Origin of the sequence: Curtobacterium flaccumfaciens pv. betae (genome assembly GCF_026241855.1) — a bacterium.
GTDB classification, from domain to species: Bacteria; Actinomycetota; Actinomycetes; order Actinomycetales; family Microbacteriaceae; genus Curtobacterium; species Curtobacterium flaccumfaciens.
The window spans coordinates 1,307,422-1,364,536 of the sequence record NZ_JAPJDC010000001.1; the positions used below are offsets into that span (position 1 = coordinate 1,307,422).

At 68.6% G+C, this 57,115-nt stretch carries 49 protein-coding genes and 3 rRNA genes (2 of these 52 running past the window's edge); 28 read left to right on the forward strand and 24 right to left on the reverse strand.

Going from position 1 to position 57,115, the window contains the following annotated elements:
* Both ORG17_RS06185 and ORG17_RS06190 read left to right on the forward strand, forming a co-directional pair.
* A protein-coding gene (locus tag ORG17_RS06185; RefSeq protein WP_214526419.1) for a sugar phosphate isomerase/epimerase family protein crosses the window boundary here: on the forward strand, positions 1–22 show its 3' end. Its footprint begins 824 nt before the window's first position; 22 of the gene's 846 nt are visible here — the last part of the coding sequence; its start codon lies beyond the left edge, outside the window; its stop codon occupies positions 20–22.
* The gene (locus tag ORG17_RS06190; RefSeq protein ID WP_051596643.1) at positions 19–936 is read left to right on the forward strand and encodes a phosphogluconate dehydrogenase C-terminal domain-containing protein; all 918 of its coding nucleotides are present in this window, start codon (positions 19–21) and stop codon (positions 934–936) included. The genes ORG17_RS06185 and ORG17_RS06190 overlap by 4 nt, the downstream gene beginning before the upstream one ends.
* 32 nt (positions 937–968) lie before the next feature.
* Here the strand turns inward: ORG17_RS06190 and ORG17_RS06195 are convergent, their stop codons facing one another.
* Positions 969–2,564: a hypothetical protein gene (locus ORG17_RS06195; RefSeq protein WP_214526418.1), complete on the reverse strand. Its 1,596-nt coding sequence runs from the start codon at positions 2,562–2,564 to the stop codon at positions 969–971.
* A gap of 80 nt (positions 2,565–2,644) precedes the next feature.
* Here ORG17_RS06195 and ORG17_RS06200 point away from each other — a divergent pair, with 80 nt between their 5' ends.
* Positions 2,645–3,406: an SDR family NAD(P)-dependent oxidoreductase gene (locus ORG17_RS06200; protein ID WP_214526417.1), complete on the forward strand. Its 762-nt coding sequence runs from the start codon at positions 2,645–2,647 to the stop codon at positions 3,404–3,406.
* A gap of 59 nt (positions 3,407–3,465) precedes the next feature.
* Here ORG17_RS06200 and ORG17_RS06205 read toward each other — a convergent pair whose 3' ends face one another.
* Together ORG17_RS06205 and ORG17_RS06210 are read right to left on the reverse strand one after the other, a co-directional pair.
* Entirely contained in the window at positions 3,466–4,422 is a 957-nt protein-coding gene (locus ORG17_RS06205; protein ID WP_250892186.1) for a DUF1648 domain-containing protein, read from the reverse strand.
* Complete coding sequence (locus ORG17_RS06210; RefSeq protein ID WP_214526416.1) at positions 4,419–4,769, reverse strand: GntR family transcriptional regulator; 351 nt, start codon at positions 4,767–4,769, stop codon at positions 4,419–4,421. Before ORG17_RS06210 ends, ORG17_RS06205 begins: the two co-directional genes overlap by 4 nt.
* A gap of 122 nt (positions 4,770–4,891) precedes the next feature.
* Between ORG17_RS06210 and ORG17_RS06215 the strand changes: the two genes are divergently transcribed.
* On the forward strand, positions 4,892–5,086 hold the full coding sequence (locus tag ORG17_RS06215) for a hypothetical protein (protein WP_071246336.1): 195 nt from the start codon (positions 4,892–4,894) through the stop codon (positions 5,084–5,086).
* Positions 5,087–5,171: 85 nt separating this feature from the next.
* Positions 5,172–5,693 carry a hypothetical protein gene (locus ORG17_RS06220; protein ID WP_214526415.1) on the forward strand — a complete coding sequence of 174 codons (522 nt, stop codon included), beginning with the start codon at positions 5,172–5,174 and terminating at the stop codon, positions 5,691–5,693.
* A gap of 9 nt (positions 5,694–5,702) precedes the next feature.
* On the opposite strand, the gene pdxR is transcribed toward ORG17_RS06220, so the two are convergent.
* Positions 5,703–7,160, reverse strand: a complete 1,458-nt coding sequence (gene pdxR / locus ORG17_RS06225) for a MocR-like pyridoxine biosynthesis transcription factor PdxR (RefSeq protein WP_214526414.1) — start codon at positions 7,158–7,160, stop codon at positions 5,703–5,705.
* A gap of 21 nt (positions 7,161–7,181) precedes the next feature.
* Here pdxR and ORG17_RS06230 point away from each other — a divergent pair, with 21 nt between their 5' ends.
* The 9 genes from ORG17_RS06230 to ORG17_RS06270 all read left to right on the forward strand — a co-directional run bounded on the left by ORG17_RS06230 (position 7,182) and on the right by ORG17_RS06270 (position 21,846).
* On the forward strand, positions 7,182–7,931 hold the full coding sequence (locus ORG17_RS06230) for a pyridoxamine 5'-phosphate oxidase family protein (RefSeq protein ID WP_214526413.1): 750 nt from the start codon (positions 7,182–7,184) through the stop codon (positions 7,929–7,931).
* 182 nt (positions 7,932–8,113) lie between these two features.
* Entirely contained in the window at positions 8,114–9,067 is a 954-nt protein-coding gene (locus ORG17_RS06235) for a C40 family peptidase (RefSeq protein WP_214526412.1), read from the forward strand.
* A 93-nt stretch (positions 9,068–9,160) separates the two neighbouring features.
* Positions 9,161–10,393 (forward strand): dual-specificity RNA methyltransferase RlmN, encoded by a 1,233-nt coding sequence (gene rlmN, locus ORG17_RS06240; protein ID WP_214526411.1) that lies wholly within the window; start codon positions 9,161–9,163, stop codon positions 10,391–10,393.
* Between the two features lie 555 nt (positions 10,394–10,948).
* Positions 10,949–12,470, forward strand: a 16S ribosomal RNA gene (locus ORG17_RS06245).
* A 426-nt stretch (positions 12,471–12,896) separates the two neighbouring features.
* A 23S ribosomal RNA gene (locus ORG17_RS06250) occupies positions 12,897–16,024 on the forward strand.
* A gap of 158 nt (positions 16,025–16,182) precedes the next feature.
* Positions 16,183–16,299: ribosomal RNA gene (rrf, locus tag ORG17_RS06255) — 5S ribosomal RNA — on the forward strand.
* Together the 16S, 23S and 5S rRNA genes form the textbook arrangement of a ribosomal RNA operon.
* Positions 16,300–16,426: 127 nt before the next feature.
* Entirely contained in the window at positions 16,427–17,557 is a 1,131-nt protein-coding gene (locus ORG17_RS06260; protein WP_214527646.1) for an ROK family transcriptional regulator, read from the forward strand.
* A 105-nt stretch (positions 17,558–17,662) separates the two neighbouring features.
* On the forward strand, positions 17,663–19,678 hold the full coding sequence (locus ORG17_RS06265) for a beta-galactosidase (protein WP_214527645.1): 2,016 nt from the start codon (positions 17,663–17,665) through the stop codon (positions 19,676–19,678).
* Entirely contained in the window at positions 19,675–21,846 is a 2,172-nt protein-coding gene (locus tag ORG17_RS06270) for an alpha-galactosidase (RefSeq protein WP_301565251.1), read from the forward strand. The genes ORG17_RS06265 and ORG17_RS06270 overlap by 4 nt, the downstream gene beginning before the upstream one ends.
* Before the next feature lie 73 nt (positions 21,847–21,919).
* Here ORG17_RS06270 and ORG17_RS06275 read toward each other — a convergent pair whose 3' ends face one another.
* Positions 21,920–24,454 (reverse strand): glycoside hydrolase family 2 protein, encoded by a 2,535-nt coding sequence (locus ORG17_RS06275; RefSeq protein WP_214527644.1) that lies wholly within the window; start codon positions 24,452–24,454, stop codon positions 21,920–21,922.
* 116 nt (positions 24,455–24,570) lie between these two features.
* Here ORG17_RS06275 and ORG17_RS06280 point away from each other — a divergent pair, with 116 nt between their 5' ends.
* From ORG17_RS06280 to ORG17_RS06300, 5 genes are read left to right on the forward strand one after another with little or no spacing between them, the layout of a single operon-like run.
* The gene (locus tag ORG17_RS06280) at positions 24,571–26,256 is read left to right on the forward strand and encodes an ABC transporter substrate-binding protein (protein WP_194622259.1); all 1,686 of its coding nucleotides are present in this window, start codon (positions 24,571–24,573) and stop codon (positions 26,254–26,256) included.
* A 34-nt stretch (positions 26,257–26,290) separates the two neighbouring features.
* A complete protein-coding gene (locus ORG17_RS06285; protein ID WP_071247140.1) occupies positions 26,291–27,280 on the forward strand; it encodes an ABC transporter permease in 990 nt (329 codons plus the stop codon).
* 14 nt (positions 27,281–27,294) lie between these two features.
* Positions 27,295–28,335 (forward strand): ABC transporter permease, encoded by a 1,041-nt coding sequence (locus ORG17_RS06290; protein WP_084741308.1) that lies wholly within the window; start codon positions 27,295–27,297, stop codon positions 28,333–28,335.
* Positions 28,332–29,288 carry an ABC transporter ATP-binding protein gene (locus ORG17_RS06295; protein ID WP_051596654.1) on the forward strand — a complete coding sequence of 319 codons (957 nt, stop codon included), beginning with the start codon at positions 28,332–28,334 and terminating at the stop codon, positions 29,286–29,288. The genes ORG17_RS06290 and ORG17_RS06295 overlap by 4 nt, the downstream gene beginning before the upstream one ends.
* On the forward strand, positions 29,285–30,178 hold the full coding sequence (locus tag ORG17_RS06300) for an ABC transporter ATP-binding protein (RefSeq protein WP_214527643.1): 894 nt from the start codon (positions 29,285–29,287) through the stop codon (positions 30,176–30,178). Before ORG17_RS06295 ends, ORG17_RS06300 begins: the two co-directional genes overlap by 4 nt.
* A gap of 515 nt (positions 30,179–30,693) precedes the next feature.
* Here the strand turns inward: ORG17_RS06300 and ORG17_RS06305 are convergent.
* Entirely contained in the window at positions 30,694–31,305 is a 612-nt protein-coding gene (locus tag ORG17_RS06305; protein ID WP_214527642.1) for a hypothetical protein, read from the reverse strand.
* On the opposite strand from ORG17_RS06305, the gene ORG17_RS06310 reads away from it, so the two are divergent.
* From ORG17_RS06310 to ORG17_RS06320, 3 genes are all read left to right on the forward strand, one after another.
* Positions 31,304–32,284, forward strand: coding sequence for a glycoside hydrolase family 36 protein (locus ORG17_RS06310; protein ID WP_301565401.1), 981 nt, complete (start codon positions 31,304–31,306; stop codon positions 32,282–32,284). The genes ORG17_RS06305 and ORG17_RS06310 overlap by 2 nt on opposite strands.
* A gap of 264 nt (positions 32,285–32,548) precedes the next feature.
* Positions 32,549–32,854 (forward strand): hypothetical protein, encoded by a 306-nt coding sequence (locus ORG17_RS06315; RefSeq protein ID WP_111058151.1) that lies wholly within the window; start codon positions 32,549–32,551, stop codon positions 32,852–32,854.
* Positions 32,812–34,011, forward strand: coding sequence for a hypothetical protein (locus tag ORG17_RS06320; RefSeq protein ID WP_214527641.1), 1,200 nt, complete (start codon positions 32,812–32,814; stop codon positions 34,009–34,011). Before ORG17_RS06315 ends, ORG17_RS06320 begins: the two co-directional genes overlap by 43 nt.
* Here the strand turns inward: ORG17_RS06320 and ORG17_RS06325 are convergent, their stop codons facing one another.
* The 4 genes from ORG17_RS06325 to ORG17_RS06340 are packed head-to-tail and all read right to left on the reverse strand — an operon-like array spanning position 34,012 to position 37,506.
* Entirely contained in the window at positions 34,012–34,644 is a 633-nt protein-coding gene (locus ORG17_RS06325; RefSeq protein WP_214527640.1) for a response regulator transcription factor, read from the reverse strand. It lies immediately after the preceding gene.
* Positions 34,641–35,843, reverse strand: coding sequence for a sensor histidine kinase (locus tag ORG17_RS06330; RefSeq protein ID WP_214527639.1), 1,203 nt, complete (start codon positions 35,841–35,843; stop codon positions 34,641–34,643). The genes ORG17_RS06325 and ORG17_RS06330 overlap by 4 nt, the downstream gene beginning before the upstream one ends.
* Positions 35,844–35,872: 29 nt before the next feature.
* Positions 35,873–36,670, reverse strand: coding sequence for an ABC transporter permease (locus tag ORG17_RS06335; RefSeq protein WP_214527638.1), 798 nt, complete (start codon positions 36,668–36,670; stop codon positions 35,873–35,875).
* Positions 36,667–37,506 carry an ABC transporter ATP-binding protein gene (locus ORG17_RS06340; RefSeq protein WP_250892511.1) on the reverse strand — a complete coding sequence of 280 codons (840 nt, stop codon included), beginning with the start codon at positions 37,504–37,506 and terminating at the stop codon, positions 36,667–36,669. The genes ORG17_RS06335 and ORG17_RS06340 overlap by 4 nt, the downstream gene beginning before the upstream one ends.
* 246 nt (positions 37,507–37,752) lie before the next feature.
* Here ORG17_RS06340 and ORG17_RS06345 point away from each other — a divergent pair, with 246 nt between their 5' ends.
* Together ORG17_RS06345 and ORG17_RS06350 are read left to right on the forward strand one after the other, a co-directional pair.
* The gene (locus tag ORG17_RS06345; protein WP_214527636.1) at positions 37,753–38,307 is read left to right on the forward strand and encodes a hypothetical protein; all 555 of its coding nucleotides are present in this window, start codon (positions 37,753–37,755) and stop codon (positions 38,305–38,307) included.
* Positions 38,308–38,366: 59 nt separating this feature from the next.
* Positions 38,367–39,299 carry an NADP-dependent oxidoreductase gene (locus tag ORG17_RS06350; protein WP_214527635.1) on the forward strand — a complete coding sequence of 311 codons (933 nt, stop codon included), beginning with the start codon at positions 38,367–38,369 and terminating at the stop codon, positions 39,297–39,299.
* An 81-nt stretch (positions 39,300–39,380) separates the two neighbouring features.
* On the opposite strand, the gene ORG17_RS06355 is transcribed toward ORG17_RS06350, so the two are convergent.
* Positions 39,381–39,902 (reverse strand): hypothetical protein, encoded by a 522-nt coding sequence (locus ORG17_RS06355; protein WP_110862812.1) that lies wholly within the window; start codon positions 39,900–39,902, stop codon positions 39,381–39,383.
* Positions 39,903–40,037: 135 nt separating this feature from the next.
* Here ORG17_RS06355 and ORG17_RS06360 point away from each other — a divergent pair, with 135 nt between their 5' ends.
* On the forward strand, positions 40,038–40,544 hold the full coding sequence (locus ORG17_RS06360; RefSeq protein WP_214527634.1) for a hypothetical protein: 507 nt from the start codon (positions 40,038–40,040) through the stop codon (positions 40,542–40,544).
* Between the two features lie 6 nt (positions 40,545–40,550).
* Here ORG17_RS06360 and ORG17_RS06365 read toward each other — a convergent pair whose 3' ends face one another.
* Both ORG17_RS06365 and ORG17_RS06370 read right to left on the reverse strand, forming a co-directional pair.
* Positions 40,551–41,198: a nuclease-related domain-containing protein gene (locus ORG17_RS06365; RefSeq protein WP_214527633.1), complete on the reverse strand. Its 648-nt coding sequence runs from the start codon at positions 41,196–41,198 to the stop codon at positions 40,551–40,553.
* Positions 41,195–42,139, reverse strand: a complete 945-nt coding sequence (locus ORG17_RS06370; RefSeq protein ID WP_250892510.1) for a hypothetical protein — start codon at positions 42,137–42,139, stop codon at positions 41,195–41,197. The genes ORG17_RS06365 and ORG17_RS06370 overlap by 4 nt, the downstream gene beginning before the upstream one ends.
* 506 nt (positions 42,140–42,645) lie before the next feature.
* Here ORG17_RS06370 and ORG17_RS06375 point away from each other — a divergent pair.
* Together ORG17_RS06375 and ORG17_RS06380 are read left to right on the forward strand one after the other, a co-directional pair.
* Complete coding sequence (locus ORG17_RS06375; RefSeq protein ID WP_214527631.1) at positions 42,646–42,828, forward strand: hypothetical protein; 183 nt, start codon at positions 42,646–42,648, stop codon at positions 42,826–42,828.
* Between the two features lie 22 nt (positions 42,829–42,850).
* Positions 42,851–44,032: an McrC family protein gene (locus tag ORG17_RS06380; RefSeq protein WP_214527630.1), complete on the forward strand. Its 1,182-nt coding sequence runs from the start codon at positions 42,851–42,853 to the stop codon at positions 44,030–44,032.
* 9 nt (positions 44,033–44,041) lie between these two features.
* Here ORG17_RS06380 and ORG17_RS06385 read toward each other — a convergent pair whose 3' ends face one another.
* From ORG17_RS06385 to ORG17_RS06400, 4 genes are all read right to left on the reverse strand, one after another.
* The gene (locus ORG17_RS06385) at positions 44,042–47,257 is read right to left on the reverse strand and encodes a type ISP restriction/modification enzyme (protein ID WP_250892519.1); all 3,216 of its coding nucleotides are present in this window, start codon (positions 47,255–47,257) and stop codon (positions 44,042–44,044) included.
* The gene (locus ORG17_RS06390) at positions 47,254–48,831 is read right to left on the reverse strand and encodes a restriction endonuclease (RefSeq protein WP_250892509.1); all 1,578 of its coding nucleotides are present in this window, start codon (positions 48,829–48,831) and stop codon (positions 47,254–47,256) included. Before ORG17_RS06390 ends, ORG17_RS06385 begins: the two co-directional genes overlap by 4 nt.
* A 58-nt stretch (positions 48,832–48,889) precedes the next feature.
* Positions 48,890–49,924 carry a 5'-nucleotidase gene (locus ORG17_RS06395; protein ID WP_243650019.1) on the reverse strand — a complete coding sequence of 345 codons (1,035 nt, stop codon included), beginning with the start codon at positions 49,922–49,924 and terminating at the stop codon, positions 48,890–48,892.
* Positions 49,925–50,105: 181 nt separating this feature from the next.
* Positions 50,106–50,258 carry a hypothetical protein gene (locus ORG17_RS06400; RefSeq protein WP_214527629.1) on the reverse strand — a complete coding sequence of 51 codons (153 nt, stop codon included), beginning with the start codon at positions 50,256–50,258 and terminating at the stop codon, positions 50,106–50,108.
* 175 nt (positions 50,259–50,433) lie between these two features.
* Between ORG17_RS06400 and ORG17_RS06405 the strand changes: the two genes are divergently transcribed.
* Entirely contained in the window at positions 50,434–51,372 is a 939-nt protein-coding gene (locus tag ORG17_RS06405; RefSeq protein WP_214527628.1) for a hypothetical protein, read from the forward strand.
* On the opposite strand, the gene vsr is transcribed toward ORG17_RS06405, so the two are convergent.
* The 7 genes from vsr to ORG17_RS06440 form a co-directional block, all read right to left on the reverse strand.
* Positions 51,362–52,216, reverse strand: a complete 855-nt coding sequence (gene vsr / locus ORG17_RS06410; RefSeq protein ID WP_250892508.1) for a DNA mismatch endonuclease Vsr — start codon at positions 52,214–52,216, stop codon at positions 51,362–51,364. The genes ORG17_RS06405 and vsr overlap by 11 nt on opposite strands.
* Positions 52,217–52,310: 94 nt before the next feature.
* Positions 52,311–53,822: a PTS transporter subunit EIIC gene (locus tag ORG17_RS06415; protein ID WP_214527627.1), complete on the reverse strand. Its 1,512-nt coding sequence runs from the start codon at positions 53,820–53,822 to the stop codon at positions 52,311–52,313.
* A 43-nt stretch (positions 53,823–53,865) separates the two neighbouring features.
* Entirely contained in the window at positions 53,866–54,789 is a 924-nt protein-coding gene (gene murQ, locus ORG17_RS06420; RefSeq protein WP_214527626.1) for an N-acetylmuramic acid 6-phosphate etherase, read from the reverse strand.
* A gap of 8 nt (positions 54,790–54,797) precedes the next feature.
* A complete protein-coding gene (locus ORG17_RS06425) occupies positions 54,798–55,685 on the reverse strand; it encodes a MurR/RpiR family transcriptional regulator (protein WP_214527625.1) in 888 nt (295 codons plus the stop codon).
* Between the two features lie 100 nt (positions 55,686–55,785).
* Positions 55,786–56,373 (reverse strand): hypothetical protein, encoded by a 588-nt coding sequence (locus ORG17_RS06430; RefSeq protein ID WP_214527624.1) that lies wholly within the window; start codon positions 56,371–56,373, stop codon positions 55,786–55,788.
* 239 nt (positions 56,374–56,612) lie between these two features.
* Entirely contained in the window at positions 56,613–57,092 is a 480-nt protein-coding gene (locus ORG17_RS06435) for a DUF4395 domain-containing protein (RefSeq protein ID WP_214527623.1), read from the reverse strand.
* A protein-coding gene (locus tag ORG17_RS06440) for a thioredoxin family protein (protein WP_214527622.1) crosses the window boundary here: on the reverse strand, positions 57,089–57,115 show its 3' portion. Its footprint extends 489 nt past the window's final position; the window shows 27 of its 516 coding nt (coding positions 490–516); its start codon lies off the right edge, out of view; it ends in the stop codon at positions 57,089–57,091. Before ORG17_RS06440 ends, ORG17_RS06435 begins: the two co-directional genes overlap by 4 nt.

The following is a 57,115-nucleotide window of genomic DNA, read 5'->3' on the forward strand; positions in this document are numbered from 1 at the left end:
CATCAGGAGCAAGGAATCATGACCGACACCGTCACCACCCCCCACACCGTCGCTGCCGGATCCGGCACGGCCGACGTCACCGTCGCCGTGATCGGTGCCGGCGGCAAGATGGGCACCCGCGTCTCGAACAACTTCGCGAAGAGTGAGTACACCACCCTCTACAGCGAGGCCTCGCCCGCCGGCCAGGAGCGCATCCAGGCCCTCGGCCGCGAGATCACCGACAGCCTCGACGCCGCGAAGGCCGCCGACGTCGTCATCCTCGCCGTCCCGGACGTCCTGCTCGGCACCATCTCCGAGCAGCTCGTCCCCGTCATGAAGTCGGGCGCCAGCATCCTGACGCTCGACCCGGCCGCCGCCTACGCGGGTCTCCTCGCCAAGCGCGAGGACATCCACTACGCCGTGGCGCACCCGTGCCACCCGTCGGTGTTCCTCGAGCGCACCACCAAGGCCGAGTGGGACGACACCTTCGGTGGCATCGCCGCCCCGCAGGAGGTCATCGCGGCCTTCGACGCCTCGGAGTCGCTCGGCGACGAGGGCGACCGTGCCAAGGCCGTCGCCGAGGCCGTCATCACCACGATGTACGCCCCGGTCATCCAGGTGCACTGGGTCACGGTGAAGCAGCTGGCCGTGCTCGAGCCGACCCTGGTCGAGACGATCGCCTGCATGATCGGCGACTTCCTCAACGACGCCCTCGAAGAAACGGTCACCGGTGTCGGCGTGCCCCGTGAGGCCGCCCGCGCCATGCTCTACGGCCACACGTGGATCGCGCTGACCAACGGCCTGCGCGGCTCGAACCCGTTCTCCGACGCCTGCCACATCGCGATGGGCTACGGCCGCGAGAAGCTCATCAAGGAGGACTGGAAGCAGGTCTTCGACGACAGCGAGCTCGACTCGGTCATCGCGAAGATGCTCAAGATCGACGCCGTCCGGCGCTGAGCCGGACCGCCGCCGACCACCGCGCCGACCCGTCAGCGCGCCCGGACCGGAACGCCCCGCCGACCCCCTTCCGGCGGGGCGTTCCCCGTGCCGTCGGCGGCCACGAACCCCCGCGGCCCCCACGCCTCGGCCAGCGTGATCGAGGCCACGCCCGGCACGGTCAGCGCCCGCACCGCGTCGGCGAACCACCGCGCGGCGGCCGACGTGTGCTGCGCCGGGTCCGTCGCGTCCGGAACGGTCTCCGGGCCGTAGCCGTGCTCCACGGTCGCGTCCGCCACGACCCGGGTCGGCGCCGTCGCCACCGCGTTCCACCGTGGCCGCAGCGTCACCGGTCCGACGTGCAGCGCCCTGCCGGCGGCCAGCCTGGAGGCGCTGCTCACCACCCAGCGCTGCATCCGGATCGACTCGGTCACCTGTTCGGGCGACCGGTCGTGCATCTGCGGCGTCACGCTGCAGGTCAGGGGGCCGTCCCAACCCGAGAACACCGCGATCGAGCGGTTCAGCTCGGTGAAGTGGGCCCGGGTACCGGCGACGACCTCCAGCGCGCCGACCGCTGCCACCGCTTCGCGCAGTGCCCGCTGCAGCGCCGGCGTCGTCACGTGCGACACCGGGTCGAACGCCCCGACGCGCGCCACCGGCCCGCCCTCGAGCACCGCGTCGATCGCCGCGCGCAGCAGCACCGGGTCGTCGGTGACGAACCGGACGTCCAGGGGAGCGCCACCCGCGTCCCGGCGGGCCGACGCGAGCACCGCCTCGACGTTCGGGGCGCCGAGGGTCGGCTCGACCAGGATCGGGAACCCGCGGAGCAGGTCGGCGTCGTCCGGGCGCGCAGCGACCGGTGCCGAACCCGCGAGCAGCTGGAGCGTCGGCGGCGGCGTGACCACGGCACCGGGAGCGGGCCCGTCGAGCGCCGCCAGGTCCGGGGCGGGGGAGGCCGTGCCTGGCGACCGGGTGCCCGGACCACCTGCTGGACCGCCCGCCGTCGCACGCAGGGTGAGCCCCTGCCGGACCGTCGTCCCCGGCGTGCTCGCGACCGGGAACGGCTCGGCGAGGGGCGTCGAGTACGTCTTGAACGAGGCGTCGGTCCAGTTCCGCTGGTCCTCGGTCTCGAACACGTCGCCGGTCAGGTCGAGCGACAGCGCGACCGGACCCGCAGCCCAGTCGAGCCCGGCGACGTCGACGGCCGGCTGGTGCGGCGCGATCCAGAACGGGAACGCCGTCGCGGTGACGCCACCGGACGGGTGCCGCACCGTCAGCGGCTGCCCGGCCAGGGTCGGCGGGTGCAGGACGACGAGCCCGATGCGGTTGCGGCGGAAGGCCCGTGTGACCGTCCCGACCGCGGCGACCCGAAGGGTGTCGTCGTCGACCGTGACCTCGAGGACGGTGCGGACGACCTCGACGCCGTCGTACCGTGCGCTGGTCTCGATGCGGATGCGCCCATCCTCACCGTCCGCCGTGCGTGTCAGCACGGTGTCGTCGGCGGTGCGCCAGTCGTGGTCGCGGACGACGAACCGGACGGCGCGCAGGACGAGCGTGCCCCGGAACGTGACGTCGGCGAGTTCGGCTCCGCGCAGGGCCAGACGCCAGGGCCCGACGGACACGATCTCGTCGTTCGACGTCGCAGTCATGGTGCATGCCTAGCACCGGTCAACCGGTTGGGCAATGATGGGTGTGACGGAGCAGCGCTGCTCCGAGGACGGAGTCCCACATGACCGCACGACTCGACGGCCGGACCGCACTCGTCACGGGAGCGGGGTCCGGCATCGGCCGCGCGATCGCCGACCGCTTCGTAGCCGAGGGGGCCACCGTCGTCTACGCCGACCGCGACGCCGATGCGGCCGCCGGTGCCGCCGCCGCAGCCGGCCCGACCGCGACCGGCCTCACGATGGACATCGCCGACGAGACGAGCGTGGCCGCGGGGTTCGCCGGACTGGCCGACCGTGGTGCGAGCCCCGACGTGGTGGTCGCGAACGCCGGTGTGCAGCTGTTCGGTCACGACGCGAAGGTCGCCGACCTGTCGCTGGAGACCTGGGACCGCACGGTCGCGGTCAACCTCACCGGCACGTTCCTGACGATCAAGCACGCCGTCCGGGTGATGCTCGCGAGCGGCACCGGCGGGTCGGTCATCGCCACGGGGTCGCCGACCGGCCTGAACGGCGAGGGCGCCGACTTCGCGGCGTACTCCTCGACCAAGGGCGGCATCCACGCACTCGTCCGGGCGGCCGCGATGGCCTACGCACGGGACGGCATCCGGGTGAACACGGTCGTGCCGGGCTACACCGAGACCGGCCTCGTGTCGGCGATCTCCGGTGACCCCGAGGCCCGAGCCGCGATCGTCGCCCGCACACCCCTCGGCCGCCCCGGCACCCCCGACGACGTCACCGGCATCATGGTCTACCTGGCCAGCGCGGAGTCGTCCTACGCCACCGGCGCGGAGTTCCGCGTCGACGGCGGTATGACGAGCCTCTGACCCGTCTCACGCCCGCCGCCGAACCCGCCGCACCGCCCTGGAGGCCCGGTGCGGCCCCGTCAGGCCGTCTCGCGCCCGGCGAGCAGCGCGCCCAGGGCTGCGGCACCGCCCGCAGCGTCGGGCACGGTCACCATCCGCGCCTGCCCGCCGCGGAGCCGCGCGACCAGCCCCGGCCCGGACCGCACGACGTAGGCGACGCCGCGGCCCGAGATCCGGTAGCCCCAGCCGCCCCACTGGCCCGGGGTCACCTGCTCCCACCCGCACGACTCGATGCGCTCCAGCGGGACGCGCATGAGGGGGATCCTCGTCCATGTGGACGTGAGCCGCATGCCGCGACGGTCGACGGTGAGTTCCACCCGCGCCAGCACCAGCACGGCGATCCCCGCGATCACCATCGCCAGTCCGGAGACGACCGCCGTCGTCACCCCGGCCGATGCCGTCCAGACGGCGGTGCCGACGCCGAGGACCACGACGACCGCCCCGATCACCGCGAACCACCGGCTGCCGACGCGTGCGCGCCAGGCGACGCGGGTGTCGGGCCCGACCGCCAGGGGAGCGACCTCGTGGGCCGGCACGTGTGCAGCGACCCGGAACAGTGCGAGCACGGGGACGGCGGCGACCACCACGGCGACGAGCAGGAACGGGACCGTCCACCAGGGGGACAGGGTGCCGTCGCCGGCCGTGTTCGTCCACGCGAGCACGACCCAGGCCGAGCCGAGGGTCCCGGCCAGCAGGTTCGCGACGAGCAGGACCGTGGCTGCTGTCCGCCTGTCGCGCCAGCGCAGCGCGGAGAACGCGAGGACGACGGCCACCAGTGCCACCGCCAGGGTGACCCAGAAAGCCGTCCACGGTGACCCCCAACCGTCCGCGGTGCCGTCCGTCCGGAAGTGGATCGCGATCCGCGCGGGCATGGTGGACGCCGCGAGGACCGCGGTGAGCACCAGTCCCACCGCGACCAGGAGCCCTGGTGCCGTCACGGCCAGCCGTGTGCCCGTGGTCATCGGTCGAGTCGTCATCGTGCCCCCTTGATCATCGTGAACAGGTCGTCGAGCGAGACACCCAGGGTGTCCGCCTGGTCGCGCAGCTCGTCGACGAGCGTGCGCAACCGGTCGAACGAGGCGTTGCCCGATCGCAGGACCGTCGCGCCGCGGCCGCGCCGCAACTCGATCAGTCCGTCCTCCTGCAGCAGCGCGTAGGCGCGCAGGACGGTGTGCATGTTGACGTCGACCGAGACGGCGAGGTCCCGCGCAGCGGGCAGCCGTTCGCCGTTCCGCAGCTCGCCGCGGGCGATCGCGTGCCGGATCTGGGTGGCGACCTGTTCCGCCAGGGTCGCTCGCGCCCGCGGGTCGAGGGTGATCAACATGTTCGCATTCTATGCGAACAATCCGGCATCGCACCAGGGCTGCTCCACCTGTTCGGACCCTGTTTGGCCGCGGAACGCAGCACGTGGTTCGGCGGCTCCCGGCACGCGTACCGTCCGTCGCGATGACCGAATCACCCACCACCACTGCCCCGTCGAACTACGAGTCCGCCGACGGTGTGGACCCCCTGCACGTCACCACCTACCGACAGGTCCGCAAGGCCGCCCGCCGCGGACACGCACTGCCCGGCGACGCCGGTGAGCCGTCCCTGGCCGACCTGGTGAACGCCCGGAAGAACGGCACCGCCGAGTCCCGCTGACGCAAGCTCACGATCCGGTCTCGACGAGGTCTCGATCGGGACACGACGACGCGAGCAGCACGAGGGTGCTGTCACGATGACGTCCATGGTCTCCTTCCGGTCCGCACTGCCCCTGGTCGTCGTGAGCGCGGTCCTCGTGTCCGGCTCGCTCGCCGGCTGCTCGGCCGACGCCGACGCCGACGCAGCGGCGCGGCCGACGTCGAGCCCGACGCCGACCTCGGAGACCTCGGACGCCCAGCCCGCGGGCGGTGCGACGGACCCGATGGAGGAAGACCGGAGTGCTGCGGCGATCTGCGGCCAGATCACTGCGCTGACGACGATCTCGCTGAACGCGACTGTCGGGCGAAGCCAGGGCGATCTCTCCGAGGCGCAGTACCAGGCACTGATCGCGGCGGAACGCTTCGGCTACGAGCACCTGTCGAGCACCGACGAGGAGCTCGACGACGCGATCGACTACGCGCACGAGTACCTCGACGCGCACCCCGCACCGAAGTCCGGGCCGGCGCTCGAGATGACTCCCGAATGGGAACTCGTCGGGCGGACCCTGATCACCGCGTGCCGGGGTGCCGGGTCGAACGTCGTGGGCACCGCCCAGTACGGCGGCTGACGACCCGGATCAGGGTCCCGTGACCGCGGTCACGAGCGCGTCGAGCGCGCGGTCGAGCTCCGGCATCGTCACGGCGCCGTAGCCGAACACGATGCCCGGCGGCGTGCTGCCCGGCGCGAGCCCGTACTCCTCGAGCGTCGCGACGAGCACCCCGGCGTCCGCCAGCCGACGCGCGATCTGCGCCCCCGTGGTCGGACCCGACCACGTGACCACCGCGTGCAGTCCGCCGTTCAGGGCACGGGCCTCCAGGCCGGCGACGTCGCCGAGCCGAGCCGCGATCCGGGCCCGGCGGTGCGTGTAGTCGCGACGCACCCGACCCAGGTGCCGCCGCAGCGCACCCGTCCGCAGCAGGTGCACGAGCGCGGCCTGCACCGGTTCGGCGACGACCGCACCACGAGCTCGACGGGTGGCGAACACCGCCTCCGTCACCGGGGAACCCGTCGCCGCGACCGTCGGCAGCACGACGTACGCGCAGCGCAGCCGGGGGTCGAGCGTCTTCGAGAAGCCGCCGACGTGCAGCACCACGCCCTCGGCGTCGAGCGCGGCCAGCGCGGGCACGGGAGCGCCACGGTGCCGGAACTCGGAGTCGTAGTCGTCCTCCACCACCACGGTGCCGGTGGTGGCGGCCCAGGTGAGCAGCCGCCGGCGCCGGGCGACGGGCATCACCGACCCGAGCGGGTACTGGTGCGTCGGGCTGACCAGGACGGCGTCGACCGGTCCGGCGGCCTCGAGCGCGTCGAGGTCGAGGCCGTCCTCGCCGACCGGGACGCCCACCAGGGATCCACCAGCGCTCGTGACCGCACGGTGTCCGGTGCGGTAGCCGGGGTCCTCGACGGCGACGACGGGAGCGCGACCCAGCAGCCCCCGAAGCGCCTCGGTGACGAGCGACAGCGCTTCCGAGGTCCCTGCGGTCACGAGCACCCGGTCGACCGTCGCCGTGAACCCGCGGGTCAGGCCGAGCTGGGCGACGACCTGTGCCCGCAGGTCGGGGGAGCCGAGCGGGTCCGCGATCGCGTTCCGGAGCGCGGCCGATGCCGCTGCGCGCCAGGCTGCCCGCCAGTCCCGTTGCGGGATGGCGGTGACGGCGGGAATGCCGGGACGGCAGTCGATGAGCGGAGCGGACGGCGAGGCGGCCGCGACGCCGACCGCGTCGGAGCCGGAACCGGAGGTGTCCGTGCCGACGGCCGACGGCGCACCCGTGGTCCGACCGTGCAGGTCCGCCGCGACCCGCGCGAGGGCACCGTGCCGCGTCCGCAGGTACCCCTCGCCGTCGAGCTGCTCGTACGCCGCGACGACGGTGCCCCGGGCCACCCCGAGCTCCGCCGCCAGCGCCCGCGTCGACGGCAGTGGATCGCCTTCACGCAGGGTGCCGTCGTGCACCATCCCGCGCACCCGTGCCACCACACCGGACACCTTGCTCGACTGGTCCATCGTGATCGCCCCGATCTGGTCCAGACACCGGACCACTGGTGACCCTAGCGTGACGACATGCCCACCTCGAGCCCCGAACCGGAACCGCCCACCGACGGCCCTTCGCTCCGCGTCCGCCGCCTGCGCGACCGCCAGTCCGACGACCCCGCCGTCCTGCACGCGATCCTCGCCGAGGCCCACGTCGCCCACGTCGGCATCGTCCGCGGTGGCCAGCCCGTCGTCCTGCCGTTCCTCTGCGCCGTCGGGGACCTCGGCGACGGCCCCGTCCTGCTGCTGCACGGCTCGACCGGTGGTGGGCTGTTCCTCGACGCCGGGGCCGAGGGCGTCCCGGTCGCCGCCACCATCACCCACCTGGACGGTCTCGTCTTCGCACGCTCCACCAACGACAGCTCGGCGAACTACCGCAGCGCGATGGTCGCCGGCCGCGCCACCGTGGTGCCGACCGACCTGCGCACCGAAGCCCTCTGGCAGGTGGCCGACCACCTCATGCCGGGTCGCCGGGCCGAGGTGCGCGAGATGACCGCGAAGGAGGTCCGCGCCACCCAGGTCCTCCAGCTGCCCCTCGACCGCGCGAGCGTCAAGGTCCGAGCCCACGGTGTCGGCGAGGACCCGGCGGACGGTGAGGACCACACCGTCTGGGCGGGCGTGCTGCCACTCGCGGTCCGCGCCGGGGTCCCGATCCCGGGGGACATCTCGGGGGACAGCCCGGTGGACGCCTCGGTTGTCGCACTGTCGGCTCGCCTCGACCGCCTGGCGGCCGACCGGGAGGCCCGGATCGCCGCAGTCATGCGGGTCACGCCGGTCTGAACCCGGGTCCACCGCCGCGGGCCCGCTCCGGAACGCCCGTGCGCGCCGTCGGAGTGGCCTGCGAGCGGTGCTCGTTCCTGTGACCAGCCGCAGGAACACTCCGGCGCTGCCCAGCCGCGGGCACCGTCGTGACCAATACGTTACTTTCCGGACCGCCGAGTGGTCCCGACCCGGAAGGACCCATGGGACGCCACACCCTGCCTGCAGCAGCCGACGACCGTCAGCCCGCGCGAACGCACACGCACCCCGCGGTCGACCCCGCGCCGCTGACGCCGGACACGCAGCAGTCCCGTCCCCGTGGTCGCCGCTCGGCCCTCGGCCCCGCGGCCGCCCGCTCCACCTTCGTCGAGCACCCGAAGCCGGCCCGGACCGTGCGGATGCAGCCGCGTCCCGCCCCCGTCGCGTCGTCGGCCGGCAGCGCGGTGCTGAGCCGGACCGCCACCCTGCGTGCCGAGCGCGCCGTCGACCCGCGGCACATCCGCCGTTCCGCCAACGCGAAGCGCGCGGCCATCCTGCTCGCCCCCGCGATCGCGGTGACCTCGAGCCTGACGCTCGCCCTGCCCGCGAACGCCGACACCCTGCCCGCGGACACCCGTTCCGGCACGACCACGGCGCAGGACGCCCAGACCTTCACGGTGGCGCACGACGTCCAGGTCCCCGTGGTCTCCACCGACGGCATGACCACCACGACGACGATCGTGTCCTACCCGACGCTCGACCTCCGCTTCGGGGTGACGACCGCGCAGGCACAGTCCGCGTTGTCCGCCGCACTCTCGGCCGGGGGCGACCGGGCCACGATCGTGCAGACCGCCCTGCAGTACATGGGGGACCCGTACGTCGAGGGCGGCGCGAGCCACGAGGGCATCGACTGCTCCGGGCTCACGATGGTCGCCTACCAGGCGGTGGGGATCGAGCTCGTGCACTACGTGCCGACGCAGGACGCCGTCGCCACCACGATCCCCGAGTCCGAGGCACTGCCGGGCGACCTCGTCGTGTACGACGACGAGGACCACGTCGGCCTGTACCTCGGCCAGGGGCTGGTCCTGCAGGCACCGCACCCGGGCGAGGTCGTCGACATCGTCCCGATGTACTCGGCGGCGCACCACTTCGCGCGCGTCCTGCCCGCCGGCAGCTGACCCGACCAGCCGTGGTGCGGCCGTGGTGGTGACCAGCAGGACCACCCGGACGGGGCGTCCCCACCGATCACGGGCCTCCCGTATCCTGGAGTGATGGCTTCCGACACCCGCACCCCGTTCGAACAGCAGCAGTCTGCTCGTCCGCAGGTGCGCCCGCGCACCGAGGGCTGGAAGCAGGCCACCGACACCGACGGTCGCCCGCTGCTGCAGTTCGCGTCCCCGAAGCGTGGCAAGCCGCCCGTGCACCTGGCCGACCTGACGGCCGAGGAACGCGAGGCCCGCGTGAAGGAACTCGGCCTGCCCGGGTTCCGCGCCAAGCAGCTCGCGACCCACTACTTCCAGCACTACACGTCCGACCCGGCCAAGATGACCGACCTGCCCACCGCCCAGCGGGAGCAGCTCGTCGCCGGGATGCTGCCGCCGCTCCTCACCGAGACCCGGCGGCTGGCGACTGACAACGGCGACACGATCAAGTTCCTCTGGAAGCTGCACGACGGCGCCCTGGTCGAGTCGGTCCTCATGCGCTACCCGGGCCGCATCACCCTGTGCGTCTCGTCCCAGGCCGGGTGCGGCATGAACTGCCCGTTCTGCGCCACCGGCCAGGCGGGGCTGACCCGCAACATGTCCACCGCCGAGATCATCGAGCAGATCGTCCGGGCCAACGCCGCGATCGCCGCCGGTGAGCTCGGGGGCGATCCGCGCAAGGGCGGCCACGACCGCGTCGACGCCGAACGCGTGACGAACATCGTGTTCATGGGCATGGGGGAGCCGCTCGCGAACTACAAGCGGGTGATGGACGCCGTGCGGTTGATGGTCGCACCGCAGCCGAACGGTCTCGGCATGAGTGCCCGCGGCATCACGGTGTCGACCGTCGGCCTGGTGCCGGCGATGATCAAGCTCGCGGACGAAGGGATCCCGCTCACCTTCGCGCTGTCCCTGCACGCACCCGACGACGAGCTCCGCGACGAGCTCATCCCGGTGAACTCGCGCTGGAAGGCCGACGAGGCGATCGACGCCGCCCACAACTACTACGTGAAGACGGGCCGTCGTGTCTCGATCGAGTACGCACTCATCAAGGACATGAACGACCACGCCTGGCGAGCCGACCTGCTCGCCGAGAAGCTCAACAAGCGCGGCAAGGGCTGGGTGCACGTCAACCCGATCCCGCTCAACCCGACGCCGGGCTCCGTGTGGACCTCGTCCGAGGTGCACGTGCAGGACGAGTTCGTCCGCCGACTCAACGCCGCCGGCATCCCGACGACCCTGCGCGACACCCGCGGCAAGGAGATCGACGGGGCGTGCGGGCAGTTGGCAGCGGCCGAGTAGGTCGGTCCGGTTCGTTCGGGAGGCACGGTGCGGGTTCGCACCGTGCCTTCCGCCGTTCCCGGGGTCGCGCTCACCCCGTCGATCCCCGGAAACCCGGGGGACACGTGCCGTTCACCCGACTGCGACACGCCCGGGAGGGACGACGGTTGGCAGGGCCCCCGGGGCGTGTGTAAAGTAATCACTCGTTGCCGCTGAGGCGGAGAACGGAACGGCCGAGACGGTCACAGGGTGCAAGCCCTGGATGCGCAGTCCGGACGGGGTCCCGCTCAGGCAACATCCCCCCGAAGAAGTCGAAGTGATTCGACGTGTCTGACGGTGGAACAAGACGAATGCCTCTCTGGCGGAACCTGTGATGGGTCGAGCGGGGAGTGCGTCTGGTCCTTGAGAACTCAACAGCGTGCACATTGTCAATGCCAATTTATTGATTGACCTCGTGCCTGGTCGGATTGCTGACTGGGTCATGAAGCAATTCCTTTTGGATTGAAGATTGTCAGTAGACAGTCAACAGTCAGAATCAACTCGGTCTGATGCCTTCGGGTGTTGGGTCTGTAATTTTTTACGGAGAGTTTGATCCTGGCTCAGGACGAACGCTGGCGGCGTGCTTAACACATGCAAGTCGAACGATGATGCCCAGCTTGCTGGGTGGATTAGTGGCGAACGGGTGAGTAACACGTGAGTAACCTGCCCCTGACTCTGGGATAAGCGTTGGAAACGACGTCTAATACTGGATATGATCACTGGCCGCATGGTCTGGTGGTGGAAAGATTTTTTGGTTGGGGATGGACTCGCGGCCTATCAGCTTGTTGGTGAGGTAATGGCTCACCAAGGCGACGACGGGTAGCCGGCCTGAGAGGGTGACCGGCCACACTGGGACTGAGACACGGCCCAGACTCCTACGGGAGGCAGCAGTGGGGAATATTGCACAATGGGCGAAAGCCTGATGCAGCAACGCCGCGTGAGGGATGACGGCCTTCGGGTTGTAAACCTCTTTTAGTAGGGAAGAAGCGAAAGTGACGGTACCTGCAGAAAAAGCACCGGCTAACTACGTGCCAGCAGCCGCGGTAATACGTAGGGTGCAAGCGTTGTCCGGAATTATTGGGCGTAAAGAGCTCGTAGGCGGTTTGTCGCGTCTGCTGTGAAATCCCGAGGCTCAACCTCGGGCTTGCAGTGGGTACGGGCAGACTAGAGTGCGGTAGGGGAGATTGGAATTCCTGGTGTAGCGGTGGAATGCGCAGATATCAGGAGGAACACCGATGGCGAAGGCAGATCTCTGGGCCGTAACTGACGCTGAGGAGCGAAAGCATGGGGAGCGAACAGGATTAGATACCCTGGTAGTCCATGCCGTAAACGTTGGGCGCTAGATGTAGGGACCTTTCCACGGTTTCTGTGTCGTAGCTAACGCATTAAGCGCCCCGCCTGGGGAGTACGGCCGCAAGGCTAAAACTCAAAGGAATTGACGGGGGCCCGCACAAGCGGCGGAGCATGCGGATTAATTCGATGCAACGCGAAGAACCTTACCAAGGCTTGACATACACCGGAAACGGCCAGAGATGGTCGCCCCCTTGTGGTCGGTGTACAGGTGGTGCATGGTTGTCGTCAGCTCGTGTCGTGAGATGTTGGGTTAAGTCCCGCAACGAGCGCAACCCTCGTTCTATGTTGCCAGCGGGTTATGCCGGGGACTCATAGGAGACTGCCGGGGTCAACTCGGAGGAAGGTGGGGATGACGTCAAATCATCATGCCCCTTATGTCTTGGGCTTCACGCATGCTACAATGGCCGGTACAAAGGGCTGCGATACCGTAAGGTGGAGCGAATCCCAAAAAGCCGGTCTCAGTTCGGATTGAGGTCTGCAACTCGACCTCATGAAGTCGGAGTCGCTAGTAATCGCAGATCAGCAACGCTGCGGTGAATACGTTCCCGGGCCTTGTACACACCGCCCGTCAAGTCATGAAAGTCGGTAACACCCGAAGCCGGTGGCCTAACCCTTGTGGAAGGAGCCGTCGAAGGTGGGATCGGTGATTAGGACTAAGTCGTAACAAGGTAGCCGTACCGGAAGGTGCGGCTGGATCACCTCCTTTCTAAGGAGCATCTGGCCTCGTGTTGTCCCTTATCGGGGCACGCATGGTCCAGGCGCCTGATTCGGACCGAACGTGTCCGACGGGTAGCTCATGGGTGGAACATTGACAGTGCAGTTGGGAGTGATGCTTCCGACCTCAGTACGCTCTGCTTGCAGGGTTGGGACGGGTCGGGGTGGAGCGACTGGCTGGTGCACGTTGTTGGGTCCTGAGGGACCAGGCTTCCTGTCGTCACGTGAGTGGTGGTGGGGGTTGGGCCTACGGGTCCTTCGTCGGGCCAGGGTGAACCTACCGTTGTGGTGGGGGAGTGCTGGTGCCGATCGTATGTTGAGAACTACACAGTGGACGCGAGCATCTTTGATTCGCGTCATCCATGATCAGCCCTCGGGTTGTTGATTGGTGACGTTGGATCGCAATTTTAATCTTTGTGGTCAAGTTTCTAAGAGCAAACGGTGGATGCCTTGGCATCTGGAGCCGATGAAGGACGTAGAAATCTGCGATAAGCCTCGGGGAGCTGATAATCGAGCATCGATCCGAGGATTTCCGAATGGGGAAACCCCGCCAGGCGTTTTGCGACCTGGTGACTCCCGCCTGAATATATAGGGCGGGTAGAGGGAACGTGGGGAAGTGAAACATCTCAGTACCCACAGGAAGAGAAAACAACATGTGATTCCGTGAGTAGTGGCGAGCGAAAGCGGATGAGGCTAAACCGATCATGTGTGATAGCCGGCGGGCGTTGCATGGTCGGGGTTGTGGGACACGTCACTCAGTTCTGCCGGACTGGGACGGTTACAGCGCATCATAGTCGAACCGGTTTGAAAGCCGGGCCGTAGTGGGTGCCAGCCCCGTAGACGAAATGGTGTTATGGCCGGATGTGTATCCCAAGTAGCACGGGGCCCGAGAAATCCCGTGTGAATCTGTCAGGACCACCTGATAAGCCTAAATACTCCCAGATGACCGATAGCGGACAAGTACCGTGAGGGAAAGGTGAAAAGTACCCCGGGAGGGGAGTGAAATAGTACCTGAAACCGTTTGCTTACAAACCGTCGGAGCCTCCTTAGTAGGGGTGACGGCGTGCCTTTTGAAGAATGAGCCTGCGAGTTAGTGATATGTGGCGAGGTTAACCCGTGAGGGGCAGCCGTAGCGAAAGCGAGTCTGAATAGGGCGTTTGAGTCGCATGTTCTAGACCCGAAGCGAAGTGATCTATCCATGGCCAGGTTGAAGCGACGGTAAGACGTCGTGGAGGACCGAACCCACTTCAGTTGAAAATGGAGGGGATGAGCTGTGGATAGGGGTGAAAGGCCAATCAAACTTCGTGATAGCTGGTTCTCTCCGAAATGCATTTAGGTGCAGCGTTGCGTGTTTCTCGCCGGAGGTAGAGCTACTGGATGGCCGATGGGCCTCAACAGGTTACTGACGTCAGCCAAACTCCGAATGCCGGTGAGTGAGAGCGCAGCAGTGAGACGGTGGGGGATAAGCTTCATCGTCGAGAGGGAAACAACCCAGACTACCAACTAAGGTCCCTAAGCGTGTGCTAAGTGGGAAAGGATGTGGAGTTGCACAGACAACCAGGAGGTTGGCTTAGAAGCAGCCACCCTTGAAAGAGTGCGTAATAGCTCACTGGTCAAGTGATTCCGCGCCGACAATGTAACGGGGCTCAAGCACACCACCGAAGTTGTAGATTTCGCACTATAGACAAGCCTTCGTGGTTCAGTCGTGCGGAGTGGTAGGAGAGCGTCGTGTGGCGAGTGAAGCGGCGGAGTGATCCAGCCGTGGACGCTACACGAGTGAGAATGCAGGCATGAGTAGCGAAAGACGGGTGAGAAACCCGTCCTCCGAAAGACCAAGGGTTCCAGGGCCAGGTTAATCCGCCCTGGGTAAGTCGGGACCTAAGGCGAGGCCGACAGGCGTAGTCGATGGACAACGGGTTGATATTCCCGTACCGGCGAACAACCGCCCAAGCTAATCCAGTGGTGCTAAGAGTCCTAACCCGGTACAACCGGATCCCTTCGGGGTGATGGTGGCCGGTCTAACGCTCGACCCCATGCTGGTGCGGTTAGCGTATGAACAGGTGTGACGCAGGAAGGTAGCTGAGCCAGGCGATGGTATCCGTAAGGTGAACCTGGTGTAAGGATGTAGGGCTGACGATAGGCAAATCCGTCGTCTGTGTGCCTGAGATCCGACGCGTACCCGTAAGGGCAAATCAGTGATCCTATGCTGCCGAGAAAAGCATCGACGCGAGGTTGCAGCCGCCCGTACCCGAAACCGACTCAGGTGGTCAGGTAGAGAATACCAAGGAGATCGAGAGAATCGTGGTTAAGGAACTCGGCAAAATGCCCCCGTAACTTCGGGAGAAGGGGGGCCGGACACGTGACCGGATTTACTCCGTGAGCGTTGAAGGCCGCAGAGACCAGTGGGAAGCGACTGTTTACTAAAAACACAGGTCCGTGCGAAGTCGCAAGACGATGTATACGGACTGACGCCTGCCCGGTGCTGGAAGGTTAAGAGGAAGGGTTAGCCTTTGGGCGAAGCTCTGAATTTAAGCCCCAGTAAACGGCGGTGGTAACTATAACCATCCTAAGGTAGCGAAATTCCTTGTCGGGTAAGTTCCGACCTGCACGAATGGCGTAACGACTTCCCAGCTGTCTCAACCGCGAACTCGGCGAAATTGCACTACGAGTAAAGATGCTCGTTACGCGCAGCAGGACGGAAAGACCCCGTGACCTTTACTACAGTTTGGTATTGGTGTTCGGAGTGGCTTGTGTAGGATAGGTGGGAGACTGTGAAGCGGGCACGCTAGTGTTCGTGGAGTCATTGTTGAAATACCACTCTGGTCACTTTGGATGTCTAACGTAGGACCCTGATCGGGTTCATGGACAGTGCCTGATGGGTAGTTTAACTGGGGCGGTTGCCTCCCAAAGAGTAACGGAGGCGCCCAAAGGTTCCCTCAACCTGGTTGGCAATCAGGTGGCGAGTGTAAGTGCACAAGGGAGCTTGACTGTGAGACTGACAGGTCGAGCAGGGACGAAAGTCGGGACTAGTGATCCGGCAGTGGCTTGTGGAAGCGCTGTCGCTCAACGGATAAAAGGTACCTCGGGGATAACAGGCTGATCTTGCCCAAGAGTCCATATCGACGGCATGGTTTGGCACCTCGATGTCGGCTCGTCGCATCCTGGGGCTGGAGTAGGTCCCAAGGGTTGGGCTGTTCGCCCATTAAAGCGGTACGCGAGCTGGGTTTAGAACGTCGTGAGACAGTTCGGTCCCTATCCGCTGCGCGCGTTGGAAATTTGAGAAGATCTATCCCTAGTACGAGAGGACCGGGATGGACGAACCTCTGGTGTGTCAGTTGTTCTGCCAAGGGCACCGCTGATTAGCTACGTTCGGACCGGATAACCGCTGAAAGCATCTAAGCGGGAAGCCGTCTTCGAGATGAGATTTCCATGCACCTTGAGTGTGAGAGGCTCCCAGCAGACTACTGGGTTGATAGGCCGGATGTGGAAGCGGGGACTAACGACCCGTGGAGCTGACCGGTACTAATAAGCCGAAGACTTGATAACACACTGATTTCCGTGCACTTGTTGCACGGGCTCGCGTCCACTTTGTGGTTCCCGACAGACGATCGGGAATCGAAACTGAATACACCGCTCTGTCTTCTTCACGGAAGATAGCAGCTGGGACAGCTTTGAGACCAAATGCATGATCTGGTCGAAAGTGTTCCGGTGGTCATAGCGAGAGGGAAACGCCCGGTCACATTCCGAACCCGGAAGCTAAGCCTCTCAGCGCCGATGGTACTGCAAGGGGGACCTTGTGGGAGAGTAGGACGCCGCCGGACTTAACGTAGAAGAACCAGGGAACCCCTGACCATTCGTGGTCAGGGGTTTTCTGCGTTCACGGCCCGTTCTGGGTCCTTTTCGACGGGGACCGGTCAGGCCGTAGGATCAGCCGACGACGGAGGAACGATGACCGAAGCCTGGCCGGCCCTGCCCGACGGCTCCCGACTGGCTCTGCGGGAGATCCTCATCCACGGGGTGCTCTCCCGCGCCGAGATCGCTCGGTCACTCGGGCTCTCACGGGCGAGCCTCACGCGGGCGATGCGCATCCTCGTGTCACAGCGGCTGGTGGTCGAGGTCGGCACTGATGTGCGCGGCGCCACCGGCCGGCCGTCGGAGCTCCTGCAGGTGAGCAGCGGGCAGTGGGAGTTCCTCGGCATCAAGCTCACGAAGGACCGCCTGTACGCCGCGGTCACGGACCTGGGTGGACGGGTCCTCGCCCTGCACGAAGAAGGCATCGACGACACCGCCGCCGAGTCGCTCGCGGAGCAGATCACGGCGGTGCTCGGCCGACTCCGTGCTGCGCACCCGGCCATCTGCGCGATCGGCGTCTCGCTGCCCGGCGACGTCATGGTCCGCGCGGGGGAGTCCGTCGTCGCGGCGTCGGTGTTCCTCGGGTGGCACGAGGTGCCGTTCGCCCGGATGCTCGAGGAACGGACGGGCATCGCCACCTTCACGGCGAACGACGTCCACGCGCTCACGGCGAAGGAGCACTGGTTCGGTGCGGGTGCCGGCCGCGGGTCAATGGTGCTCGTGACGGTCGGCGAGGGACTGGGCCTCGGGCTCATCGCGAACGGGCAGGTCTCCACCGGGGAGCACGGGCGGCTGGGGCGGATCGGCCACCTTCCCGTCCTCGGAGGCGGTCCAGACTGTGGCCTCGGTCACGCCGGGTGTGCCTCGAGCTACCTGCCCAGCCCGGTCATCGTGCGGAACGCCGGCCACGAGGGGAAGACCTACGACCAGGTGGTCGAGCTCGCCCGGGACGGCGACGAGGCAGCCCTCGCTGCGTTCGAGGATGCGGGCCGCGCCCTCGGGGTCCTGCTCGCCACCGCGGTGCACATCGCCGACCCCGCAGCGATCGTGCTGACGGGCGACGGGCTGCCCGTGTACGACCTGGCGCGGGCGACCGTCGACGACGCGATGCGGGCCGCCCTGGCGCCGTACACCGAGCCGGTCACGGTGGAGGTACAGCCGTTCGAGTTCTCGGAGTGGGCACGAGCCGGGGCGGTGCTCGCCATCCGTCGGCTGCTGGGGGAGTGATCGGCCGAGAGAGCCGGTAGAGGTTTCGACGCGTTAGTTACACACGTTGACAAACGCGGACGCAGACGGGAGGCTTGAGCGGTCCACACCATCGAAGGAGATGCCGTGACCGCTGCCCCCACCGTCCCCTGGCCGACCGACGGCCTGTCGTTCGGCGGCGACTACAGCCCCGAGCAGTGGCCCCGGGAGACCTGGCTCGAGGACGTCCGACTGATGCGCGAGGCCGGGGTGAACCTGGTCACCGTCGGGGTGTTCTCGTGGACACTGCTCGAGCGGTCGCCGGGGGACTTCACGTGGGAGTGGCTCGACGACGTGCTCGCGCTGCTGCACGAGCACGGCATCGCGGTGGACCTCGCGACGCCGACCGCTGCCCCGCCGAACTGGCTGCTGACCGCACACCCGGAGATCCTGCCCGTGGACGCGACGGAGCGGCGGGAACGACCGGGTGGGCGACTCGGGTGGTGCCCGGCCTCCGAGCTGTTCCGGGAGCACGCGCTCCGCATGGTCGACGCGCTGGCCGAGCGGTACGGCCGACATCCGGCGGTGCGGCTCTGGCACGTGAGCAACGAGCTCGGCGGCGGCAACGGCCGGTGCTACTGCGAGGAGTCGGCAGCGGACTTCCGGCACTGGCTCGTCGCGAAGTACGGCGACGTCGAGGCCGCGAACGACGCGTGGGGCGCGGCCTTCTGGGGGCACACCTACAGCTCGTTCGACGATGTCTCGCCGCCGCGCGGTGTGGGCGGAGCGCCGAACCCCGGGCTCGCGCTGGACTTCGAGCGGTACTCGTCCGACGCGCTGCTCCGCCAGTACGACGCTGAGAAAGCCGTCATCGAGCAGCACTCGGACGTGCCGGTCACGACGAACTTCATGGTGGGTGCCGGGTCGCAGGTCGTCGACTACGCCGGCTGGGCCAAGCACGTGGCGATCGTCGCGAACGACCACTACACGCTCGTCGATGACGCCCGCCGCGAGCAGGACCTCGCGCTGGCCGGTGACCGGATGCGCGGGATGTCGGCGGACCGCCGTCCCTGGCTGCTCATGGAGCACTCGACGGGTGGCCCGAGCTGGCAGCAGCGCAACCGCGCCAAGGAACCGGCCGAGCTCGTCCGGAACGCCCTGGCGCACGTCGCGCACGGGTCGGACGGGGCGCTGTTCTTCCAGTGGCGGGCCTCCACCGCGGGCGCGGAGCAGTTCCACTCGGCGATGCTCCCGCACGCCGGCACCCGCACACGCATCTGGCGCGAGGTGCTCGCCCTCGGCCGGGCGCTGCAGGACCTCGCACCCGTGCAGGGCACCCGAGTCGAGCCGGCCCGGGTCGCGATCGTCGTGGACGAGGCCTCCGGGTGGGCCGTGCAGTCGGGGCTCAAGCCGCACCGGGGCCTGCGCTACGGCCGGGAGCTCCGCGCCTGGCACCGCGCGTTCCACGACCGGCAGGTGCTGACGGACGTGGTCCCCGCCGACGCCGACCTGGACGGCTACGACGTGGTCGTCGTGCCGATGATGCTCATCGTCGACGATGCGACCGCCGCGCGGTTGTCCGCCGTGGTGGACCGCGGCGCCACCCTGATCGTCACGTACCTGTCCGGCGTCGCCGACGAGACCGCGCGCATCCGCACCGGGGGCTACCCGGGAGCGTTCCGCCAGGTGCTCGGCGCCTGGAGCGAGGAGTTCACCCCGCTGCAGCGCGACGAACGCTGGACCCTCGACGACGGCGAGGTCGTCACCGACTGGGCCGAAGCGGTCGTGCTCGAGGACGCCGAGTCCGTGCTCCGGTACACCGACGGCCCGCTCGCGGGCCGGCCCGCCGTCACGCGCCGCGCCGTCGGCGGCGGCGCCTGGTACGTGTCCGCGATGCTCGCGGACGACAGCATCCAACGGCTCGTGGACGGGGTGATCGCGGAGCGGGGGATCCTGCGGACGGTCACCGGGCCTCCCGGCCTGGAGGCGGTGCGTCGCGTCGGCGACGACGGTTCCGCCTTCCTGTTCCTCGTCAACCACCGTGCTGACGACGTCACGGTCGTCGCGTCCGGGACGGACCTGCTCGACGGGTCCGGCCACGGGCCGGACACCGTCGTGCCGGCCGGACGCGTCCGCGTGCTGCGCGAGGAGCGGGTCTCGTGACCGTCGTGGAGCGCGAGTCGACAGCCGTCGGTGCAGGCGATCGACGGGTGCACGTGCTGCGATCAGCCGGGGTGTCGCTGGTGCTGGCCTCCGCGGCGGACGGGCTGCCCGAGGTGCTGCACTGGGGTCGGGACGTCGGGCCCGTCGCGCCGGACGACACGGCCGACCTGCTGCTCGCACTCGGCCGGCCGCTCGGACCGAGTGCGCTCGACGCGCGGTGGCCCCTCACGGTGCTGCCGACCGAGCGCGACGGGTGGGAGGGTCGACCGGGGATCGCGGGGCACGTGGACGGGCTGCCGCTCGTGCCGCGGTGGCGCGACGTCGCCACGGCGGTCGTCTCCGTCGCGGACGAACAGCGGATCGTCGTGACCGCCAAGTCGGACTCGGTGGCGCTCCGGAGCGAGTTCGCGCTCGACACCGCCGGGGTGCTGCGGGTGCGGCACACGGTGACGAACACGCACGCCGAACCCGTGCACGTGCAGGCGCTCGAGGCGACGCTGCCGGTGGGGGAGCGGATCACCGAGGTGCTCGACCTGGGCGGACGGTGGACCCGTGAGCGCACCCCGCAGCGCCGGGCCGCGACCGCCGGGAGCCACGCGCGCGAGAGCCGTCGCGGGCGGACCGGCCACGACTCGCCGACGTTGCTCGTGCTCGGGACGCCCGGGTTCTCGGATGCCGAGGGCGAGCTGTGGGCGGTGCACCTGGCCTGGAGCGCCGACTCGGTGTACCGGTACGACCAGCTCGCCGAGGCGCGACCGCTGCTCGGTGCCGGGGAACTGCTGCGCGCCGGCGAGGTCGTGCTCGGCGAGGGGGAGTCGTTCACCGCCCCCGACGCCGTGTTCGTGTGGAGCGACACCGGGATCGACGGGCTGTCCGACCGCCTGCACGACTCGTTGCGCAGTCGCCCGGGGCACCCGCGACGACCCCGGCCCGTGGTGCTGAACACGTGGGAGGCCGTCTACTACCGGCAGGAGCTCGAACCCCTGGTGGCACTGGCGGAGACGGCGGCGGACATCGGCGTCGAGCGGTTCGTGCTCGACGACGGGTGGTTCCTCGGCCGGCGGTCGGACTCGACCTCGCTCGGGGACTGGCGCGTCGACCCGACGGTGTGGCCGGACGGGCTGGCACCGCTCGTCGACCGGGTGCGTGCGCTCGGCATGGAGTTCGGGCTGTGGTTCGAGCCCGAGATGGTCAGCCCGGTGTCCGAGCTGGCGGAGGCCCACCCCGAGTGGATGCTGCAGCGTCCCGAGGACGACGTCCGCACGTGGCGGAACCAGTACGTGCTCGACATGGCGAACCCGCTGGCCCGGCACCACGTGCTCGAGAGCATGTCCCGCGTGATCGGTGCGCACCACGTCGACTTCGTGAAGTGGGACCAGAACCGGGACATCGTGCACGCGGTGCACGCGGGTCGCGCCGGCATCGACGCGCACACCCGCGGCGTGTACGCGCTGATGGACGAGCTGCGTGCGCGGCACCCGTGGCTCGAGATCGAGGCGTGCGCGAGCGGCGGTGCCCGGATCGACCTCGGCGTACTCGAGCGGACCGACCGGGTGTGGCCGTCGGACTCGAACGACGCCTTCGAGCGACTGCCGATCCAGCGCTGGACCGAGGCGCTGCTCCCGCTCGAGCTGATCGGTTCGCACGTCGGGCCGGAGGTCTCGCACACCACGGGCCGGCACCTCGACCTGGACTTCCGGATGGCGGTGTCGCTGTTCGGCTCGGCCGGCATCGAGACCGACATCACCAAGCTGTCACCCGAGGAGCTCGACCGGCTCCGGGCCTGGACGGCGCTGTACCGACGGGAGCGCGGGCTGCTGCACTCCGGGCGGCTGCGGCACCTGGACCTCGGGGACCCGGGGACGGTGGCGACGTCGGTCGTGGCCACCGACCGTTCGCGGGCGCTGGTGCGGGTGGCGCGGACGGAGACGGGGCCGAGGTCGTTGCCGGTGCCGCTCCGGGTGCGCGGACTCGACCGGTCGCGGCGCTACCGGCTCGCCCCGGTGGCCGGGCTCGCCGTGCCGCACGGGCTCGACATGGTGCCGCCGGAGTGGCTCGTGCGCGGGCACCTGGAACTGACCGGCGCCGTGCTCGAGGACGTCGGCGCACGGCTCCCGCTGCTCGCCCCCGCGACCGCGATCGTGCTGGAGCTCCGCGCGCTCGACTGAGCACGTTCGACCGACGGTTCCGGTTCGCGAACCCGGGGGATCGTGAACCGGAACCGTCAGCGCGACGCCCCGGTCAGGGCAGGAGCGAACCCGCGTGTCGGAGGACGAGCGGGTGGTCGAGCTCCTGTGCAGCGATGCCCGGCGCTCCCGTCACCGTGAAGGTCACCGACTCGCCGGGGAGCAGGGACACCAACCCGTCGTCGACGCGGGCGGCCGCATCCACGCGGTCGGGGAACAGCGAGACGTCGCGCGCGTACGCCGTCGCCGTCACGGTGACCGTCGCGCCGTCGTCCGTCGCCGACACGACCGTGGACAGGGGCGAGGGCTCGAGTGCCTGGTCGACGACCTCGGCGAAGTCGTGCACCGTGCGGGTGCCGGCTCCCGTGACGACGAGGACCTCGGAACCGGGGTCGCCCGGTACCGCGAGCGACGACGGCAGCTGCACCCGGGCGGCATCGGCGGGGTCGGCCGCGAGCGTGAACAACGACGACTCGAGCACGGTGCCGTCGAAGGCGACGCGGGAGACCGTGACCTCGTCGGCAACCGACGCCCCGGACGCGTTGACGAGGACGACGTCGAGCCCACCCTGGCCGCCGGACGACGGCTGCACGGTGAGCAGCACGGGCTGGTAGGCCTGCCGGACGGCGTACCAGACGGGCTTCCGGATGCCGGCGTGGTCGACGAGGGCCCAGGACACCACGGGCCAGTCGTCGTTGAGCTGCCAGACGACCATGCCGGTGTTGTCGGGCGTGCGGGAGCGGAACCACTCCATGCCGAAGCGGATCGCGTGCGCCTGGTTGAGCTGCGCGGCGAAGTGCCAGTCCTCGATGCTCGTCGGCGACGGCAGGTGCCCGCGCATGCCGTCGGCGAGCTTCCGGTTGCCCTGGTCGGCCTTCTGGTGCACGAGCATCTCGTGGCCGTCCGGGTCGAGGGGCTCGTCGTGCACCACCGCGGTCAGGGTCGACCACGCCGGCGGGCCCTGGAACCCGAACTCGGCGACGAACCGCGGCTCCCAGTCGGCGTAGGCGCGGTAGTCGAGGCGGTTCCAGACGTCCCAGATGTGCACGCTTCCGTTCCGCTGGTCGTTCGGCGTCAGGTACTCGTCGAACGAGAACGGGCTGCCCGGCGTGTACGGCCGGGTCGGGTCCAGCTCGGCGACGACCGACGGCAGCAGGGAACGGTAGTAGCCGTTGCCCCAGGTCCGGCCGACGAGCGACGGCCGCCAGCCCCACTCGGCGTAGGCGACGAGGTTCTCGTTGTTGCCGTTCCACACCACGAGCGACGGGTGCGGGCTGAGGCGGGTGACGGCCTCGCGGACCTCGGGCTCGACCTCGTCGGCGAGCCAGGGCTCCTCGGCGTAGGCGGCACAGGCGAACAGGAAGTCCTGCCACACCAGGACGCCGAGCTCGTCGCACCGGTCGTACAGGTCGTCGGACTCGTAGATGCCGCCGCCCCAGATGCGGAGCAGGTTCATGTTCGCGTCGATCGCGTCCTGGATCCGGTCCGCGTACCGCTCGGGTGTCATCTCGGTCAGGTAGGCGTGGTCGGGGATCCAGTTCGCCCCGCGCACCATGACCGGACGGCCGTTGACGCGGAGCAGGAACGGTGCCCCGCCGGCGTCGGCAGCGGTGTCGAGCGTGACGGTGCGGAAGCCCACGCGGCCGGTCCACAGGTCGTCGCCGACCTCGACCCGGACGTCGTACAGCGGCTGGTCGCCCTCGCCGCGGGGCCACCAGACGGCGACGTCGGGGACCTCGAGGCGGACGGTCGCCGCGCCGTCGACGACGGGGCGCGCGCCGACCACCCGGCCGGCGGTGTCGGAGCCCGGGTGCCCTGCGGACGCGGGGTGCGGGGCCAGGGTGATCCGGGCCTCCGGGCCGCTGCCCGCGGAACCGTCCGCGGACGCGACGGGCGCGCTGCCGATCGCCTGCGAGAAGGAGCCGGTGGAGCCGGCGTGCTCGACGTCGACGTGGGACGTCAGCACCCCGGTGGTGCCGTCGAGGTCGACGAGCGGGCGGACGGCCGCGATGCGGACGCCGCTCCAGGACTCGATGCCGATCGACTTCCAGACGCCGCTCGTGGCGACGTCGACGCCCCAGTCCCACCCGAAGTTCGACGCGTTCTTGCGCAGCGCGTTGTAGGGGTGGTGGTTGACGTGGGGCAGCTCGCCGCCGTGCAGTGCGGACAGACGCTCGGCTGCGGGGACGGGCGCGTCGAACGTGACGACGAGCTCGTTCGTGCCCGGTCGGAGCAGGTGCCCGACGGGGAACCGGTACGAGCGGTGCTGGTTGGCGGTGGTCGCGACGACGATGCCGTTGAGCTCGATCGTGGCGAGGGTGTCGAGGCCCTCGGCGACGAGGTCGTGGCGGGTCTCGTCCGGCGCGGTCCACTCGAACGTGCGGCGGTAGCGCCAGACGGTGTCGCCGATCCACTGGGTGGCGGCCTCGCCGTCGCCGTCGAACGGGTCGGGGATCCGGCCGGCCCGCAGCAGGTCGGTGTGCACGCAGCCGGGGACCTGCGCCTCGACCGGTTCGCGGTGCTCCGCCGACTGCTCGGGCCCGGTCACCGCCTCGAGGGTCCACGTGCCGTCCAGGGTGGTCCGCTCCATTGCGTCTCCTCATCGTTACGGGGCCGTGACCCGACCCCTTGACCGCCTTAGTTTACGCGTGTAACAATCACGCTCACAACGTGGACCCTGCGACGACGCAGACCGAGAGGACAACGATGTTCAACCCAACCCGTTCACGGCTCGCCATCGGCGGCGCCGTTCTCCTCGCAGCCGGCCTCGCGCTCAGCGGCTGCAGCTCCAGCGGCACCGCCAGCACGAACGACGCCGCTGCCTCGACCCTGGTGGCGTACACCGGCCAGTCCGGCGACTACCAGATCAACTTCAACCCGTGGTCGCCGTCCAACATCGGCGGCGTCGGCACGATCTACGAGTCGCTCTTCTTCATCACCAACGTCAACACGAAGGACCCGAAGCCGCTGCTCGGCAAGTCCTACGAGTGGAACGACGACGGCACGCAGCTCACCATCACGCTGCGCGACGGGGCCACCTGGAGCGACGGCGAGCCCTTCACCTCGAAGGACGTCGTGTTCACGCTCGACATGCTCAAGAAGCAGAAGGCCCTGAACTCGATCGGCTACGACGGCACCGCGAAGGCCGACGGCGACGACAAGGTGGTCGTCTCGTTCGACAAGCCGTCGTTCGTGCTCGGCCCGAACCTGCTCGGCAAGACCTGGATCGTGCCCGAGCACCTGTGGAAGGACATCGACCCGACCACCGACGTCGTGCGTGAGCCCGTCGGCACCGGCCCGTACACGCTCGGCACCTTCAAGGCGCAGGCGTTCACCCTCGAGGCGAACAAGAAGTACTGGGACGGCGCCCCGGCCGTGAAGACCATCCGCTACCTGTCGCTCTCCGGCAACACCGCCGGCGCCGACGCACTGAAGCAGGGGTCGATCGACTGGCAGACCGGCCCGGTGCCGAACATGGACGACATCCCCGCCAACTACAACGGCTACGACGGCATCACCGTCGGCCAGAACCAGATGGCCCTGCTGACCTGCTCGAACACCGACCTGGGGTGCGCCGGCCCGCAGACCGACCCGGCGGTCCGCCACGCGATCGCCGACGCCATCAACCGCAAGCAGCTCAACTCGCTGGCGTTCGAGAACACCGCGAGCGAGATCTCGCCGACCTTCGCGCTCACCACGACGCAGAAGGACACCATCTCGAAGGACATCGAGCCGGCCGTGATGCCGGAGACCGCCGACACCGACGCGGCCGCCTCGACCCTCGAGGACGCCGGGTGGAAGAAGGGCTCCGACGGCATCTACGCCAAGGACGGCAAGAAGCTGTCCCTGACGGTCGAGGTCGTCACCGGGTGGACCGACTACATCACCGCGATCGACACGATGACGCAGCAGCTCAAGGCCGCGGGCATCGAGCTCAAGGCGCAGCAGTCGTCGTGGAACGAGTGGACCGACAAGAAGACCAAGGGCAACTTCGAGCTCGCGATCGACTCGCTCGGCCAGGGCCCGACGGCGAACCCGTACTACCTGTACAACAACTACTTCACGACGGCCAACACCGCGAAGGTCGGTGAAGCGGCCCCGATGAACATCTCGCGGTACAGCAACCCCGACGTCGACAAGGCCATCGCGAAGCTCGCCACGATCAACCCCGAGGACACCGCGGCGACCCAGCCCGAGCTCGACACGATTCAGGAGCACATCGTCGAGGACCTGCCCTACATCCCCGTGATGACGGGCGGCACGACGAGTGAGTTCCACGCGGCGAAGTTCACCGGCTGGCCGACGAAGGACGACCTGTACGCGTTCCCGGCGGTCTGGGCGAGCCCGGACAACGCCGAGATCTTCAAGGCGCTCAAGCCGGCGAAGGGCTGACACCGATGGGATCGCGACCGAGGGGCACTCGACGATGACCTACTTCCTGCGCAAGATCGGCTTCTACGTCGTCGCACTGTGGGCGGCCCTGACGCTGAACTTCATCATCCCCAGGCTCCTGCCCGGCAACCCGGTGGACATCCTGCTCGCCAAGCTCCAGCAGCGCGGCGGGCAGGTGACCCCGGCGACCCGGGAGGCGTACGAGCTGCTCCTCGGTGGCGATTCCTCGGAGCCGCTCATCTCCCAGTACGGCCACTACCTGGTCAACGTGTTCCGCGGTGACCTCGGCGTGTCCGTCAGTTACTTCCCGGCACCCGTCACCGAGGTGATCGGCAGTTCGCTGCCGTGGACCATCGCCCTGGTCGGGATCGCCACCATCGTGGCCGCGATCATCGGCGTCGGCCTCGGGGCCTTCGTCGGGTGGCGGCCCGGCACCTGGCTCGACTCGTTCGTGCCGGCCACCACCCTGCTCGCCGCGGTGCCGTACTTCTGGCTCGCGCTGATCCTGGTGTACTTCTTCGCCACCGGGCTCCACCTGTTCCCGGCGCAGGGCGGCTACGACGTCATCCTGACGCCCGGGTTCAACTGGGACTTCATCGTCTCGGCGGTGCAGTACGGGGTGCTGCCGGCGGTGACGATCGTGCTCGCGTCGCTCGGCGGCTGGTTGCTCGGCATGCGCAACATGATGGTGTCGACGCTGTCCGAGGACTACATCACCACCGCGCAGGCGAAGGGCCTGTCCGACGGCAAGATCCTGCGGAACTACGCCGCCCGGAACGCCGTGCTGCCGTCCGTCGCCGGGTTCGCGATCTCCCTCGGGTTCATCGTGTCCGGCTCCGTCGTCACCGAGCAGGTGTTCTCGTACCCGGGCATCGGGTCGAAGCTGCTGTCCGCCGTGACGAACAACGACTACGCGCTCATGCAGGGCATCTTCCTGTTCATCACCCTGGCGGTCCTCGGCGCGAACCTCGTCGTCGACTTGCTGTACGGACTGATCGACCCGCGCACGCGGGCCCGGAGCTAGGGGAGGAGACGACCATGACCAACATCCAGCAGGAGACCGAGCCCACCATCGGCGCGCTGACCGAGGAGGCCGACAGCACCACGTCGATCGCCACCCGGCGCGCGTCGAAGGGCGGCATCCGCAGGTTCCTCCCGACCCTCACCCCGTGGCTCGTCACGGGCATCGCGCTCGTCGCCGGCGTCACGCTGTTCGGGGTGATCGGACCACTGCTCGTCGGCGACCCGACCACCATCCGCGACACCGGGCTGCAGGGACCGAGCGGCTCGAACGTCCTCGGCACCACCCAGACCGGTCAGGACGTCCTGGCGCAGCTCGCCTTCGCCACCCGGGGCAGCCTGCAGATCGGGCTCATCGTCGGCGTCCTCGCCACGGTGCTGTCCGCGTTCTTCGGCATCCTCGGTGCATACCTGGGCGGGATCATGGACGAGGCGTTCTCGCTGTTCTCGAACGTGTTCCTCGTCATCCCCGGCCTGCCGCTCGTCATCGTCATCTCCGGCCTGGTGCCGCGTGAGGCCCGCGGGCTCTGGACCATCGCGGTCGTCCTGGCGATCACGTCGTGGGCCGGGTCCGCCCGGGTGCTGCGGGCGCAGACGATGTCGATCCGCAACCGCGATTACGTGTCCGCCGCCCGGGTCGCCGGCGAACGGCCCTGGCGGGTCATCGCCGTCGAGATCCTGCCGAACCTGCTGCCGGTGCTCGCGTCGCAGTTCGTGTTCGCGGTGATCGCTGCGATCCTCGGGGAGGCGGGGCTGTCGTTCCTCGGGCTCGGGGCGTCGAACTCCTCGACGCTCGGCACGATGCTCTTCTACGCCCAGAACGGCTTCGCGCTGGCGAACGGCGCCTGGTGGTGGTTCGTGCCGCCGGGCCTGCTCATCGCCCTGCTCGGCATGGGCCTGTCCCTGGTGAACTTCTCGATCGACGAGGTCATCAACCCGCGACTCGCGAACGTGCGTGCGCAGCGACGGCGCGACCGTCGTGCGAAGCGAGCGGCCCGCTCGGGAGGCCCGACCCGCGTCGCCACCGCCGGTCACGACACGAAGGGGGTCGCCCGATGAGCGCCACCGACACCGCACGACCGGTCACCTCCGACGCCACCGGCGACGGCCGCCGACCGGCCGTGCTGACCATCGACCACCTCGACGTCGTCTACGAGACCGAGCACCCCGTGCACGCCGTCAAGGACGTCTCGCTCACCCTGGCGCCCGGCGAGATCCTCGGACTCGCGGGGGAGTCGGGCTGCGGCAAGACGACCCTGGCGTACGCCATCACCCGGCTGCACCGGCCGCCGGCGAAGGTCACGTCGGGCAGCATCACGTTCCACGACCGCGACGGCACCGACGTCGACCTGCTCGGCCTGCCGCACGAGCAGCTCCGGGCCGTGCGGTGGTCGAAGCTGTCGATGGTGTTCCAGGGGGCGATGAACGCGCTCAACCCGGTCACCACGATCCGCGCCCAGCTCGACGACGCCCTGGTCGAACACCGCAAGGGCCTGCCCCGCAAGGAACGACGGGCCATCGCCGAGGACGCCCTGCGCCGCGTCGGCGTCGACCCGTCCCGCATCACCGCGTACCCGCACGAACTGTCGGGCGGCATGCGGCAGCGCGTGATGATCGCGATGGCGATGCTGCTCGAACCGCAGATCATGATCATGGACGAACCGACCACCGCGCTCGACGTCGTGGTGCAGCGGGAGATCCTGCGCGAGATCGTCCGACTGCGCGACGAGCTCGGGTTCGCCGTCGTGTTCATCACCCACGACCTGCCGCTGCTGCTCGAGATCAGCGACCGGATCGCGATCATGCTCCGCGGCGAGGTCGTCGAGTGCGATCGCGCCAGCGTGATCCAGCACGACCCGCAGCACCCGTACACGCGGAAGCTGCTGCAGTCGTTCCCGAGCCTGTCCGGAGCCCGCGGCGCATTCATCCGCACCGGGGTCGAGGACGGCGCCGAACCCGAGACCGACACCCGGGCCGTCGTGGTCCAGGCAGCACAGGAGACGGACCGATGACCAGTGTGACCGTCAGCCACCTCGGCAAGGACTTCCACAGCCGCAAGGGCCTGAAGCGCACCACGCTGCGGGCCGTCGACGACGTGTCGTTCGACCTGCTGCCCGGCCGGACCGTCGCGCTCGTGGGGGAGTCCGGCTCGGGCAAGTCCACCATCGCGCGGATGCTCGCCAAGCTCGAGACCAGAACGCGTGGCTCGATCGACGTGCGGCTCGAGGACGGCACCCCCGTCGAGGGCAGCATGTACCGGCGGCACGTGCAGATGGTGTTCCAGGACCCGTTCGCCTCGCTCAACCCGTTCCACTCGATCGAGCACCACATCGCCCGGCCGCTGCAGCTGCACCACCGGGCCCGCGGCGCCGACGAGACCGCCGACAAGGTACGGGAACTGCTCGGCCGGGTGAACCTCGACGAGGACTTCGCGTCGCGGCGGCCGCACGAGCTCTCCGGCGGACAGCGGCAGCGCGTCGCCATCGCCCGTGCACTCGCCCCCGGCGCCCAGGTGCTCATCGCCGACGAACCCGTGTCGATGCTCGACGTCTCGATCCGCCTGAGCGTGCTCAACCTGCTCGGCCGGCTGCAGCGCGAGGACGAGCTCGCCGTGCTCTACATCACGCACGACCTGGCGACCGCGCGGCACTTCTCCGACGAGATCCTCGTGCTCTACCGCGGCCGGGTCGTCGAGCGGGGTCCGTCGGACGCCGTCATCCTCGACCCGCACCACGACTACACCCGGCTGCTCGCCGAGGCCGCCCCCGACCCGGAGCGCACCGAGCGCCGGATCACCGCGGGGCCGCCGCTCGACCGGACGAAGATCGACAACACCACCTGCTACGACCACACGGTCGGGGACTGGGTGTCGAGCGAGCCCGCACCGGTCGGGGCGCGATGAGCAACGGGCCGACGTTCGTCGACTGGGTCACCGACGGGTTCGTGGCACGGTTCCGGGTCCACCCCGATCAGCCTGTCGCCCTGGTGTCGTTCGTGACCGGGGGCAGAGCGCTCGCCGACGGGCCGGACGACCCGCAGCCACTCGTGGAGCTGACGACGATCGGGCACGGGCGGTTCCCGGGCGGGTTCCGGCACGTGGACTCCACGATCGGGGCGCGACTGCGCCCCGTGTCGCACCACGTGCACGACGACGGGACCGACCTGTGGTTCCGGATCGTGCAGGCGGACGCGGCCACGGGCCTCCAGGCCGAGTCGGTGTTCCGGGCGCGCGACGGCGTGCCCGTGTTCCAGACGTGGACCGAGGTGTCCGCCGAGCACGGCGAGCACGTCGTCGACTTCGTCTCGTCGTTCGCGACCGGGGCGTTCCTGGCCGACTCGGGCGCCACCGTCGACGAGCTCGCCCTCGTGCACGCCGACAACGACTGGGCAGCGGAGAGCCGTTGGCGGACCGATCCGCTACGTGACATCGGGCTCGCAGCGATCGACCGGGAGGCCCAGCACCACCCGCCCCGCAGCCGCGCCGTCGTGCAGAACCGCGGCTCGTGGTCGACCGGTGAAGCGCTGCCGATCGGGGTGCTGCGGGGGGAGGACGCTGTGTCGCTTCCGTACGCGCTCGTCTGGCAGGTCGAGCACAACGGGCCGTGGCTGTACGAGCTCGGGGAGACCCGGCGGCACGCGTACCTGCTGCTGAGCGGCCCCACCGACCAGGAACACCAGTGGACCACCGTCGTCACACCCGAGCAGCCGTTCACCTCGGTGCCGGTGTCCGTCGGCATCGCCGCGTCGATCGACGACGCCTTCGGGGTGCTCACCCGGCAGCGTCGGGCGTTCCGGCACGTGCGGGAGGCCGACCGTGCCCTGCCCCTGGTGTTCAACGACTACATGAACACCCTCATGGGCGACCCGACCACCGAGAAGCTCCTGCCGCTCATCGACGCGGCAGCCGACGCCGGAGCGGACCTGTTCTGCATCGACGCCGGCTGGTACGCCGAGGGGGCACTGGTGGGACACCGTCGGAGCGTGGGAGGAAGCGGCGTCGCGGTTCCCGACGGGGCTCGGCACCGTCATCGACCACATCCGTGCGCGCGGCATGCAGGCCGGCCTCTGGCTCGAACCCGAGGTCATCGGCATCCACTCGCCGCTGGCTTCGACCCTGCCGCCGTCCGCGTTCGTCGAGCACCACGGGGTCCGGGTCGCGGAGCACGGGCGGCACCTGCTCGACCTGCGCTCGCCGGAGGCCCGCGCGCACCTCGACGCGGTGGTCGACCGGCTCGTCGGGGAGCTCGGGGTGACGTTCTTCAAGATGGACAACAACACGATGACCGGGCCGTTCGCCGGGATGCTCGACCACCAGCGGGCGCTGCTCGACTGGCTCGACGCGGTGCAGGAGCGGTACCCGGCACTGCTCATCGAGAACTGCGCCTCGGGAGCGATGCGCGCCGACTGGGCCGTGTTGTCCCGCCTGCACATGCAGTCGACGTCGGACCAGCAGGACCCGGTGTTGTCCGCCACGATCGCCGCCGCCGCTCCCGCCGCGATGCTGCCCGAGCAGGCGGGGAACTGGGCGTACCCGGCGCCGACGATGGACCCGGAGCTGTTCACGCTGTCGCTCGTGAACGGGGTGCTCGGGCGGATGTACCTGTCCGGGTACCTCAACGAGATGACGTCGTCGCAGCGGGCGGTGGTCGGTGACGCCATCGCGGCACACCGGCAGGTCCTCGACGTCGTCGAGGGGTCCGTCCCGGTCTGGCCCCTCGGGCTGCCCGCCTGGGAGGACCCGTGGGTCGCGCTCGGTCTGCACACCGCCTCGGGCGACCTGTACCTGTCGGTGTGGTCGCTACCCGGTGCGCCGGCGTCGGTGTCGTTGCCGCTGCCGGCGTGCGCCGGGCAGGCGGTGGTCGTCGAGCCGCTGTTCCCGACGGCACTCGGGTCGTGGTCCTTGGCGTGGGACGCCGCTTCGGGCTCGCTCGAGGTCGCGAACGGCGGATCGACCCCCACAGCGCGGGTGCTCCGCGTCCGGTTGCAGGAGGCGGACGCGGGGGCCTGAGCGGGCGCGCGTCGCGATGGCAGGGCGCGCGCCGGAGCGGACGGGAGGCACGGTGCGGGCAGGCACCGTGCCTCCCGTTTCGTCGGTGGTCGCGTCCACGGCGCGGGGCACGCGGGTTCGTGTCCGCGCGGTGACGGTTCCGGTTCGGGATCCTCGGGGATCGTGAACCAGAACCGTCAGGAGCGCCGCAGGACGGGATCCCCGCTCGTGCACAGCGCCGTAGGATCAGAGCAGGGGAGTTGCGGAGAACCGGGGGAGTCGAGCGTGAGTGCACCGATCTGGCTGATCGCGATCGGCGGGGTGTTCGTCGTCCTCGGCGGACTGGCGTACGCCGGACTCTGGCGGTCGTGGATGCGACGCAGCACGCCGGCGATGCCCTTCGGCTTGTTCTGGCTCGGGCTGGCGCTCGCCTGCGAGGGCGTCGCGGCGTTCTGCTTCAACGGGCCTGTGGTGCTCGCCCTCGTCCTGATGGTGGCGTTCGTGCTGTGCGGCGTGCTCGGGATGTGGTTGCTGTTCGGCGGGGCTCGGTGGGCGACACCGCGGTGGTCGCGACGGGCGGCTCGCCGATGACCCGGCACGTGCCGTGGGACCCCTGGCCTGACGTCCGCTGGGATGCACTGGCCATCGTCGACGGTCTCGTGTTCGAGGTGCCGGAAGGGTGGACGGCCCGTCCGGTCGAACCGGGCATCCGGCTTGAGCGCGACGACCACGCGGTGTCCATCGACGTGCGGTCCTTCTCCGGTGATCCGACGGCGGAGGTCGTCCGGCGACTCCGGGACCGACCGGACGCCCTGGTCCTCGAATCCACGGACGACCGGGTCCTCGTCGCCCTGCCCGAACCGGACGACGTCGTCATCCGTGAGCTCCGGATCCTCCGCGATGTCCGGGTCCGGGTGGCGGTCGAGTGCTCGGCCCGTGACTGGCCTGGAGCCGCCGCGGTCGTCGACGGGCTGCTCGACTCGCGGTGGCGCCGTCCCCTCGACGAGCCGTCGACCGGGAACCGCGCGCTCGCCGCAGCCGCCGGCCCGGGTGCGACCCTTCCGTGGCGCACTCCCGTCGGAGTGCTCGACCAGCTGGTGCGATTCCGGGAGCGCGGCATGGTGCCGGCAGCGGCGCGACGCTCGGGGACCGGGGTCGCCGCGCGAGAGCTCGGGTTCGTCGGGCGTTTCGGTGGCCTCACCGACAAGGGCCACGAACTCGTCGGCCCGGTGGTCGATCACGATGCGCTCCTCGTCGTCGAGTCGAGTGACCCCGCGAGCGACGCTCCGCCACTGCGCTGGGCGTGCTGGATGCAGGGCCAGAAGTGCGTCGTGCGTGCCGGCCACGAGGACGGTTCGGAGTCGCTCGGTGTCGTTCGTCCAGGATCCCTCGTGGCACACCTGCTCCGGTGGCTCGACGTCGACCCCGTCGAATCGGTCGGCTCCGGTGAGCCGGTCACGATCACGACGGCGCAGTACGAGGACCGTTCCGGCCCCTGCCCGAGCGACGTCGCGTGGTTCCGGCGTGCCTGGACGGAACCTCGGTGGCGGTCCGTGAACGGCTGGAGCCACCAGGCCGGGAAGGGAGTCCACGGGCTGTTCGTACCGGGTGTTGGTGCGCTGACGAGGGAGAGCGGTGACGGAACGATCACCCTGCGTCCGGAGCGCACCGCGGTGGTCGTTCGGGGTGCTGTCGAGGGAGTGAACGCGTTCGTTGGTCTCACCGACGGCGCCCGGCAGCAGCGCTGATCAGGGGAGGAGCTGGAGCTCCATCGCCCGGGTCACCGCACGGGTGCGGTCGTTCACGCCGAGCTTCTCGAAGACGTGGCCGAGGTGCGTCTTCACCGTGGCCTCGCTGAGGAACAGCGCGCGGCCGATCGCCGGGTTGCTGTTGCCCTGGGCGACGAGGCGCAGGACGTCGAGCTCACGCGGGGTCAGCGACGGGCCGGCGGCGGCGGGGAGCGCGCCTGTCGCTCGGCGGACGAGCGCTGCGGCCGCGGAGGGCGCGAGTGCGGTCTCGCCCCGTGCGGTCGCCCGGACGCCGGCGAGGATCTCGGACTCCGGGGCGGCCTTGAGCAGGTAGCCGGTGGCGCCGGCCTCGATGGCCGCGAGGATCTGGTCGTCGGACTCGTACGTGGTCAGGATCAGGACGCGGACGCCGGGGTCGGCGGCGAGGATCTGCGCCGTCGCCGCATCGCCGTCGAGCACGGGCATCCGGAGGTCCATGAGCACGACGTCGGGGCGTTCGGCCAGTGCCACGGTCACCGCGGCGCGGCCGTCACTGGCCTGGCCGACGACCTCGACGTCGTCGGCGTCCTGCAGCAGGGCCACGATGCCCGACCGGACGATCGGGTGGTCGTCTGCGACCACGACGCGGATCACCGGGTCACCTCCGCCACGGGGTGACGATCGACGGCCGGGAGGCTCGGCTCGGGTCCGGTGGGCAGGCTCGCGTCGACGACGGTGCCGCCGCCAGGGCTGCTCGTGATCGTGCAGGCACCGCCGGAGAGCGCCAACCGTTCGTGGAGGCCCCGGAGACCGTGCCCGGCTGTCGGGACGCCGGTGTCGAACCCGACGCCGTCGTCGGTCACGCGGACGCCGACCCGTTCGGGCGCGTGCTGCAGGACGATGCGGACGGAGCCGGCGTCGGCGTGCGCACGGATGTTCGCGAGGGACTCCTGGACGACCCGGAGCAGCACGACCTGGGCGTCGCGGTCGAGCGGGCCGTCGGTCGCGTCGACGGCGACGGGCGTGCCGGTCTCGCGGGTGTAGCGCTCCGCCAGACGGTGCAGGGCCCCGGCCAGGCTGCCGCTCGTGGCACCGGCGACCCCGGCGGCGATGAGGGCGCAGGAATCCTCGAGGGCGGCACGCGCGGACTCTTCGAGGACCGCCAGTCGTTCGTCGAGCGCGGCACCGCGGTCGTTCGCCAGGTCCTTGCGGGCACGTTCGGTGAGCATGACGATGCCGGCGAGGTTCTGCGCGACGGTGTCGTGGATCTCGCGGGCCAGGCGCTCCCGTTCGCTCGCGACGCCCGCGCTGCGGTGCGCATCGGCGAGGGACTGCTGGGTGGCGCGGAGTTCGTCGAGGAGCTGGCGGCGCTCCTCGGACAGGCCGGCGACGCTCGAGATCCACACCCCCATCGCGCAGGCACCGATGACGCTGATGCCCTCGATGAGCGCGGTGCTGACGAGGGCGTCCTGGCCGCCGGAGACCTGCAGGCCGATGCCGCTCGCGACGCCGACCGCGACCGAGAGCAGGACGGCGGTGCGGACCCGTTCGGACTGCACCCAGACGAGCGGGAACGCGATGCACTGCACGAACGCGGTGCTCGGCACGATGGCGGGCAGCACCAGGGCGGCGACGAGGACCAGCGGCAGGAAGGCCGCGGCGGCACGGGGGCTGTCGTAGCCGCGGTGGCCGAACACGGCGTAGGCGACGACGAGCACCACGACCGCGGTGTAGGCGGGCCAGCGGATCGACAACGGGGACCACCCGAACACGGTGATCACGGCGGTGAGGAGCATCGTGGCCGCGAAGAAGACGTGCAACCACTGGTTGCGCATCCACGTCTCACCGCTCATGTGCCCAGCATCCCACCAGCGGGGCGCCATCAGGCGTCCTTGCGGTTCCACCGGAACGTCAGCAGGCAGGTCACCGTGCCCAGGACCAGCCACGCTGCCAACACGAGGGCTCCGAGGGCGAGGTGCCACGCGCCTCCCGGCTCACCCGACTCGAACGCACCGGGCAGGAAGACGGACCGCATGCCGGACGCCATCCAGCGCAGGGGGAAGACGGAGGCGACGTCCTGCAACCAGGTGGGGAGCTGCGTGAAGGGCAGGTCGACGCCAGAGATGAACTGCAGCACCAGGACGATCGGGACGATGGTGGCGGTGGCGCGCCGGCCCTCGCGGGGGAGCGCCGAGACCGCGATGCCGAGGACGCAGCTGGTGGCGATGCCGAGGACCATCACCCCGGCGAAGACACCCCAGTTGCTCGCGTCGGTCGGCAGGTCGACGCCGAACACCAGGCTCGCGATCGCCAGCAGCAGGGCCGTCTGCACGAGCGTGGTGACGAGGACCATGCCGATCTTGCCGACGAAGTACGACAGGACGGGCAGCGGTGTGCCGCCGAGGCGCTTCAACGTGCCGTCGCTGCGCTCGCCGGCGATGTCGACGCCGAGCGACTGCGTGCCGGAGAGCAGGATGCCCGTCGCCACCAGGCCGGGCAGGTAGTAGGTGGCGTAGTCGACGCTGACGTCGGGGCCGGCCTGGATGTCGGCGGCACCGGAGAACGCCACCGAGAACAGCGCCAGCATGATGATCGGGAACAGGAACGTGAAGAAGACCGCGTCGGGGGCGCGGAAGTAGGTGCGGATCTCGTACGAGATGCGGCTCGTCGCTGTCTTCACTTCTGGCCCACCATGTCGAGGTAGACGTCCTCGAGGGACGGACGGATGACTTCGAGGTCGTGCATGGGCGAGGTGCTGCTGCGGATCAGCGCCGTCGGGTCGGTCGTGCGCTCGTCGTGGTGTCCGCCGTCGTCGTCACGCCAGCGGACCCGGGGCGTGCGGGCCTCGGCGCCGCCGATCTCGTCGATGGGTGCGAGGTCGAGGAGCTTCCCGTCGGCGATGACCGCGGCCCGGTCGGCGAGCTGGGCGGCTTCGTCGAGGTAGTGCGTGGTGAGCAGGATCGTCGTGCCCTCGTGCTGCACCCGGCGCAGGAGATCCCAGAACTGCCGGCGGGCCTCCGGGTCGAAGCCCGTGGTCGGTTCGTCGAGGAACAGGACCTCCGGGCGGCCGATGATGCCGAGGGCGACATCGACGCGGCGGCGCTGGCCACCCGACAAGCGGCTGATGCGGGTGTTGCGCTGCGTCTCGAGCCCCGTCGCGGTCAGGAGCTCCTCGACGCTGCGGTGCTTCGGGTAGAGCGTCGCGAAGTGGTTCAGCTGCTCGGCGACGGTGACGTTCGGGGACTCCGCGCTGGTCTGCAGGACGATGCCGATGCGTGCGTTGTGGCTGCGGCTCGTCCGTGCCGGGTCGTGACCGAGGACGCGGACCTCTCCGGCGGTGCGGGAGCGGTACCCCTCGAGGATCTCGACCGTCGTGGACTTGCCGGCACCGTTGGGGCCGAGGAGCGCGAAGGTCTCGCCCCGTTCGATCGTGAAGGAGACGTCGTCCACGGCGCGTTTGCCGGTGGCGTACTGCTTGCCGAGGTGCTGGACCTCGATGGCGGGGGACTCGGGCATGGGTCCAGCTTCGCCGCCGGGGCGCCGTGGGGGATCGACCGGGGCGGTGGTGTCGGCATCGTCCGATCGGGGGATGGTGCGATGTGAGCGCTTTGTCTTGACCTTGGCCATCTCGTGTCTGCAGCTGTATCGAAACTGGCCAAGGCGTCGACGGCCACGGCTGACTTCGTTGCAGGAACCAGCAGATGCCGATCGCTCCGCTTCACCGGATCTCATTCGCATCGCAGTTGCATGCATAATCGAGGTGTGCCGTACCCCATGTGGACTTACTTCCCCCGGAACGCCAGACCCGAGGAATGGGCGCTCGGACTTGTCGAGAGCGTCGAGCGAAACCGCTCGACGCTCGATACGACCGAGGTATCGAGCGAGAGCGTCACCAAATTGACGAGTGACGCCGTTCTCGAGGTCTTGCGTCCTGCGATGGAGGAGCTCGGCTTCAAGGTCGAGTCGGGGAAATCCCGAGGTCAACGGATTGAGCGACCCGTGCTCTTCGGAGACAACGGTCGACCCGAAGTGAAGTACGAGATTGACGCGTTTCACGATGAGCTCGGTATCGCGGTCGAAGTCGAGGCGGGGCGAGGTGCCATGAGCAACGCTGCTTACCGCGACATCATCAGGACCTCTCTGCTTCTCGATGCAAACTACTTCGTCCTGATGATGCCGATCGAGTACCGGTACCAGTCCAGCGGCCGCGTCCTGATGACTGAGGCGTTTGCGAAGACCAGAGATCAGTTGTCCGCGATCTACGCATCCCGCCGCCTGCGCCTTCCATTCGCCGCGGTCTTGCTCATCGGCTACTGAATCGTCCGGCCCCTGGTCGCGTCAGGTTGCGTCAAGCAACGTGCGCGTAGACCGGGAGGATGCAGGTCGTCGGAGTCGAACAGTTCGGAGGGCCCGAGGCCCTCGCCGTCCACGAGGTGCCGGAGCCGCACGCCGGTGCGGGATCCGTGCGGATCCGGGTGCAGGCGTTCGCCGTGAACCCGACCGACACGGGGGTGCGTGCCGGGCAGCGGGACAGCTCGCAGGCCTCGCCGCCGTACGTGCCGGGGATGGACGCCGCCGGCGTCATCGACGAGGTCGGGCCCGATGTCACCGGATGGCAGGTCGGCGACGAGGTCATGGCGATGGCGCTGCCGCTCAGCGCCCACGGTGGCGCCTACGTGCAGGAGCTCGTCGCGCCGGTGGGGTCGTTCACTCGGATTCCTCGTGGGACATCGATCGAGGCCGCGGCGACCGTGCCCATGAACGGGCTGACGGCGTTGCAGATCCTGTCGCACGCCTCGCTCGCACCGGGGCAGACGCTCGCCGTGACCGGGGCCGCTGGGCTGCTCGGGAACTACGTGGTGCAGCTGGCGAAGGCCGCCGGGCTGACGGTGATCGCGGATGCTGCTCCGGCGGACGAAGCACTCGTCCGGTCGCTCGGGCCGGACCACGTGGTGCCGCGAGGAGCTTCCTTCGCCTCCGCTGTCCGTGCGCTCGTGCCGGACGGGGCCGATGCGCTCGCCGATGCTGCCGTGCAGCGCGACGAGGTCGTGGACGCCGTTCGCGACGGGGCAGTCTTCTTCGACGTGCGGGGGTGGCAGGGCAACGGGGCTCGGGGGATCGAGTTCGTGCAGATCATGGTGTTCTCGGAGTACCGGTCGTTCGACAAGCTCGAGCAGCTGCGGCACGCGGTGGAGAGTGGGACGTTGACGCCGCGGGTCGCCGAGGTGCTGCCGGCTGCGCGGGCTGTGGAGGCGCATGAGCGGTTGGAGGCTGGGGGGACGCGGGGGCGGTTCGTGCTCAGCTGGTAGGTGCGGGTCAGGACGCTCCGGATGTCGGGCCCAGAGCGAGTCCGCGGCCTTCAACTCCGGCAGCGACCGCCAAGAGCGCGCTCACACGGGACGCACGCCGCGTCCGGCTTCGTACTCCCACCGCTTGCCGAGCGCGTCCGTGAAGGACATCGAAACGAGGGTCCACTTCTCGGCGACGGTGAACGGCCGCATACCGTGATCGCTGCGGACGAGTTCGGAGCAGCTCGAGAGGAGCGCCCAAGCCCGCGCCTTGTGGGGCCGGTCCTTCGGGTGGATCCACTCCGAGTACGACTCGCCGGGCGGGCAGACCTTCGCGCTGAACTCGACCTCTTCGGATCCGTTCATGACCGCCTTCGCCCGGACGTTGTGGATCGCGGCGTCCGAGGCGTTCCGGACGACGAGCACGTTGTTCCAATGCGTACGGTCCTCAGGGTCCTGGTTGGAGAACACGAACGACACCCATGCGCTGACGCGAGCTGCCTCGCGCTCGTCGCGATCGGCGCGAGCCGTCCGATCGGCGCGCCGCGCGAGGACGAGACTGTAGACCGAGATGGCGAGTGTGATGGCGACGCCGAACCATGCGGCGAGAGCTTCGTTGCTCATGGAGATCCCCCTTGTGATCTGGTGGTGCAGAGGAGCGTACCGAAGTATTACCGTTGAGTACCACCGACAGGCCAGTCGAGAGGTATCTTGCCCCTCGCCGCCGGTGCTGGATCAGTAGTGAGGACGGTGCCCTTCATGGCTTCTCGGACGACTCATCGAAGCGAGGTCGTGTACCGGAGCCCAGTGGACCCTGGAGTCGCCGTCGGGACGCTGCTGATCTTCGCGCCGATCGGCGTGATGGCCCTCGCCGGGGCCGCGGTGAAGGGGGTCGACAGCGCATCGCTGATAGTCCTCGCCGTGGTGCTCGTGTCCCTTATTTCGGTGATGGTGCTCGCTTCGCGCGCTGCGGTGTTCGTGCGGTGTTGGCCGCAGTTGGTGACGGTCGGCGTCGCGCCGTTCTGGAGGTCACGACTGCTCCGTTGCGACATCGTCGATGTTGCGGTCGTCCAGGTCGATGCGTACGCAGACTACGGCGGGTGGGGCATCAAGGGCTCGGCTCGAAGCTCTCGTGGCCGGCTGTACTCGGTGGGTGGGACCGACACTGTGCAGATCGTGATGCGGGACGGGCGGAGGTACTTCGTCGCGTTCAAGGACCCCGCGACGCCTGATCGCGTTTGCGCTGCGCTTCAGAGCAGCAGCTGAGAAAGGTCAGGCCGGCGTGAATCGTCGCTCGAGCAGTTGAGCCGTCGCTTCGACAGGAGTCGAACCGGCTGACTTGCGAAGGAGCGCTTCGAGCTTTCGCGGCCACAGCACGTGGATGCCATCCACAGTGAAGCTCCCGCCGAAGAGCGGCCAATCTGCGTCAACGAAACAGAGGGCGCCGAACACGGGTGCGCTGACCGTGGCACGGACGAGCTCCAACTGTCGCTGAACCCCTGCGACCAGGGTGGACTTCTTGCGCCCGCAGACAGTCAAGTGCTCGACGCGTGGCCGGAACAGCCCACCTTCCACTTGCAGCGACGGACGCCTGCCTTGGTACCGCTTCGAGTCGATCACCCACACCCCAGCTGGGGTGACAACGAGGTGGTCGATGTTCGCGCGCGATCTGGGCACGCGGCGATCGTGGAGGACGCGCGTCGATTCGGACGCCAAGCGATCGAGACGAGCTCCCACGGTTTCCTCCCCAACCGCTCCGGATCTCCAGGCCGCGGTGCTCTGGCGCTCATCGCTGAGGGCGACCGCGACGTTCCCGAGACGACCCCACCGATCTCTCAAGGCTGCTTCGTCCCTCGCCTTGCGTCGCTCGTGCTCGCGCCGCGCTGACGCTCCTGCACCCGCGGTCGGTGAGCCGCTCACTCCTTGTTCTTCCTCTTGAACAGTCCGGCGACGCGACCGCCGACTGCATCGGCAGCCCCGACGACGGAACCGCCGAGGTTCTTCACCGAAGTCAGCGCCTGCGGTTCGTCAGGGACTCCGTCGCCGTCGAGGTCGACACTGCGGAACGCCTTGGAGATGCTTCCCGCCGCGTTGGCCACACCACCGCCGACAGCTCCGGCGGCGTCGCTGACCCAGGTACCGGTGGACTTCGCTGCCTCTTCCAGCGCTGCGAAGGCCCGACTTTCACTCTCGCCATCCGTGCCATCTGACTTCAGCGGCGCAGTGAGGTGATCAGGAAAGGACTCCGGTGCCTCCGGGAACGCCGTCCTCGAGGACTTGACGACGTCCCGTCCGAACACGAACCGCGCGACGCCTCCGGTGACGGCTCCGACGCCGTACTCGATCGTGGCTCGCTGCTTGCCGGTCAGGTTCTCGCGGACCGGATCGAGTTCGCCCGTCTGGATCGTTCGGATCAGGCTCTGCGCAGCACCGCCGGGGAGCGCATCGGAAAGCGTGCTCGCCCAGTGGGACCAGTCCTCTCGCCCCGACGCGATCCGTTGGCCGGTGGTGACCACGCTGTCCGATGAGATCGACGCCACGTCGCTCGCCATGGCGGCGATCTGCTGTTGTGCGACGCGTTCATTCGTGAGCCCGTACACGAGAGCTTGTGCCTGGTCCTTGTCGAGATCCATACCGTGGATGTCCGCGACTGCGAGCCCGAAGACCGCGGTGATCTCGAACTGCAACTGCTGGTCGCCAGCAGGCAGGAGCTTCGCGACCGCACCCTGGGCGCCAGTCTTTGCGGCACTCTTCGCGAGGTTCTTCGCGGCGAGCTTCGCGGCCTCCTTACCGGTCCGCTTCGCAGCCTGGGCACCGATGCTCTTCGCGCCGGCGGCAGCGGGACCGACACCGGGGATCATCGCGATCGCGATGTCCGCAGCGATCGACCCGACTGAGATCGCTGCACCGGCAGTCGTGATCGACGTCGTGTAGTGCCGTTCGAGCAGCTGGATCACTTCTGCAGGCGTGGCCTCGGGATTGCGGCTCCGCACCCACTTCACGTACTTGCGCGCGATCGCGCGGCGACCGCTGACAGCCCGCGCGATGTCGACTGCTGCCTCGTCCGCGGGTACTTCCGCTTCGAGGGTGACTTCCGCAGTGGAGTTGTCAGTCATGGTCCTGCTTTCGCGCGCTCACGAGCCGCGGACGCAGGGGTCTCGTACTGAGGTACCCCCGTGAGCCTGCCTGCTCTACCTCCTCCGAATCGTAGGGGCCGGTTGCGGCGCAGACAGCAGCCCAGAACGAGGGGTGCGGGTTCACGCACGGTCGTGCGGAATACGTCGTCCAGGACGATCGCGCCGACCTGCTGACGCGACTCAATGCGCAGATCGAGGACCACAATGCGAAGGTCGGGCCGTCGTTCCTGATGCGCGATCTCGCCGGAACCGGTCTGCACGACGTGTGGCGGTACGAGATCCTGCCGCTCCTGGCGGAGCACCACTACGGCGAAGGTGTCGACCTGGAGGCGCGGTACGGCCTGGCAACGCTGCGTCGTCGGGCGACGCGCGACGCTGCGGACGGGGCCGAAGGTGCTTCCGTCGACGATTGAGCTTCGGGAAGCAGACCAGCCGGTGGTGCACCGGCTGCCGCGCGCGGTGGCGGTTGGTCTTGCGTCAGCGAACATCGCAACGGTCGCGCCGACGCTCGGCGCTGACGAGTACCGCGTGAGTGGTGTCCGGAAAGTCGGCGTCGTGCGGATCGCCGGGCACACGGTGTGGCTGAAGCCGAAGACGCCGGTGCGGCGGCTGTTCGCGATGCTGGGGTGCGCCCGTGCCGGCAGTGCGGTCTGGACCGAGGACGACTTCCGGTTCGAGGAAGACGATGACCTCGTGCCGGCGTTGGCGCACGCGTTCGTGCGGCAGGCCTCGCGGGCGTTGACCGGAGGACCGCTTCGCGGGTACGTCACGCGCGAGGATGCGCTGCCGCTCGTGCGTGGTCGGTGGCGGATCGGAGACCAGCTGACACGGCGGGGCGGGCAGCCGCTGCCGGTCGAGGTGTCGTTCGACGACTACGTCGAGGACATCGCCGAGAACCAGGTACTGCTGACCGCAGCGACGCGGTTGTTGCGACTGCCGGGTGTGCCGGCCGATGTGCTCGGGGCGCTGCGGCGGATCGTGCGGGTGCTCGATGGAGCGTCGGTGATCCCTGTCGGGGCGCCGGTGCCGGTCGTCCGGCCGAATCGACGGAACGCGCGGTACGCGTCGGCGCTGGCCCTGGCATCGCTAGTGTTGTCTGCGTCGTCGGTCGAACAGCGCGCCGGGTCAGTCGTCGCGTCGGGATTCCTCGTCGACATGTGGTCGGTTTTCGAGGACTTCGTCTCGGCTGCTCTGCGCGAGGCGTTCAAGCCGTACGGAGGAGTGCTCGTGTCGCAGTACCAGTCGACGCTCGACGTGGAGGGGACGGTGAAGATCGCGCCGGACCTCGTGTGGCTCGTCGACGGGGAGGTGCGGGCGTGCATCGACGTGAAGTACAAGGTCGAGAAGCACGGGCAGTACCCGAACGCTGATCTGTACCGGATGGCGGCGTACTGCCGGAGGTTCGGGTTGGGGGAGGGGTGGCTCATGTACGCCGGAACGGGCAGCGAATACTCCTCCGCGGAGTTGACGAACGGTCCGACAGTCACGCGCAGTCCGGTCGATTTTAATCGAATCGGAGTCGAGTCCCGACTTGGCTTCTTTCAATTGAGTGCTCGCGTTGCAGGCGGGTTCCGTGCGAGCGGCCACGGCCGACATCGTGAACGATGTCGGCCGTGACTCGGTCCACTACAGGTCCGGTCCGCTGCGGTAGTCCAGAGCGGGAAGCGCCGCGACGATGCGAACCGTTTCGACGCTGACCGTCACGATGCGTTGGACCAGCTCGACGATGTAAGCCGAGTTGCCATGTTCAGCTCCCCAGTCGTTGGGATCGTTGACGATGCCGGACGCTTTGTCGGTCTTGACCTGGTACCGCTCGAGGATCCAGTCGAGTGCCGATCGAGAGCCGAGCTTGTAGTCATGCGCCTCCGCCGGGATGCCGGTGATCGTCAGGCCCGGCGCGACGGTGATCTGCGTCCGGTCGAGGTTGCCTGGTTTGCCGCCGTACTTCATCTTCGTCACCCTGAGGTCAGCAGGCACCGGGCTGCTGAACGTCATCGGATACAGCGGCGCGGCCTCGTACCCGATGTGCAGCTCGGACAGCGCCCGTCCGGCATCTGCAAATGTACGGAAGTCGGCGGGATCGGTGAGCTCCGGGATGCGCGGGAGCATCTTTTTCAGGTCGGCGTCAAAATCGCGCCGGTAGTCCTCGGAGTGCAGCAGTCCGTAGACGGCGAAGAATACGTCGTCGGCTGTCACCCCCGCGCCGTACAGCTTTTGATACCGGGCGAGGGCGGTGTCGGTGATGTTGTCGCGCCGCTGTGGTCCGTCGAACATTGCGAACGTGCCTCCCTGCGGCTCGACATCGTACACGTACCGTGGGAAGAACTGACCGCCTTCTGACCCCCAGAAGTTGAGATCTGGGACGAACGAGGTCGCGAGCACGGCAAACGGCTTCAGGGCTCCAGCTCCTGTCATGTAAAAGCCGTAGTTCTGCTCGTCATTCGGGAAGAACTTGGGTTGTTGACCACGTTCGTGGTTCATGAGAGGAGCGAAGTAGACGCGTTGCTTGTTGAAGGGCCGGTACATGCCGACAGCCGTCGCGTCACTGGAGTACGCGAGCCGTTGGTTCTTCTTGAAGGCGTTGCGGAGGCTGCGTGCCCAGCTGATGCGTTCCGGGTTGGTGTCAATGAAGCCCTCGATGGGTTGTGGGCTGCCGGCTGTTGCCCAGCGGTCGAATTCGGCGTTGTACGCGTCGATCATGCGCGAGACATTGCCGCGGAGGGCTGGCTCGGACGAGTTGTAGACCCATGCGTCGCGGCCAGTTTCGAGGCCACGTGAGAACGCTCGGAAGATCGCGGACTCGGGGGTCTTGCGGTCTCCGATAGCGGTGAAGGTCTCGAAGGCGTCGTTGCGTTGGTTGATCCAGTCGCCGTGCTCGTTCGGGGTGATCTGCTGCCATGGCACGCCGTAGGAGTCGCGGTACTGGTCGAGGAGGCCGAGCTTGTCGTCTCGGGTGAGGTAGTCCCCGATGTCCCGATAGTGGATGGTGCCGGACGACGGTCGGTCCGGATTCTTCACCAGGAGCGAGATGACGATCGTGGCGCGGCTTCCAGGGCCGAAGGTCTGGCCGCCCTCTCTGAGTGCTTGGTCGCCGGAGGTGCGGGTGTTGCCGCGGAGGTTGAGGATGTAAAGCTCGGTGTATTCGTCTTGGAGGGCGAGGCGGAGGCCGGCGGCGGTGTTGCCGTCGAGGAAGCCGCCGTTGGTGACGTAGGCGACGATGCCGTGGTCCTTGATTCGGTCGGAGGCCCACCGTATGGCTCGGATGTAGGAGTCGTAGAGGCTGTTCTTGTTCTGCCCTGTCGATCGTGCTGCGTAGGTGTTGGCGATGCGCTTGTCGAGGTAGGGGTACTTGAGGTTCTGGTTATTGTCGTTGGCGGAGTCTTGCCCGGATGAGTAGGGCGGGTTGCCGACGACGACGCGGATGTCGAGGGCGTTCTGTTGCTTGACGCGTTCGTTGTTGTCGCCGAACACGCCTTGATCGTCGTAGGTGTCGTCGTCCTCGGCGGTCTGGAATGTGTCGGTGAGGACCACGCCGGGGAACGGCACGTATTCACCGTCCTGGAGGCCGTTGTAGGTGGCTTCGATGTTCACGGCGGCGACGTAGTACGCGAGCAGCACGATCTCGTTCGCGTGGAGCTCGTGCCGGTACTTGTGTGCCAGGTCGGCCGGGGTGATGAGGCCGGATTGAAGGAGGCGGACGATGAAGGTGCCGGTGCCGGTGAACGGGTCGAGGACGTGGACGCCGTGGTCGGTGAGGCCGGCGCCGAAGTGTTCGCGGGAGAGTCGGTCGGCGCTTCGGAGGATGAAGTCGACGATCTCGTTGGGTGTGTAGACGATGCCGAGCCGTTCGGACGTTCCCCGGAAGGCGCCCGTGAAGAACTTCTCGTACAGCCGCTTGATGATCGTCTGCCGGCCGGCGGCGTCGGTGATTCCGGCGACGGTGCGTTGCACGCCGGCGTAGAAGCCGGCGAGGTCGCTGGTTTCGGTGGTGAGGTTCTGCTCCTCCAGGGCATCGACCATGCGTTGCATGACTTGCGAGACCGGGTTGTGGTCGCTGAAGGCGTGGCCGGCGAAGAGGGCGTCGAAGACGGGCTTGGTGATGAGGTGCTGGGAGAGCATCTCGATCGCCTGCGGCTCGGTGACGCCAGGGTTGAGGTTGTCCTGCAGCCCCTTGACGAAACGGGTGAATTCGGTGCGGAGACTTTCGTTGGAGCCGTCGACGAGGCTGGTTATCCGCGCGATCTGCCGGCCAGCGATGTCGGCGACGTCTTTGGCCCAGTTTTCCCAGTAGTCCCGTTCGCCGACCTTGTCGACGATGCGGGCGTAAATGGCGTTCTGCCAGTCCGCGCCGAGGACGCTCATGTCGAGCGGGATCTGCGACGTCTCCGGTGTCGCCGTGCCCGGTGCGGGCTCGGGGAGGTCGGCGTCGGTGTAGTTGGTCGCGATGACGGGACCGGTGTCAGTGCGGCCGTTTAGATCGATTTGTTCGATCTTCGCTTCGAAGCGTTCGTCGTGCGCACGGAGTGCGCGGAGGACGTCCCAGACGACCTTGAACTTGGTGTTGTCGTTGAGCGCTTGCTCGGGTGACTGTCCCGCTGGTACTGCGATAGGGAGGACGATGTAGCCGTAGTCCTTACCAGGGGCTTTGCGCATGACGCGGCCGACGGACTGGACGACGTCGACGGGGCTGTCGCGAGAGTTGAGGAAGATGACCGCGTCCAAGCTGGGCACGTCGACGCCTTCGGAGAGACAGCGTGCGTTGGTGAGGATGCGGCAGACGTTCTCACCTGCCGTGTCGGCTTTCAACCAGTCGAGCTTCTGGTTGCGTTCGAGGATGTTCATCCCGCCGTCAACGTGGTCCGCTTCGAGGCGGAACGTCTGCTCGTCGCCGTCGGCGTTCCGGTCGATGCGGGCTCCGGCGAGGCTGTCCGCGCGGACGCCGTCGACGCCGTCGTAGCCGTTGAGGTATCCGCGGACGGTTTTCGAGTCGGCGATGGAGCGGGAGAACGCGACCGCCCGGCGGAGCGGCTTGTGCGCGTTCGGGGCGGTGGTGTCGATGCCCTGCACGCCCCGCTTGGCGAGGCCGTTGTAGATCCCACGATGCGGGCAGCGTCGGGGATGTTCAGTTCCCCGTCGGCGGCGAACGTTTCCTGGAATGCGGATCCGATGGAGTCCTCGTCGATGGTGAGGACCAGCACCCTGTAGTCGGTGAGGAGGTCCCGTTCGACGGCTTCCCCGAACCCGAGCCGGTGGAACACGGGGCCGAACACGGCTTCGTCGTCCATCGAGTACAGCGCAGCCGCGTTTTCATCCGCCTGGCTGCGGGCGGATTCGGCGTAGATCTTCGGCGTCGCGGTCATGTAGAGCCGCGCCTGCGTCTGGATCGACTCGTCCGAGTGCACGCGGAGAAACGCCGATTCTTCCGCGCCTTGCCGGATGAATCCAGCGGTGCGGTGTGCCTCGTCGCAGATCACGAGGTCGAAGTCGGCGAGACCCTCTGCTTGGGCTTTCGCGATCACGTCAATTGATTGGTACGTCGAGAAGAAGACGGTCAATCCGTCGGGCGCTGTACTCTTTGCGACCTCTGTGAGGAGCTGTTTGGTGTTGGTTGTTGCCGGGTATGCAAGGTCAGCAACGGTGAAGTCCTCCGACACACGCCCGACCTTGCTGTCGGAGCAGACCGCAAAGGCGCGAAGCGGCATGGCGCGTTCTTGGGACCATTCCCGCAAGGTCTGCGACAACAAAGCGATTGAGGGAACGAGGAACAAGACGTTCCCTCCGCGCCCGGCGACATCCTCCGCAATCCGGAGGCTTGTGAAAGTCTTGCCTGTTCCGCAGGCCATGATCAGCTTGCCCCGCGCCGACTCGGCAAACCCGGCCCGCACGGCGTTCAGTGCCTCCACCTGATGCTGGCGGAGCATCTTCTGTTGCGGAGCTGCTAACGAATCGGGGTGGTCGAAGGAGTACTCGGACCAGTCGATACCGGAGTGTTCAAACTCTTCAATCGGGATCTGCGCGGTGGGCAGCTGCTGATCGACGAGCGCTTCGAGCGCGTTCTTCCCGAGCGGGGCGGTGGCTACGATCAGGCGGGAAGAGAACGCCGCCTTTCCCGACGCGGTGAAGAACGAGTCGAGGTCGCCCTTCTGAACCGTGTTGCCCGCGTCGTGGAACTTGCACTGGATCGCGCACAACCCGCCACCATGACGCTCCCGTGCAACGAGATCGATGCCGGTGTCGGTCTTCCCGTTTCGGTCAGGCCAGTCTTGCCAGAGCCACACCTCGTCGAAGCGCGCCGTCCACTTCGGGTCGGTTGTCAGGTACGCACGAGTCAACCGTTCGAAGAGGCGGCCCTTGGTGCGCTTGTCCGGAGCGATGGTCGCGTAGACGTCGAGCAGATCGTGGATGGACATCGCCATGATGCGGTTCCCCTTGAGGTGCGGCTGGCACGGAGGCCAGGTCGGAGCGAGATCGAGACTAGCTGGCGAGATCGTCTGGCTGGTCCTGCGGCTCGCGGTTCACCGGCTCTTCCGTGTCAGCCGCGACGTTGGGTGGCGTCCCCTTCGCCGCGTTGACGATCCCGAAAGGGACGTGAACACTCGGTACTTCGTTGGCCGCCCCGCGCAGGTGATCCACTTGGTCGTCGAAGAAGATGTGCGGACGGAGGACTCGCAGGATGCGCGCCTTCTCGACACCGCCGAGGAAGAACGCATCGTTCACCCGGAGGCCCCAACCCTGCAGAGTCCGAACGACTCGTTCGTGTGCCGGCGCATTCCTCGCGGTCACGATCGCGACGTGAACGCGACGGTTGTAGGTCGGATCGGTCCCAACCAAATCCTCTTCGATGTCCTGGATGCGATTGATCCCGCGCAAGAACCGTGCCATCAACCCCTCCGGCATCGCTTCGTCGGTGTGAGAGGCCTCGTTCTCATGGAAGGCCGCGAGATCGGAGGCTTGCATGATGCGCTCGGAGGAGTCGTCCGTCAGCACACCGTCGAAGTCGAACGCGATGCGTAAGTCAGTGCCGGTCGGATCCTCTGCCGGCGTGCCGACAACGCGACCGGCAGGCAGGCCGCGGTCGATCGCAGCTCGGACGTCGTCGTCATTGGCGGAGAGGAACAACGACATGTTGAGCGCCTCCATGTATTCGTGCGACGACCGGCCCTGCATGAAGATCGCCCGCGAGATTGCGAGGTCGTGCGCTTCGAGTGACCGCATCACTCGTAGTCCCGTCTCCGGGTCGTTCCGGGAGAGGATGATCACTTCGACCAACTGCCCACCGTCCGGGCGCAGGTCGTTGAGAGACAGCAAGCGGCGGATGAACGGGAATGCGACGCCCGGGAGAAGTGTGTCGTCGAGGTGCTCTTCCTGGTGCTTCCGGTACTCGTCCTCCCCGTACTCGCGGAAGATCTTGTCCGAATCGGACAGGTCGAACAGTGCGCTCGAGGCGACACCGACGACCAACATGTCGTCTAGAGCGAAAGGCATCTCTGTTCCTTGTTTGGTGCTCATGTTGAGCGAGTCGAGGTGTGTTGTGAGGAAGGAGAATCAGCGGCAGCACTAGATGTGCCGAAGTTGTCATCGTCAGTAAGCGTGCGTCGCCACCCAGAGCCCGTCGCGCGCCCGTGTCATACCCACGGACGACTGCCGCCGCTCGAGTTCCCGGCGCTCCCGCTCGGCCTCGCTCATCAACTCATGGGTGTTGAGCGGTCTCGGCCTCGGTGCCCTCGGTGGTCTCGTAGCGTCCCGCCTGCTGTTCAGCTTCGTCCGCCTGCCGCCGGTGTTCGTCGGCGCGGCTGCGGAGTCGTCGAGCTTCTGCCCCTGCAGAGGTTCCGGCGATGGTCATGGTGGTGCTCCCCGAGGAGTGTCCTGATCACACCGGCGTCCCCCTCGAACCCTCCGGTACTGCAACATCCTCTCTCGTGAGCAACTGTCAAGGGAGCTCCCCGTTCTGGGGGCTGCTCAGCGTTCGAGCAGCTCGTCGGTCGTCGCCTAGCGTTTCCATAACGAGGGGAATGGAAATGGTCTGGGACATCCCGATCGGCACGAGCATTGGACGGCGCGAGCTGCACAGCCGTCTCGGCGGTGGCAGCTGGCAGGACGGCATCACGCGTGTCGTGAAGACGAACGAGATGCTCGTCTTCACGAACGACGGCGGCGGGGAACATGGCTACGGCGTGCACGAGGGCCTCCGCGGTGACGGCCTGTTCCGCTACAGCGGGCAAGGACAGAACGGCGACCAGACGCTGACCGGCAACAACAAGGCGCTGGCGGATTCCGAGGCAATCGGTCGCCCCATCCGCGTGTTCCGGGGTCAGGGGACCGTGACCTACGTCGGGAGCTTCGCGCTCGCTGATCCTCCCTACAACTGGGAGCGCTTCCCCGGGACCGGCTCGTCTCCTGAGCGGGACGGACTGGTGTTCAACCTCGTTGCCGTCGACGCGGACACGTCGCTCTTGCCTGCCCTCGTCGACGAGGCCGGCGACCCTTCCGGCCGCGCGTCAGCGATCGGTGCCTCTTCAGCCACGTCCGCCTGGCAACCGCTCGACTTCAGCGAGTACCAGGTGCGGCGGGTCGACGAAGGCGAGTCGATGCGATCCGTCTCCCGTCGTGAGTTCGAGCTGCAGACCCGCTTCGGCGAATGGCTCCTCGCTCGGGGTGAGGACGTGCAGGTGCTGCGTCTCACGGACGACGGTGTGACGATCGTGCCCGATCTCTACGTCCCGACGATCGGCCAGGTCGTCGAGGCGAAGAAGTCGACCGCGCGGGCGTACGTCCGAACCGCGATCGGGCAGGCGCTCGACTACGCGGCGGTCGCGAGACGTCACGGTCTGGCGGTGACCCCGGCGGTCCTCCTGCCTTCCGAGCCCCAACCCTCGATGTTGGAGCTGTGCACCTCGATCAGGATCACCGTGTGGTGGCCGATCTCGAGCGGTGACTTCCGGGAGGTCAGGCCGTAGCCGCGGCGCTGCTCAGAATCTTCACTGTGGGCAGATCTGGCTTGGCCCAACCGAGCGAGCCGAGTTCGACGGGGAGCACCCAGCGCAACTCGTCGTGGTCCGTGCTCGACGTCGGTCCGTCCACGGTCCAGGCGACTCGGTAGGTGGCGAGGTCGATGTCGACGTTGCCAACACGCGTGATGGAGCGGTCGATCGGTTCGCCAACGACGACGTCCAGACCGAGCTCTTCGCGGAGCTCGCGTCGCAGGGCTTCCGCAGCGGGCTCTCCTGGCTCGACCTTCCCTCCGGGAAACTCCCATTGGCCCGCCGCTGGTCGACCAGGTGCCCTTCGACATGTGAGTACGCGACCGTCAGGCCGAGTGAGTACGCCGGCGACGACCTCGATCATGCGTTCCATCCTGCCTGAGAAGCTCGGCGCGGTACGAGCGATTGCACTCCATTGATCCAGGGCGTGCTCGACGGAGGCGGCTGCATCCTCGGGACGTTCGTGCTCCCAGAACCGGAACACCCGCCAGCCTTCCGACACCAAGATCGCGTGGTTCTGTGCGTCCCGCTGACGATTGGCGAGCAACTTCCGACGCCACAGCTCGGCGTTCGCCTTCGGCAACTGGGCGTGCTCCTCGCAGAAGTGCCAGAAGCACCCGTCGACGAAGACAGCGATCCGTGCACGTGGGAACACGAGGTCGGGTCGAACGCGGCACCGACTGCTCACTGGCCGGTCGACGAAGAACCGTCGTCCTCGGCGGTGCAGCTCACGACGCAGCGCGGGTTCAGGCGCGGTGTCTCGTCGACCGAAGCGAGCCATGTGCCGCCGACGAGCGTCGTCTGCTTCCCAGGTGTCCATGCACCGACCCTCGCCTGACGACCGTTCGTGTGAGGATCGGAGCGATGGTCTGTGAACCGATCGGCGGTGGATCGCGATGTGGAGGAACGGGCGATCAGCGCAAGTCGGCCGCGGTCGCTCCGACCGGCGTGACCGACACGTCCAGCGGCGCATCCGGAGCGACGGGGTCGCCGGACGGCGCAGACGACTGCGCCTCGAGGTCAGCCCGCACCGACGCGGACACCCCGAACAACAACGTCGCCACGAACCCCACGACGTACGCCACGACGAGTCCCGACCCGTACCCGAGCAACGCCCACCCGTAGCCGGACGACCCGTTCAGCAGCGGGATGAGCGACAGGTCCGAGGCCCCGATTGCGATCGCCCCGACGGAGTGCCCGAGCTGGTCGAACAGCCCGACGACCCCGCTGCCGAAGGCCCCACCGATGCATGCGGTGATGAACGGCCGACCCAGGGGGAGCGTCACGCCGTAGATCAGGGGCTCGCCGACACCGAGGAACCCGGCCGGCAGCGCACCCCGAATGGTCCGCACGAGCGAGGCGTTCGACCGGAACCGCACCCACAGCGCGATGCACGCACCGATCTGCCCGGCGCCACCCATCGCCAGGACGGGCAGCAGCACGGTCCACCCGGTCTGGTCGATCAGGGTGGTGTGGATCGGGATGAGCCCCTGGTGCATCCCGGTCATGACGAGCGGCAGGAAGAGGCCTCCGAGCACGAAGCCGGCGAAGGCCCCACCGTTCGCGAGCAGCCAGGTCGCCGCGGTCCCGATCGCGACCGAGACGACACCGGCGACGGACATGAGCACGCCGAGGGTGATCGACCCGGCGACGAGCACGGTGACGGTCGGCACGACGATGAGCGCGATGACGTCCGGCGTGACCCGGCGCATGAAGCGCTCGACGTACGCGGCGAGGATGCCGCCGGCCAGAGCACCGAGCACACCGCCCTGTCCGGGAGCCAGGGTCTCGCCGAACACCGTGACGTTCGCGACGCCGGCCGCGACGATGATGCCGCCGACCGCGGCGCCGAGGATGGGCGTGCCGCCGAACTCCTTCGCGGCGTTCATCCCGACGAACACGGCGAGCAGTGACAGGAAACCGGACGAGAGCACACCGAGGAACGGCGTCACGCCGGGCACCCACCCCAGGTTCGTCAGGATGCCGTTGATCCCGGCGATGAGCCCGCAGGCGATCAGCGCGGGGATGAGCGGGATGAAGATCGCGGAGATCTTCCGGATCGCGCGCATGGTGCGGCCGTCGGAACGGGACCGCGCGGTCGCCTTGATGGACGCTCCGCGAGCCGCGAGCTCCTCAGGCGACGCACCAGGCTCACCAACCGTCGCCGGCGGGGCGGCCGCGCGCAGGGCCTCCAGGCCGTCGGCCACGCGGTCGACGAGACCCGGGCCGAGCACGATCTGCAGGTTCGAGCCGGCCGCGATGGCGGCCATGACGCCGTCGGTGGCCTTGAGGTCCTCGAGCGCGACGGAGGAGTCGGACACGACCTCGATCCGCAGGCGGGTCATGCAGTTCTCGACGTCGGCGATGTTCGCGGAACCGCCGACGGCGTCGAGGATCTGCTGGGCGAGTTGCTGGGCATCGGGCATGGCGTGCTCCTCGGGGGAAAGGAAACGAACGGGGAAACGGGGTCTACAGCACGGCGCGCAACGAGCCGGCAGCAGCATCGAGGCGCTCGCGGGCATCGGCAGCGGAGGCGCCGGTCAGGATCACGGCGATGGCGGTCTTCACCTCGCCGTCCGAGGCATCGAGCGCCGCCTGGACCTCGGCGGGGGGAGCGCCGGTGACGTCCTGCACGAGCGAGAACGCCCGCGCGACGAGCTTCGCGTTCGTCGCCCGCACGTCGACCATGCGGTTGCCGTACGTCTTGTGGCTGCGCACCATCGCGAGCGTGGTGAGCATGTTCAGGACGAGCTTCTGCGCGGTGCCCGCCTTCAGGCGGGTCGACCCGGCGATGAACTCGGGGCCGACGACGACGTCGATGGCGATGTCGGCCTCCCGCCCCGCGGCCGAGGCGGGGTTGCACGCGACGGAGACCGACAGGGCGGAGCGGCGCCGGGCCTCCAGGATGGCCGCGATGACGTAGGGCGTCCTGCCGGACGCACTGATCCCGACGACCACGTCGTCGGCCGTCAGGCCGAGCGCGTCGAGGTCGCGGACGGCGGCTGCTTCGTCGTCCTCCGCGCCCTCCACCGCGGTGGTCAGAGCGGGGTCGCCGCCGGCGATCACGCCGACCACCTGGCTCGGGTCTGTACCGAAGGTGGGCGGGCACTCGCTGGCGTCGAGGACGCCGAGCCGGCCCGGCGTGCCGGCGCCGACGTAGACGAGTCGGCCACCACGCGCGAAGGCTGCGGCGATCGAGTCTGCCGCCAGGGCGATGGCCGGGAGGCACGGCTCCAGTGCCGCAGGCACGCTGCGGTCGCCGGCGTTCATGCGCTGGGCAGCTTCCAGTGTGGAGATCGTGTCGATGTCGTCCAGCGAGTGGTCGGTCGCCTCGGTGGTGAGGGCGGCGAGTTCGTCGCGGAGGGCGTCGTGGGTTTCGTGCGTCTGGTTCATGGTGGTGCTCAGTTCCGGTGGTGGGTGCGGACGGCGTCGCGGCTGCGGGCGAGGAGTGGCTGGGAGCGCTCGTCGGTGCGCTGCGCGACGACGATGAACAGGGTGTCGACGATGGCGAGCTGGCTCATCCGGCTGCCCATGGCCGCGGGGCGCAGGGCACTCTCGGCACCGGCGACACCGAGCAGGACGTGGTCGGCGGTGGTGGCGAGCGGGGCGGAGGCGTGGCCGGTGATCGCGATGATCGTGGCGTGCTGGGCTCGGGCGGCGTGGGCGACCTCGAGGGTCTCGACGGTGGAGCCCGAGTGGCTGACGAGCACCAGGACGTCGCGCTCGTCGATCACGCTCGCCAGGGTCAGGGCGTTGTGCGGGTCGTCGGCGATGGAGCTCACGATGCCGATGCGTTCGAGCTTGAGGTGCAGGTCGCGGGCGACGATGCCGCTCGCTCCCACGCCGTACAGGACGACTCGGCGGGCGTCGCTCACGGCTGCTGCCGCTGCTTCGAGCGCGTGCGGGTCGAGTGCGGCGCGGGTGTCGGCCATCACCGCGCGGACGTCCTCGGTGACCTTCGCGATGACGGTGGCGACGTCGTCGTCGACCGCGACCCCGGCGTGGATCTCGGTGGACTCACGTTCGTGGATCCCGCGTTCGACGGCCCGGGTCATGCTGCGCTGCAGGGCGGCGAAGTTCGCGAAACCCAGGTGCTGGGCGAATCGGGAGACGGTGGCGGGGGACACCCCGGCGCGGCTGGCGAGGTCGGCGGCGTTCGTGGAGGCCGCGGCTGCCGGGTCGTCGAGGACGGCGTCGGCGATGGCGCGCATGCTCGACGGCATGCTCGCCGACTGGGTGCGGACGAGGGCGAAGGCGTCGGCGCGTTCGGACCGCTCGGTGATCGTCATCCCGCCATGAAAGCGTCTTTCGTTAGCGAGCGCCAGTGCTGAAAGTAAATTGCGTGTTACGTGGTGTGGGTGGTGCGGGTGGTGCGGGCGGTCGTGCTCGTCAGGCCTGCGGGGTCGGGGATGCCACGACGGTCGACGCCTGCAGGTATCGTCGCGGTCGACGTACCGCTCGCAGCAGGATCGGCGTCATCATCAGTGCGGTGATGAGCAGTGCCGCGCAGAGGAACCGGGCGAACGCCGAGCCGAAGACGTCGTCGTCCGCGAGCCTCGGGAACTGGATGCCGGCGATGCCGATGTAGAGCAGCAGGAACTGGGCGAGGGCGAGCGGCTGGTAGGTGGAGAGCAGTCGTGCGTGCTCGCGTGCTCGGAGGGCGAGGTCGGACTCGCGCGGTTGGATCGGACTGCCGGTCTTGATCGCTTGCGTCACCATGCGCTTGCCGGCAGGGGAGAGTCCCGCCGTCGTGGCCTGCATCGCGGTCGACATCCCGATCGTCGTTGCGAGGATCGAGAAGGTGCCGGCCAGGCCACCGACGGACGCGCCGAAGCCGACGACGGTGAGGACTGCGACGGCGCCCGACTCGGTCGTCGCCAGCTGCCAGCCGATGACGGCGCCCACGACGGCTCCGATCAGCGCGAGTAAGGTCGTCCGTCGCCAGGCGCGCCGTGCTGTCAGTTCGAGTTCCCCCATGCCCCCACCCTACGAGCGGATCGCCCGACGGTGATGCCGGCCCAGACGGCAGGGCGATCGTGAACGACTTGTCGTGGGGAAGCCTTCGCCGCCACAAGACCAAAGTCACCTCGAACCGTGGAATCGCGCGGCGCGAGGAGATTTTGGTTGTTCGCAGGGCGGTGGGCGCGACCGAATTCGCGGCGCGGGCGGCGCGGGCGGCGGGGCGGAGGCGAGGCGGGCCTCCAGGCTGGACGCCGTCAGGCGACGCCGCGTCGCGGACGGAAGACGCCCGCCCGGACCAGCCACACGTAGAGCAGGCAGCCGATGCAGACGTCGAAGACGGCGTTGAGGAACGCGGCGACCAGGGCGACCGCGGCTCCGATCGGGGCGGCGTACGGCACGCCGAGCAGTGCGAGGAGCAGGGCGACCGCGGTCACGAACAGGCCGACCTGCTGAGCGAAGGTCGGGGGTTCCGGGGCCTCGAGTTCGGCGGGCGGGGCAAGGCGTGGGCGGACGACCCGTCGGAAGAGTGCGCCGTAGGGGTGGCGGCGGATGCCGGCTATGCCTCCGACGGCGAACAGCACGACGATGACCGCGAGCAGCACGATGCCGGCGACCCACGTCTCGGGGATCAGCGTGAGGACGATCGTCGCGGCGAGGAGCCCCGTGGTGATGGCGGCGCCGAAGCGGGGGGAGCGCGGGTCGACGCCGCGTTCGGTGTCGGTGGTGGTGGTCATCGGGACTCCTGGGTGCCGGTGGT

What these genes read in the sequence shown, in the direction of transcription:
- ORG17_RS06290 (WP_084741308.1), top strand. Translation starts at nt 27,295, where the DNA reads ATGACCAACATCCAGCAGGAGACCGAGCCCACCATCGGCGCGCTGACC.
- ORG17_RS06235 (WP_214526412.1), top strand. Translation starts at nt 8,114, where the DNA reads ATGGGACGCCACACCCTGCCTGCAGCAGCCGACGACCGTCAGCCCGCG.
- murQ (WP_214527626.1), bottom strand. Translation starts at nt 54,789, where the DNA reads ATGAACCAGACGCACGAAACCCACGACGCCCTCCGCGACGAACTCGCC.
- ORG17_RS06260 (WP_214527646.1), top strand. Translation starts at nt 16,427, where the DNA reads ATGACCGAAGCCTGGCCGGCCCTGCCCGACGGCTCCCGACTGGCTCTG.
- ORG17_RS06375 (WP_214527631.1), top strand. Translation starts at nt 42,646, where the DNA reads ATGCGCGATCTCGCCGGAACCGGTCTGCACGACGTGTGGCGGTACGAG.
- ORG17_RS06300 (WP_214527643.1), top strand. Translation starts at nt 29,285, where the DNA reads ATGACCAGTGTGACCGTCAGCCACCTCGGCAAGGACTTCCACAGCCGC.
- ORG17_RS06350 (WP_214527635.1), top strand. Translation starts at nt 38,367, where the DNA reads ATGCAGGTCGTCGGAGTCGAACAGTTCGGAGGGCCCGAGGCCCTCGCC.
- ORG17_RS06215 (WP_071246336.1), top strand. Translation starts at nt 4,892, where the DNA reads ATGACCGAATCACCCACCACCACTGCCCCGTCGAACTACGAGTCCGCC.
- ORG17_RS06355 (WP_110862812.1), bottom strand. Translation starts at nt 39,902, where the DNA reads ATGAGCAACGAAGCTCTCGCCGCATGGTTCGGCGTCGCCATCACACTC.
- ORG17_RS06385 (WP_250892519.1), bottom strand. Translation starts at nt 47,257, where the DNA reads ATGAACATCCTCGAACGCAACCAGAAGCTCGACTGGTTGAAAGCCGAC.
- vsr (WP_250892508.1), bottom strand. Translation starts at nt 52,216, where the DNA reads ATGGACACCTGGGAAGCAGACGACGCTCGTCGGCGGCACATGGCTCGC.
- ORG17_RS06415 (WP_214527627.1), bottom strand. Translation starts at nt 53,822, where the DNA reads ATGCCCGATGCCCAGCAACTCGCCCAGCAGATCCTCGACGCCGTCGGC.
- ORG17_RS06430 (WP_214527624.1), bottom strand. Translation starts at nt 56,373, where the DNA reads ATGGGGGAACTCGAACTGACAGCACGGCGCGCCTGGCGACGGACGACC.
- ORG17_RS06210 (WP_214526416.1), bottom strand. Translation starts at nt 4,769, where the DNA reads ATGTTGATCACCCTCGACCCGCGGGCGCGAGCGACCCTGGCGGAACAG.
- ORG17_RS06220 (WP_214526415.1), top strand. Translation starts at nt 5,172, where the DNA reads ATGGTCTCCTTCCGGTCCGCACTGCCCCTGGTCGTCGTGAGCGCGGTC.
- ORG17_RS06370 (WP_250892510.1), bottom strand. Translation starts at nt 42,139, where the DNA reads ATGATCCCCGGTGTCGGTCCCGCTGCCGCCGGCGCGAAGAGCATCGGT.
- ORG17_RS06285 (WP_071247140.1), top strand. Translation starts at nt 26,291, where the DNA reads ATGACCTACTTCCTGCGCAAGATCGGCTTCTACGTCGTCGCACTGTGG.
- ORG17_RS06340 (WP_250892511.1), bottom strand. Translation starts at nt 37,506, where the DNA reads ATGCCCGAGTCCCCCGCCATCGAGGTCCAGCACCTCGGCAAGCAGTAC.
- ORG17_RS06190 (WP_051596643.1), top strand. Translation starts at nt 19, where the DNA reads ATGACCGACACCGTCACCACCCCCCACACCGTCGCTGCCGGATCCGGC.
- ORG17_RS06360 (WP_214527634.1), top strand. Translation starts at nt 40,038, where the DNA reads ATGGCTTCTCGGACGACTCATCGAAGCGAGGTCGTGTACCGGAGCCCA.
- rlmN (WP_214526411.1), top strand. Translation starts at nt 9,161, where the DNA reads ATGGCTTCCGACACCCGCACCCCGTTCGAACAGCAGCAGTCTGCTCGT.
- ORG17_RS06280 (WP_194622259.1), top strand. Translation starts at nt 24,571, where the DNA reads ATGTTCAACCCAACCCGTTCACGGCTCGCCATCGGCGGCGCCGTTCTC.
- ORG17_RS06400 (WP_214527629.1), bottom strand. Translation starts at nt 50,258, where the DNA reads ATGACCATCGCCGGAACCTCTGCAGGGGCAGAAGCTCGACGACTCCGC.
- ORG17_RS06405 (WP_214527628.1), top strand. Translation starts at nt 50,434, where the DNA reads ATGGTCTGGGACATCCCGATCGGCACGAGCATTGGACGGCGCGAGCTG.
- ORG17_RS06230 (WP_214526413.1), top strand. Translation starts at nt 7,182, where the DNA reads ATGCCCACCTCGAGCCCCGAACCGGAACCGCCCACCGACGGCCCTTCG.
- ORG17_RS06390 (WP_250892509.1), bottom strand. Translation starts at nt 48,831, where the DNA reads ATGGCGATGTCCATCCACGATCTGCTCGACGTCTACGCGACCATCGCT.
- ORG17_RS06425 (WP_214527625.1), bottom strand. Translation starts at nt 55,685, where the DNA reads ATGACGATCACCGAGCGGTCCGAACGCGCCGACGCCTTCGCCCTCGTC.
- ORG17_RS06295 (WP_051596654.1), top strand. Translation starts at nt 28,332, where the DNA reads ATGAGCGCCACCGACACCGCACGACCGGTCACCTCCGACGCCACCGGC.
- ORG17_RS06305 (WP_214527642.1), bottom strand. Translation starts at nt 31,305, where the DNA reads ATGACGGTGCCGAGCCCCGTCGGGAACCGCGACGCCGCTTCCTCCCAC.
- ORG17_RS06330 (WP_214527639.1), bottom strand. Translation starts at nt 35,843, where the DNA reads ATGAGCGGTGAGACGTGGATGCGCAACCAGTGGTTGCACGTCTTCTTC.
- ORG17_RS06195 (WP_214526418.1), bottom strand. Translation starts at nt 2,564, where the DNA reads ATGACTGCGACGTCGAACGACGAGATCGTGTCCGTCGGGCCCTGGCGT.
- ORG17_RS06205 (WP_250892186.1), bottom strand. Translation starts at nt 4,422, where the DNA reads ATGACGACTCGACCGATGACCACGGGCACACGGCTGGCCGTGACGGCA.
- ORG17_RS06435 (WP_214527623.1), bottom strand. Translation starts at nt 57,092, where the DNA reads ATGACCACCACCACCGACACCGAACGCGGCGTCGACCCGCGCTCCCCC.
- ORG17_RS06395 (WP_243650019.1), bottom strand. Translation starts at nt 49,924, where the DNA reads ATGAGCACCAAACAAGGAACAGAGATGCCTTTCGCTCTAGACGACATG.
- ORG17_RS06275 (WP_214527644.1), bottom strand. Translation starts at nt 24,454, where the DNA reads ATGGAGCGGACCACCCTGGACGGCACGTGGACCCTCGAGGCGGTGACC.
- ORG17_RS06200 (WP_214526417.1), top strand. Translation starts at nt 2,645, where the DNA reads ATGACCGCACGACTCGACGGCCGGACCGCACTCGTCACGGGAGCGGGG.